General features: G+C 69.7%; 56 protein-coding genes (2 of these 56 running past the window's edge). 24 read left to right on the top strand and 32 right to left on the bottom strand.

Features of this window, described 5'->3' with window-relative positions; genetic code table 11:
* The 4 genes from ftsW to IJ15_RS0103570 all read right to left on the bottom strand — a co-directional run.
* Positions 1-926, bottom strand: the 5' portion of a protein-coding gene (gene ftsW / locus IJ15_RS0103585) for a putative lipid II flippase FtsW (protein WP_197059731.1). 427 nt of this gene lie to the left of the window's left edge; only the first 926 of its 1353 coding nucleotides appear in the window; its start codon is at positions 924-926; its stop codon lies off the left edge, out of view.
* A 223-nt stretch (positions 927-1149) separates the two neighbouring features.
* Positions 1150-2700, bottom strand: coding sequence for an alpha/beta fold hydrolase (locus IJ15_RS0103580; protein WP_407983993.1), 1551 nt, complete (start codon positions 2698-2700; stop codon positions 1150-1152).
* 158 nt (positions 2701-2858) lie between these two features.
* Entirely contained in the window at positions 2859-3518 is a 660-nt protein-coding gene (locus IJ15_RS0103575; protein ID WP_031936974.1) for a response regulator, read from the bottom strand.
* A gap of 38 nt (positions 3519-3556) precedes the next feature.
* On the bottom strand, positions 3557-4735 hold the full coding sequence (locus tag IJ15_RS0103570) for a sensor histidine kinase (protein ID WP_031936973.1): 1179 nt from the start codon (positions 4733-4735) through the stop codon (positions 3557-3559).
* 92 nt (positions 4736-4827) lie between these two features.
* Here IJ15_RS0103570 and IJ15_RS0103565 point away from each other — a divergent pair, with 92 nt between their 5' ends.
* From IJ15_RS0103565 to IJ15_RS0103545, 5 genes are read left to right on the top strand one after another with little or no spacing between them, the layout of a single operon-like run.
* A complete protein-coding gene (locus IJ15_RS0103565; protein WP_031936972.1) occupies positions 4828-6381 on the top strand; it encodes a TldD/PmbA family protein in 1554 nt (517 codons plus the stop codon).
* A gap of 20 nt (positions 6382-6401) precedes the next feature.
* Positions 6402-7769, top strand: a complete 1368-nt coding sequence (locus IJ15_RS0103560) for a metallopeptidase TldD-related protein (protein WP_031936971.1) — start codon at positions 6402-6404, stop codon at positions 7767-7769.
* Between the two features lie 8 nt (positions 7770-7777).
* On the top strand, positions 7778-8170 hold the full coding sequence (locus IJ15_RS0103555; protein WP_031936970.1) for a YchJ family protein: 393 nt from the start codon (positions 7778-7780) through the stop codon (positions 8168-8170).
* A gap of 34 nt (positions 8171-8204) precedes the next feature.
* Positions 8205-9191 (top strand): LLM class F420-dependent oxidoreductase, encoded by a 987-nt coding sequence (locus IJ15_RS0103550; RefSeq protein ID WP_031936969.1) that lies wholly within the window; start codon positions 8205-8207, stop codon positions 9189-9191.
* 31 nt (positions 9192-9222) lie between these two features.
* Entirely contained in the window at positions 9223-10656 is a 1434-nt protein-coding gene (locus IJ15_RS0103545) for a lipase maturation factor family protein (RefSeq protein ID WP_031936968.1), read from the top strand.
* A 13-nt stretch (positions 10657-10669) separates the two neighbouring features.
* Here the strand turns inward: IJ15_RS0103545 and IJ15_RS0103540 are convergent, their stop codons facing one another.
* Together IJ15_RS0103540 and IJ15_RS0103535 are read right to left on the bottom strand one after the other, a co-directional pair.
* Positions 10670-11077, bottom strand: a complete 408-nt coding sequence (locus IJ15_RS0103540) for a VOC family protein (RefSeq protein ID WP_031936967.1) — start codon at positions 11075-11077, stop codon at positions 10670-10672.
* Positions 11074-11358, bottom strand: a complete 285-nt coding sequence (locus IJ15_RS0103535) for an ArsR/SmtB family transcription factor (RefSeq protein WP_031936966.1) — start codon at positions 11356-11358, stop codon at positions 11074-11076. Before IJ15_RS0103535 ends, IJ15_RS0103540 begins: the two co-directional genes overlap by 4 nt.
* A gap of 126 nt (positions 11359-11484) precedes the next feature.
* On the opposite strand from IJ15_RS0103535, the gene IJ15_RS0103530 reads away from it, so the two are divergent.
* Positions 11485-12348: a hypothetical protein gene (locus tag IJ15_RS0103530; protein WP_031936965.1), complete on the top strand. Its 864-nt coding sequence runs from the start codon at positions 11485-11487 to the stop codon at positions 12346-12348.
* Positions 12349-12400: 52 nt separating this feature from the next.
* Here IJ15_RS0103530 and IJ15_RS25450 read toward each other — a convergent pair whose 3' ends face one another.
* Complete coding sequence (locus IJ15_RS25450) at positions 12401-13645, bottom strand: methyltransferase domain-containing protein (protein WP_081880553.1); 1245 nt, start codon at positions 13643-13645, stop codon at positions 12401-12403.
* Between the two features lie 341 nt (positions 13646-13986).
* Here IJ15_RS25450 and IJ15_RS0103520 point away from each other — a divergent pair, with 341 nt between their 5' ends.
* A complete protein-coding gene (locus IJ15_RS0103520; RefSeq protein ID WP_031936963.1) occupies positions 13987-15189 on the top strand; it encodes a site-specific integrase in 1203 nt (400 codons plus the stop codon).
* 34 nt (positions 15190-15223) lie between these two features.
* Here the strand turns inward: IJ15_RS0103520 and IJ15_RS0103515 are convergent, their stop codons facing one another.
* Complete coding sequence (locus tag IJ15_RS0103515; protein WP_031936962.1) at positions 15224-15637, bottom strand: RidA family protein; 414 nt, start codon at positions 15635-15637, stop codon at positions 15224-15226.
* An 81-nt stretch (positions 15638-15718) separates the two neighbouring features.
* On the opposite strand from IJ15_RS0103515, the gene IJ15_RS0103510 reads away from it, so the two are divergent.
* Positions 15719-16099: a winged helix-turn-helix transcriptional regulator gene (locus IJ15_RS0103510; protein ID WP_031936961.1), complete on the top strand. Its 381-nt coding sequence runs from the start codon at positions 15719-15721 to the stop codon at positions 16097-16099.
* A 19-nt stretch (positions 16100-16118) separates the two neighbouring features.
* On the opposite strand, the gene IJ15_RS26900 is transcribed toward IJ15_RS0103510, so the two are convergent.
* The 4 genes from IJ15_RS26900 to IJ15_RS0103490 form a co-directional block, all read right to left on the bottom strand.
* On the bottom strand, positions 16119-16253 hold the full coding sequence (locus IJ15_RS26900) for a hypothetical protein (RefSeq protein WP_269321469.1): 135 nt from the start codon (positions 16251-16253) through the stop codon (positions 16119-16121).
* A 75-nt stretch (positions 16254-16328) separates the two neighbouring features.
* The gene (locus tag IJ15_RS0103500) at positions 16329-16700 is read right to left on the bottom strand and encodes a PPOX class F420-dependent oxidoreductase (protein WP_031936960.1); all 372 of its coding nucleotides are present in this window, start codon (positions 16698-16700) and stop codon (positions 16329-16331) included.
* A gap of 216 nt (positions 16701-16916) precedes the next feature.
* Positions 16917-18254 carry an ABC transporter permease gene (locus tag IJ15_RS0103495; RefSeq protein ID WP_031936959.1) on the bottom strand — a complete coding sequence of 446 codons (1338 nt, stop codon included), beginning with the start codon at positions 18252-18254 and terminating at the stop codon, positions 16917-16919.
* Positions 18251-19024: an ABC transporter ATP-binding protein gene (locus IJ15_RS0103490; RefSeq protein ID WP_197059730.1), complete on the bottom strand. Its 774-nt coding sequence runs from the start codon at positions 19022-19024 to the stop codon at positions 18251-18253. The genes IJ15_RS0103495 and IJ15_RS0103490 overlap by 4 nt, the downstream gene beginning before the upstream one ends.
* A 108-nt stretch (positions 19025-19132) precedes the next feature.
* Between IJ15_RS0103490 and IJ15_RS0103485 the strand changes: the two genes are divergently transcribed.
* The 3 genes from IJ15_RS0103485 (at position 19133) to IJ15_RS0103475 (ending at position 22232) form a co-directional block, all read left to right on the top strand.
* Positions 19133-20317, top strand: coding sequence for a sensor histidine kinase (locus tag IJ15_RS0103485; RefSeq protein WP_081880552.1), 1185 nt, complete (start codon positions 19133-19135; stop codon positions 20315-20317).
* 37 nt (positions 20318-20354) lie between these two features.
* Positions 20355-21017, top strand: coding sequence for a response regulator transcription factor (locus IJ15_RS0103480; protein ID WP_031936956.1), 663 nt, complete (start codon positions 20355-20357; stop codon positions 21015-21017).
* Positions 21018-21155: 138 nt separating this feature from the next.
* The gene (locus IJ15_RS0103475) at positions 21156-22232 is read left to right on the top strand and encodes a metallophosphoesterase (protein ID WP_031936955.1); all 1077 of its coding nucleotides are present in this window, start codon (positions 21156-21158) and stop codon (positions 22230-22232) included.
* Here the strand turns inward: IJ15_RS0103475 and IJ15_RS0103470 are convergent.
* Positions 22227-24551: an FHA domain-containing protein gene (locus tag IJ15_RS0103470; protein ID WP_031936954.1), complete on the bottom strand. Its 2325-nt coding sequence runs from the start codon at positions 24549-24551 to the stop codon at positions 22227-22229. The genes IJ15_RS0103475 and IJ15_RS0103470 overlap by 6 nt on opposite strands.
* A gap of 156 nt (positions 24552-24707) precedes the next feature.
* Between IJ15_RS0103470 and IJ15_RS0103465 the strand changes: the two genes are divergently transcribed.
* Positions 24708-25349, top strand: a complete 642-nt coding sequence (locus IJ15_RS0103465) for a dihydrofolate reductase family protein (protein WP_031936953.1) — start codon at positions 24708-24710, stop codon at positions 25347-25349.
* A gap of 9 nt (positions 25350-25358) precedes the next feature.
* On the opposite strand, the gene cobN is transcribed toward IJ15_RS0103465, so the two are convergent.
* Entirely contained in the window at positions 25359-28958 is a 3600-nt protein-coding gene (gene cobN / locus IJ15_RS0103460) for a cobaltochelatase subunit CobN (RefSeq protein WP_031936952.1), read from the bottom strand.
* Between the two features lie 208 nt (positions 28959-29166).
* On the opposite strand from cobN, the gene cobG reads away from it, so the two are divergent.
* The 3 genes from cobG to cobJ are packed head-to-tail and all read left to right on the top strand — an operon-like array spanning position 29167 to position 32448.
* Complete coding sequence (cobG, locus tag IJ15_RS0103455; RefSeq protein WP_031936951.1) at positions 29167-30306, top strand: precorrin-3B synthase; 1140 nt, start codon at positions 29167-29169, stop codon at positions 30304-30306.
* 19 nt (positions 30307-30325) lie between these two features.
* The gene (locus IJ15_RS0103450) at positions 30326-30952 is read left to right on the top strand and encodes a precorrin-8X methylmutase (protein WP_031936950.1); all 627 of its coding nucleotides are present in this window, start codon (positions 30326-30328) and stop codon (positions 30950-30952) included.
* Positions 30953-30960: 8 nt separating this feature from the next.
* A complete protein-coding gene (cobJ, locus tag IJ15_RS0103445) occupies positions 30961-32448 on the top strand; it encodes a precorrin-3B C(17)-methyltransferase (protein WP_031936949.1) in 1488 nt (495 codons plus the stop codon).
* A 94-nt stretch (positions 32449-32542) separates the two neighbouring features.
* Here cobJ and IJ15_RS0103440 read toward each other — a convergent pair whose 3' ends face one another.
* Positions 32543-33295 carry a hypothetical protein gene (locus IJ15_RS0103440; protein ID WP_031936948.1) on the bottom strand — a complete coding sequence of 251 codons (753 nt, stop codon included), beginning with the start codon at positions 33293-33295 and terminating at the stop codon, positions 32543-32545.
* A 15-nt stretch (positions 33296-33310) separates the two neighbouring features.
* Positions 33311-33541, bottom strand: a complete 231-nt coding sequence (locus IJ15_RS0103435) for a cold-shock protein (RefSeq protein WP_031936947.1) — start codon at positions 33539-33541, stop codon at positions 33311-33313.
* A 76-nt stretch (positions 33542-33617) separates the two neighbouring features.
* On the opposite strand from IJ15_RS0103435, the gene IJ15_RS24820 reads away from it, so the two are divergent.
* From IJ15_RS24820 to IJ15_RS0103420, 4 genes are read left to right on the top strand one after another with little or no spacing between them, the layout of a single operon-like run.
* A complete protein-coding gene (locus tag IJ15_RS24820) occupies positions 33618-34172 on the top strand; it encodes a DUF6226 family protein (RefSeq protein WP_231569408.1) in 555 nt (184 codons plus the stop codon).
* A gap of 9 nt (positions 34173-34181) precedes the next feature.
* Positions 34182-34448, top strand: coding sequence for a hypothetical protein (locus tag IJ15_RS26620; protein ID WP_231569407.1), 267 nt, complete (start codon positions 34182-34184; stop codon positions 34446-34448).
* A gap of 59 nt (positions 34449-34507) precedes the next feature.
* Positions 34508-35242 (top strand): FadR/GntR family transcriptional regulator, encoded by a 735-nt coding sequence (locus IJ15_RS0103425; RefSeq protein ID WP_031936946.1) that lies wholly within the window; start codon positions 34508-34510, stop codon positions 35240-35242.
* A complete protein-coding gene (locus tag IJ15_RS0103420) occupies positions 35239-35922 on the top strand; it encodes a sterol desaturase family protein (protein ID WP_031936945.1) in 684 nt (227 codons plus the stop codon). Before IJ15_RS0103425 ends, IJ15_RS0103420 begins: the two co-directional genes overlap by 4 nt.
* 9 nt (positions 35923-35931) lie before the next feature.
* Here the strand turns inward: IJ15_RS0103420 and IJ15_RS0103415 are convergent, their stop codons facing one another.
* Genes IJ15_RS0103415 through IJ15_RS0103400 form a run of 4 tightly spaced genes read right to left on the bottom strand, consistent with a single transcriptional unit; the run spans position 35932 to position 39016 of the window.
* Positions 35932-36144 carry a DUF4287 domain-containing protein gene (locus IJ15_RS0103415; RefSeq protein WP_031936944.1) on the bottom strand — a complete coding sequence of 71 codons (213 nt, stop codon included), beginning with the start codon at positions 36142-36144 and terminating at the stop codon, positions 35932-35934.
* 10 nt (positions 36145-36154) lie between these two features.
* The gene (locus IJ15_RS0103410; RefSeq protein ID WP_051918473.1) at positions 36155-36844 is read right to left on the bottom strand and encodes a rhomboid-like protein; all 690 of its coding nucleotides are present in this window, start codon (positions 36842-36844) and stop codon (positions 36155-36157) included.
* A 37-nt stretch (positions 36845-36881) separates the two neighbouring features.
* A complete protein-coding gene (locus IJ15_RS0103405; protein WP_031936942.1) occupies positions 36882-37688 on the bottom strand; it encodes an SDR family NAD(P)-dependent oxidoreductase in 807 nt (268 codons plus the stop codon).
* Positions 37685-39016, bottom strand: coding sequence for a flavin-containing monooxygenase (locus IJ15_RS0103400; RefSeq protein WP_031936941.1), 1332 nt, complete (start codon positions 39014-39016; stop codon positions 37685-37687). Before IJ15_RS0103400 ends, IJ15_RS0103405 begins: the two co-directional genes overlap by 4 nt.
* Before the next feature lie 346 nt (positions 39017-39362).
* On the opposite strand from IJ15_RS0103400, the gene IJ15_RS0103395 reads away from it, so the two are divergent.
* Entirely contained in the window at positions 39363-39761 is a 399-nt protein-coding gene (locus IJ15_RS0103395; RefSeq protein ID WP_031936940.1) for a hypothetical protein, read from the top strand.
* Here the strand turns inward: IJ15_RS0103395 and IJ15_RS0103390 are convergent.
* From IJ15_RS0103390 to IJ15_RS0103375, 4 genes are read right to left on the bottom strand one after another with little or no spacing between them, the layout of a single operon-like run.
* On the bottom strand, positions 39743-40501 hold the full coding sequence (locus tag IJ15_RS0103390) for a cobalt-precorrin-6A reductase (protein ID WP_031936939.1): 759 nt from the start codon (positions 40499-40501) through the stop codon (positions 39743-39745). The genes IJ15_RS0103395 and IJ15_RS0103390 overlap by 19 nt on opposite strands.
* Positions 40498-41247, bottom strand: coding sequence for a precorrin-4 C(11)-methyltransferase (cobM, locus tag IJ15_RS0103385; protein ID WP_031936938.1), 750 nt, complete (start codon positions 41245-41247; stop codon positions 40498-40500). The genes IJ15_RS0103390 and cobM overlap by 4 nt, the downstream gene beginning before the upstream one ends.
* Entirely contained in the window at positions 41244-42497 is a 1254-nt protein-coding gene (locus tag IJ15_RS0103380) for a bifunctional cobalt-precorrin-7 (C(5))-methyltransferase/cobalt-precorrin-6B (C(15))-methyltransferase (RefSeq protein ID WP_051918472.1), read from the bottom strand. Before IJ15_RS0103380 ends, cobM begins: the two co-directional genes overlap by 4 nt.
* The gene (locus tag IJ15_RS0103375) at positions 42494-43249 is read right to left on the bottom strand and encodes an SDR family NAD(P)-dependent oxidoreductase (protein ID WP_031936936.1); all 756 of its coding nucleotides are present in this window, start codon (positions 43247-43249) and stop codon (positions 42494-42496) included. The genes IJ15_RS0103380 and IJ15_RS0103375 overlap by 4 nt, the downstream gene beginning before the upstream one ends.
* A 44-nt stretch (positions 43250-43293) precedes the next feature.
* On the opposite strand from IJ15_RS0103375, the gene IJ15_RS0103370 reads away from it, so the two are divergent.
* Complete coding sequence (locus IJ15_RS0103370; protein WP_031936935.1) at positions 43294-43707, top strand: PPOX class F420-dependent oxidoreductase; 414 nt, start codon at positions 43294-43296, stop codon at positions 43705-43707.
* Positions 43708-43812: 105 nt separating this feature from the next.
* Positions 43813-44304, top strand: coding sequence for a hypothetical protein (locus IJ15_RS0103365; RefSeq protein ID WP_031936934.1), 492 nt, complete (start codon positions 43813-43815; stop codon positions 44302-44304).
* A gap of 15 nt (positions 44305-44319) precedes the next feature.
* On the opposite strand, the gene IJ15_RS0103360 is transcribed toward IJ15_RS0103365, so the two are convergent.
* Positions 44320-45462 carry a M24 family metallopeptidase gene (locus tag IJ15_RS0103360; RefSeq protein WP_031936933.1) on the bottom strand — a complete coding sequence of 381 codons (1143 nt, stop codon included), beginning with the start codon at positions 45460-45462 and terminating at the stop codon, positions 44320-44322.
* A 93-nt stretch (positions 45463-45555) separates the two neighbouring features.
* Here IJ15_RS0103360 and IJ15_RS0103355 point away from each other — a divergent pair, with 93 nt between their 5' ends.
* Both IJ15_RS0103355 and IJ15_RS0103350 read left to right on the top strand, forming a co-directional pair.
* Positions 45556-48933, top strand: a complete 3378-nt coding sequence (locus IJ15_RS0103355) for a DUF4132 domain-containing protein (protein WP_031936932.1) — start codon at positions 45556-45558, stop codon at positions 48931-48933.
* A gap of 57 nt (positions 48934-48990) precedes the next feature.
* Positions 48991-49953: a 5'-3' exonuclease gene (locus IJ15_RS0103350; RefSeq protein ID WP_031936931.1), complete on the top strand. Its 963-nt coding sequence runs from the start codon at positions 48991-48993 to the stop codon at positions 49951-49953.
* 48 nt (positions 49954-50001) lie between these two features.
* Here the strand turns inward: IJ15_RS0103350 and IJ15_RS0103345 are convergent, their stop codons facing one another.
* The 7 genes from IJ15_RS0103345 to IJ15_RS0103315 all read right to left on the bottom strand — a co-directional run.
* Positions 50002-50841 (bottom strand): DUF4333 domain-containing protein, encoded by an 840-nt coding sequence (locus IJ15_RS0103345; RefSeq protein ID WP_031936930.1) that lies wholly within the window; start codon positions 50839-50841, stop codon positions 50002-50004.
* Between the two features lie 271 nt (positions 50842-51112).
* Positions 51113-51376 (bottom strand): DUF1876 domain-containing protein, encoded by a 264-nt coding sequence (locus tag IJ15_RS0103340; protein WP_031936929.1) that lies wholly within the window; start codon positions 51374-51376, stop codon positions 51113-51115.
* 127 nt (positions 51377-51503) lie between these two features.
* Positions 51504-54200, bottom strand: coding sequence for a DEAD/DEAH box helicase (locus IJ15_RS0103335; RefSeq protein ID WP_031936928.1), 2697 nt, complete (start codon positions 54198-54200; stop codon positions 51504-51506).
* Positions 54197-55150: a twin-arginine translocase subunit TatC gene (tatC, locus tag IJ15_RS0103330; RefSeq protein ID WP_031936927.1), complete on the bottom strand. Its 954-nt coding sequence runs from the start codon at positions 55148-55150 to the stop codon at positions 54197-54199. Before tatC ends, IJ15_RS0103335 begins: the two co-directional genes overlap by 4 nt.
* 70 nt (positions 55151-55220) lie before the next feature.
* The gene (tatA, locus tag IJ15_RS0103325) at positions 55221-55490 is read right to left on the bottom strand and encodes a Sec-independent protein translocase subunit TatA (RefSeq protein ID WP_031936926.1); all 270 of its coding nucleotides are present in this window, start codon (positions 55488-55490) and stop codon (positions 55221-55223) included.
* A 214-nt stretch (positions 55491-55704) separates the two neighbouring features.
* Positions 55705-56676, bottom strand: coding sequence for a helix-turn-helix transcriptional regulator (locus tag IJ15_RS0103320; RefSeq protein ID WP_031936925.1), 972 nt, complete (start codon positions 56674-56676; stop codon positions 55705-55707).
* Positions 56673-56706, bottom strand: the 3' end of a protein-coding gene (locus tag IJ15_RS0103315; protein WP_031936924.1) for a helix-turn-helix transcriptional regulator. It continues 974 nt past the right edge of the window; only the last 34 of its 1008 coding nucleotides appear in the window; its start codon lies off the right edge, out of view; its stop codon occupies positions 56673-56675. Before IJ15_RS0103315 ends, IJ15_RS0103320 begins: the two co-directional genes overlap by 4 nt.

Genomic DNA, 56706 nt, shown 5'->3' with positions numbered 1-56706 from the left:
AACGGGTCGGTCGAGCGCTGCGAGATGCGCATCCCGACCAGGAGCACGATCGCGAAGAGCACGACGATCAGGAACGCGCCGAGGAAGCCGAGTTCCTCACCGATGACCGCGAAGATGAAGTCGTTGTGCGACTGCGGGAGGTAGCTCCACTTGGCGTCCGACTGGCCGAGACCCTTGCCGAACAATCCGCCGCTCGCGAGGGCGTACTTGGCCTGGATGGTCTGGTAGTTCAGGCCCTGCGGGTCCATCGTCGGATTCATGAATGCCTTGATCCGATCGGAGCGGTACCCCGCGGTCAGGCCGAGGACGATGGAGGCCACGCCGCCGGTGATCGTGATCGCGGCGACGGTACGGGTGCGGAATCCGCCGAACCAGAGCATCGCCATGAGGATGATGCCGATGGTGATCATCGTGCCGAGGTCGCGCTGGAGCACGACCAGGGCCATGACCAGGACGCTCATCAGCGCCAGCGGTTTGAGCGACTTGTTGACGTCGATTCCCGCGGAAAGGTACGTCGCGAGGAGATGCGCACACCAGATGGCCAGTGCGACCTTCGCGAACTCCGATGGCTGGAAGGAGACTCCGGCGACGACGAACCAACTGCGGGCGCCCATCTGCTCGACGCCGATGCCCGGGATGAGGACCAGGACCAGGAGGACACCGGCGATGCCGAGCAGCCACGGGGCCAGCGCCCGGATCGTCCGGGTGCTGATGCGGACGATGGCGATGAACGCGACGATGCCGATTGCGGCGTAGAGGGCCTGCGGCAGGAACCGCGCATAGGGCGATCCGGACGAAACGAACGACTCGACGCTCGACGACGACAGCACCATCGTCAGGCCGACGGTGACGAGCAGGGCCGTCACACTGAGGATGACGTGGAAGTCGAACAGTGGCCGCGCCGACCATACCCCCAGTCGGGTCATCGGGGAGCGGTCCGCCCCGCCCTCCCGGGGGACGCGGTCCCGTTTCCTGCCGCGGGAATCCCCAGGATGGGGGCCTCCCGTGCGGGTTCGTGCCCTGTCCCCCGCCCCGTCCCTCTCCGACTGTGCTCTCACGCCTCCATGATCCCATGGGCCCCACGCATCACAGGGACGTGCGGATCGGGTGCACCGCGATCCGGCAGGGTCACGGTGCAGCGGGCAGCCGTCAGAGCGGCGCGGTTATCGGTGCCTGCGGCGCACGGGTGACGGTGGTGGCCCCGGTCGACAGGTAGTCGGTGATCGCGGTGTCGACCGTGGTGTTGCCGCCCTGGATGGCCGCGCCGTGGTCTCCGCCCTCCACGGTGACCAGGTGAGCGTCCATGTCGTGGGCGAGCTGGACCCCGCCGGCGTAGGGGGTCTGCGGGTCCCGCAAGCCCTGCAGAACCAGGGGCGCCGTGGCCAAACCCTTGTTGCCGAACTCCGGTAGCGCGGTCACCGGCGGTGCGCCGGCGCATCCCGGGCCGGCACTGTAGCCGTAGCCGACGGCGTCGAACAGGTCACCGGTGACGAACGTCGAGAAGAGCCAGCCAGGGAGACGCTCCGGGCGGGGCGCGACCGAGTTCTCGTTGCACAGGACCAGCGCCTGCATCAGCTGGGCGCGCACGATCGAGTCGAGCTGGTCGGCGGTGACGTCACCCGACACGCCTTCGGGAAGTGCCCCGATGCCGTCCCGGATGACGCGGGCGACCATCGGCCAGTTGTTCCGGGCGGGAAGCGCCTGACGGGTGAGGGCATAGATGCTCGACGCGGACTGGGTGTGGGCCGGATCGCCGAGACGCCGCAGGAAGGCTTCGAACTGCACCCGGGCCGGACCGGTCAGGTCGACCCCGGCCCGGTACGCGGCGGCGACGCTCTCCAGGCCGGGTGGGACGTCTCCGATCCCGGCCGGTGGGGGCGCGAGGGTGGGGTTGCCGCCCGCTTCCTCGACGATGCGGTCGGACCAGCGCTGGTACACCTTCAGCGGCGTGTCGCCCAGGCCGTACGTCGCGTCGTTGGCGGCGATCCAGTCCATCAGGTCGTAGAAGCGCGTCTTGTAGCCGTCGTTCTGATGCCACAGGACGTCGTTCCAGAGCCAGTCGTGATCGACCGAGGAATCGAGCACCATCCGCCCCGTGTGCTGCGGGAACAGGGTGGCGTAGGTCGAGGCGAGGATCGTGCCGTAGGACAGGCCGTAGATGTCGATCACGTCGACACCGAGCGCGAGCCGCACCTGCTCCCAGTCGCGGGCGGTGTTCTCCGTCGTGATGTGCGCGGTTGCGCCGGGTGCCGCCCCGTCGCACGCCAGACGCGCCGCACCACCCGAGAATCCGACGTTCATCGCGGCCGACAGCTCCGGGGTGACGGCGCATTCGACGCCGCCGGCGTGCGTGAGACCCCGGGGCTGTACACCGATGAAGTCCCACTGCCGGCGGATCTGCTCGGGAAGTGCCTGCGCGATCATGCTGTTGGACCCGATCGCGTCGCCGCCGGGTCCACCGGGATTGGTGAACAGCACGCCTCGTCGTGCGAGCGGGTCCTCGGCGCGGTGCCGGGTGACCAGGACGTCGATCGATCCGGCGGTCGGATTCGCGTAGTCGCGCGGCACCGTCACGGTCCCGCACTCGTCGGTGCCCGGATCGAGCGCGTACTCGGCGGGACACGGGCCCCACGCGAGTGAACCGTCGGTCGGGTCCGCGGCGGCCGACGGTGCCGCGACGGACCCGAATCCGATCGTCACACCGATCGCGACGGCACCGACGCGAGCACTCCGCCGGCTGCGGGACCGAAACTTCCGAACACTGCTCCCCGAATTCAGCACATCCAGGACCGTAGTTCGCGGGTCCACGTTCCGCGAATCCAATCGGCGCCAGTTGGGCGCCCGGCGGTTCCGCGGTGTCACGTACCGGGACGTACCAGCCCGGTCTCGTAGGACAGGACGACGGCCTGGACACGGTCGCGCACGCCGAGTTTGGCGAACACGCGGCCGACATGGGACTTCACGGTGGCCTCGGACAGGTGGAGGCGCTGGGCGATCTCGGAGTTCGACAGGCCCCCCGCGACGAGGCACAGCACCTCGCGTTCGCGGTCGGTGAGCACGTCGAGCATCGCCGGGTCGCGGGACGGCGGGACGTCGTCGCTGATGAACCGCGCGATCAGCCGCTTCGTGACCCGCGGTGAGACGACCGCGTCACCGGCGGCGACGCTGCGGATCGCCGACACGAGGTCCTCGGGTGGGGTGTCCTTGAGGAGGAATCCGCTGGCCCCGGCGCGCAGCGCGCCGAGGGCGTGCTCGTCGACGTCGAAGGTGGTCATGACCAGCACCCGGGTGGGCCCGCCGGCCTCCAGGATCCGCTCGGTGGCGGTCACCCCGTCGACCACGGGCATCCGCACATCCATCAGCACCACGTCCGGCCGCAGGTCCGCGGCAGCCTCGACGGCACCGGCGCCGTCCGCGGCCTCCCCCACCACGACGATGTCGTCGTGGGCGTCGAGGACCATGTTCAGCCCCATCCGCATGAGTTCCTGGTCGTCGACGAGCAGCACGGAGATGGGCACCCGACGAATCTAGTGGGTGGCGAGGCCCGGGCGCATCGTCATTCGTCGGGGTCGAGTGGGATCGCCGCGCGCACGGTCCAGCCACCGTCGGGCCGACGTCCCGCCTCCAGGGTGCCGCCGAGCACCGCGACACGTTCACGCATCCCGACAAGGCCGTTGCCGGAGCCGACGATCCGCTGGCGGGCCGCGGCGGTCCCGTAGCGGGTGCTGCCGTTGTCGACGACCTCGACGAGGACGTCGCAGTCCCGGCGCGCGACGTGCACCCACGCCTTCGGGTTCGAACCCGAATGCCGGAGCACGTTCGTCAGCGACTCCTGCACCAGCCGGTGCACGCCCAGGCTGACCGACGGACTGACGTCGTCGATGGCCCCCGACTGGACGAGTTCGACGGCGAGCCCCGCATCGCGCATCGTCTGCACCAGGCGGGCGAGGCCGGCGGTGCCGTGTTGCGGCATCTCGTCGGGGGTCTCGGGCGAGCGCAGCAACGCGACGGTGCGGCGCAGCTCGGACAGTGCCTGCCGACCGGTGCCGGCGATGTTCGACAGCGCCCGCTCCGCCTTCTCCGGATCCCGGTGCAGTGCGTACGACGCACCGTCCGCCTGCACGATCATCACGCTGACCGCGTGCGCGACGACGTCGTGCAGCTCGCGGGCGATGCGGGTCCGTTCGGCGTAGACGGCATCCTCCGCCCGCCGGTCCCGGTCGAGTTCCGCGATGGTCAGGCGCGCGGCGACCTCGTCGTCGTAGGCGCGCCGGGCACCGAGGAACTCGGCGAGGATCCAGGACAGCGTGTAGGCGAGCGCGGAGAGGATCCCGATGAGGACCGCGTGCTGATTCAGCAGCACGATCGACACCACGGTGTCGGCGACCAGTCCGACGACGTAGCAGGCGGCGGCACGGCGGCCCACGTAGGCGACGAGCGTGTACAGCGACACCGCGAGCGCGAACACGCCCGGGTGCGAGTTCTCGGCGACGTCGCCGGTCGCGTACAGCGTGACCGTGCACACGATCGACATGACGAGCACGACGGTCGCGGCCGTGCGGGGGTGTCGGCGCCGGCACACCAGCGGCAGGCACAGCCCGGCGCCGGTGACGACGTACAGGACCGGCGCCGTCTGTCCGATCGCGGACGCGATCTCGAGCGCGAACAGCAGCCCGGCGAGCATCGAGTCCGCCACCATGGGCCGCTCCCGCAGCCACAGACTGAATCTCCGCACCGTCAGCAGCCTAGGGGGCACGATCCCCCGGGCAGGGCGGCCGATCCCGTTCGAGGAGTCGGGCCCCCCAGACCGCAGACTAGGCTGGGCCGGTGATCGTCACCCACGGCGCGGTTCCGCGCGCAGTCGCGTCCGACCATCCGGTCGACGCCGAGTTCACCGATCTTCCGCTCCGCGCGCTGGCCGCGGCCGCCCTGTCCGCGGCCCGCGCCGCCGGCGCCGAGCACGCCGATCTGCGGGTGCACCGTCTGGTCACGCAGTCGCTGCGGCTGCGGGACGGCAAGGTCCAGTCCGTCGACGACGGCGTGGAGGCCGGGTTCGCGGTGCGGGTCGTGGTGGACGGGACGTGGGGGTTCGCGTCGCATGCCGAACTGTCCCCGGCGACCGCCGCCGCGGTCGCGGCGGAGGCGGTCGAGGTGGCGCGGGCGCTGCGGTCGCTCAACCGGGAACGCGTCGAACTGGCTCCGGAGCCGGTGTACGCGGACGCGACATGGGTCTCGGAGTATCGGACCGATCCGTTCGCCGTGTCCACGTCGGACAAGGTGGCGCTGCTCGGCGACTGGTCGCGGCGCCTGCTGTCCGCGCCCGGGGTCGACCACGTGACCGCGAGCTGCCTGCAGGTCAAGGAGCAGACGTTCTACGCCGACCTCGCCGGGTCGACGATCACGCAGCAACGGGTCCGGCTGCATCCCGAACTCGAGGCCACCTCGGTGGACGCCGACGCCGGCACCTTCGAGACGATGCGCACGCTCGCGCCGCCAGTCGGACGCGGCTGGGAGTACCTCGGCGGCGACGCCGGCTGGGAGTGGGACGCCGAGCTCGCCGAGATCCCGGGCCTGCTCGCGGAGAAGATCGCGGCCCCGAGCGTCGGCGCGGGCCCCACCGACCTGGTCATCGACCCCACCAACCTGTGGTTGACCATCCACGAATCCATCGGTCACGCAACCGAATACGATCGCGCCATCGGCTACGAGGCAGCGTACGCGGGCACCTCGTTCGCGACCCCGGACCTGCTCGGCACCCTGCAGTACGGCACCCCCCTCATGCACGTGACCGCCGACCGCACCGAGACCCACGGGCTGGCGAGCGTCGGCTTCGACGACGACGCGGTCGCCGCGCAGCGCTGGGATCTGGTCCGCGACGGCGTCCTCGTCGGCTACCAACTGGACCGGGTGTTCGCGCCCCGGCTCGGACTGGAGCGGTCCAACGGCTGCTCGTACGCCGATTCGGCCCATCACGTGCCGATCCAGCGGATGGCGAACGTGTCGCTGCAAGCCGACCCCGCCACCGACAGCAGCACCGCCGACCTCATCTCCCGGGTCGAGGACGGCATCTACGTCGTCGGCGACAAGAGCTGGTCGATCGACATGCAGCGCTACAACTTCCAGTTCACCGGCCAGCGCTTCTTCCGGATCCGGAACGGTGAGCTCGCCGGTCAACTCCGCGACGTCGCCTACCAGGCCACCACCACCGACTTCTGGGGGTCGATGGAGGCGGTCGGCGGGCCGTCGACGTGGCGGCTCGGCGGCGCGTTCAACTGCGGCAAGGCCCAGCCCGGACAGGTTGCGGCCGTCAGCCACGGCTGCCCGTCGGCGCTGTTCCGCGGCGTCAACGTGCTCAACACCCGGACGGAAGGCGGACAGTGACGACCAGCGGAGGGCCCACGGTGATCGCGGCGCAGGACCTCGTGGAGCGGGCGCTCGCGCTCTCCACCGTCGACGAGGCGATGGTCCTCGTCACCGACGCCGGTGAGGCGTCGCTGCGCTGGGCGGGCAATTCGATGACCACCAACGGGGTCTCGACGTCCCGGTCGTGGACAGTGCTGTCGGTGATTCGCTCCACCGACGGATCCGCCAGGGTCGGTGCCGTGACCTCGTCCACCGTCGACGCCGATTCGGTCGCCGACGTGGTCCGGGCCGCGGAGGCGGCCGCCCGCGCCGCGCAGCCCGCCGAGGACGCGATGGCGCTGCTGACCGCCGACGGTGCCCCCGGCGCTGACTGGGCCGACGGTCCGGCGACCACCGGTGTCGGGGTGTTCGAGGGCCTGGTCCCCGGACTCGCCGACGGCTTCGCCGGCGCCGACCGGCTGTACGGGTTCGCGCACCACCAGGTGCATACCACGTGGCTGGGGACCTCGACGGGGATCCGGCGCCGCTTCACCCAGCCCACCGGGTCGATCGAGATCAACGGCAAGCGCGGCGACGCCAGCGCGTGGGTGGGCACCTCGAGCCTCGACTTCACGGACGTGTCAATCCCCGGACTGCTCGCCGACCTGGGCACCCGACTGGACTGGTCGGCCCGCACGGTCGCCCTGCCGGCCGGACGGTACGAGACGGTGCTGCCGCCGTCGGCGGTGTCGGACCTGATGATTCCGCTGATGTGGGCGATGGAGGGCCGCGGCGCGCAAGAGGGTCACACCGCGCTGTCCCGCCGCGGCGGGACCCGTGTCGGCGAGCGTCTCACCGACATCCCCCTGACCCTGTTCTCGGATCCGCACGCCGACCGCCTCGGGTACGCCCCGTTCGTCGCGACCACCTCGTCGAGCGACACCCTGTCGGTGTTCGACAACGGTATGGATGCCGCTCGCGTGGACTGGATCCGGGACGGCACGATCAACGCCCTCGCGTATCCGCGTGCGGCCGCGGCCGAGTTCGGCGCGCCCGTCGCCGTGCCCGGCGACAACCTGCTGCTCACCGGCGGCGGCGACGCGTCCCTCGACGACATGGTCGCGCGCACCGAACGCGGACTGCTGCTGACGACGCTGTGGTACATCCGGGAGGTCGATCCGGCGACGGCACTGGTCACCGGGCTGACCCGGGACGGGGTGTACCTCGTCGAGGACGGCGCGGTCACCGCCGCGGTCAACAACTTCCGCTTCAACGAGAGCCCGCTCGATCTGCTGCGCCGCACCACCGAGGTGGGTGCCACCGAGCCGACGCTGCCGCGGGAATGGAAGGACTGGTTCACCCGGACCGCGATGCCGCCGATGCGGATCCCGGACTTCCACATGTCCTCCGTCAGCCAGGCGCAGTGAGGTTTCCGATGGCCACGATCTCGAACGACGACCGCTGCCCGTGCCTGTCGGGCGAGCAGTACGGGTTGTGCTGCGGACGCTTCCACCGCGGCGACGCCGAGGCGCCGACCGCGGAACAGTTGATGCGCTCGCGGTACGCGGCCTTCGCCGTCGGCGACGCGGCGTACCTGCTGCGGACCTGGCATCCGCGCACCCGGCCGGCGCGGTTGGACCTCGACCCCGAACAGGTGTGGCGGCGCCTGGACGTGGTGGCGACGGCGGGCGGCGGCCTGCTCGACACCACCGGCACCGTGGAGTTCGTCGCGCACTACGTCGATCACGGCGAACGCGGCTCGATGCGCGAACACAGCACGTTCGTCCGCGAGGACGGACGATGGTTGTACGTCGACGCCGTGCAGTAGGCGCTCGGATCACCTCTCGAGAACAGGACCCACCATGCGTTTCGGACTCTTCGTGCCCCAGGGTTGGCGACTGGACCTGGTCGGGATCGACCCCGCCGAGCAGTGGCGGGTGATGCGTGACCTCGCACTGCGCGCCGACGCGGGGCCGTGGGAGTCGATCTGGGTGTACGACCACTTCCACACCGTCCCCGCACCCACCGACGAGGCGACGCACGAGGCATGGTCGCTGATGGCGGCGTTCGCGGCGGTCACCGAGCGGGTACGGCTGGGTCAGATGTGCACTGCGATGAGCTACCGCAACCCCGCGTATCTCGCGAAGGTCGCCGCCACCACCGACCTCATCTCCGGCGGCCGCGTCGACATGGGCATCGGCGGCGGCTGGTACGAGCACGAGTGGCGCGCCTACGGGTACGGGTTCCCCTCCGCCGGTGAGCGGTTGGGTCGCCTCGACGAGGGCGTCCAGATCTTCAAGCAGGCATGGACCACCGGCAGCGCCACCCTCGACGGCAAGCACTACCAGGTCGACGGCGCCATCGTCCGACCGCTGCCGCTGCAGGACGGCGGCATCCCGCTGTGGATCGCGGGCGGCGGCGAGAAGGTGACGCTGAAGATCGCGGCCCGGTACGCGCAGTACACGAACTTCACCGGCACCCCCGAGGCGTTCGCGCACAAGTCGCAGGTCCTGCGCCGACACTGCGCGGAGGTGGGCACCGACTTCGACGCCATCACCCGGTCCGCGAACTACAACGTCGCGATCGGCCGCACCGAGGCCGAGGTACGCGACCGGCTCGAGGCACTGCGGGCGCGCCTCGAGCCCATCGTCGGGGCGGAGAAGGCCGACGCCTCGCTGGACGCCTTCCGCGGCATGCCGGCCGTCGGCACCCCGGAGCAGATCGTGGAGAACCTCACCGCGCTGAAGAAGCAGGGCCTCGAGTACGCGATCTTCTACGTCCCCGAGGCGGCATACGACACGTCCGGTCTGGAACTGCTCGAGAACGAGGTGCTGCCGCACCTGAGGTGAGCGAGTAGCGTCCACGGCAGAAGGCTCTGCTGTGAACTGGTGGGACGCGGACGGCTACTGGCTGTCGCGGCTGCTCTTCAAGGAAGCGCTGGCCGCGATCTACCTCGCTGCGTTCCTGGTGGCGACCCATCAGTTCAAACCACTCATCGGCGACCACGGCATGCTGCCGGCGCGGCGATTCCTCGACGCGACGCGCTGGCAGCGCGCACCGAGCATCTTCCAGGTGCGCTACTCCGACCGACTGTTCGCGGCCGTCGCGTGGACCGGCGTGGGACTGTCAGGGCTGGCGCTGCTCGGGTTGATCGACCGGCTGCCGCTGCCGCTGTCGATGCTGGGGTGGCTGCTGCTGTGGGGGCTGTACCTGTCGATCGTCAACATCGGGCAGCTCTGGTACAGCTTCGGGTGGGAATCGCTGCTGCTCGAGGTGGGACTGCTGGCGGTGTTCCTCGGAAACTGGGACACCGCACCACCGGTGCTGACGTTGCTGCTGCTGCGGTGGCTGCTGTTCCGTCTCGAGTTCGGCGCCGGGCTGATCAAGATCCGCGGTGACCGCTGCTGGCGGGACCTGACCTGCCTGTACTACCACCACGAGACGCAGCCGATGCCGGGCCCACTGAGCTGGCACTTCCACCACCTGCCGAGGCCGCTGCACAAGGTCGAGGTGGCCGGCAACCACTTCACGCAGCTGATCGTGCCGTTCTTCCTGTTCGCGCCGCAACCGGTGGCCGGTGGCGCCGCCGCGATCATGGTGGTGACCCAGTTGTGGCTGGTGGTGAGCGGCAACTTCGCGTGGCTGAACTGGCTCGCGATCGTGCTGGGGCTGTCCGTGCTGCCCGACGGGTTCTGGGAGTTCGTGCTGCCGGTCTCGTCCCCGTCCGGTGTCGCGTCGGCCCCGGTGTGGTTCGCGGTGCTGGTGACCGCCGTGACGGTCGCGGTCGCGGCCCTCAGCTACCGCCCGGTCCGGAACATGTTCTCGAGTCATCAGATGATGAATGCGTCGTTCGATCCGTGGCACCTGGTGAACACCTACGGCGCGTTCGGGCACGTCACCAAGACCCGGCACGAGATCGTCCTCGAGGGCACCGCCGACGCGACCGCGAGCGCGGACAGTGAGTGGCGGGCCTACGAGTTCAAGGGCAAACCGGGCGACCTGGGCCGACGACCGCGCCAGTTCGCGCCCTACCACCTGCGGCTGGACTGGCTGATGTGGTTCGCGGCGATCTCCCCCGGCTATGCGGCGCCGTGGTTCGGCGGGCTCGTCACCCGCCTCCTCACCGGCGACGCCGACACACTGAAACTGTTGCAGAACAATCCCTTCCCCGACCGGCCGCCGGTCTACGTGCGGGCCCGGATGTTCCGCTACCGGTTCACCACCCGCGAGGAGCATCGCATCACCGGGGACTGGTGGGCGCGGTCGTTCGAGGTCGAGTTCGTGCCGGCGGTGTCGCTGCGGCAGGTGCGGTGAGATGCCGGCGGCGTCAGTGGCCGGGGAGTGCGTCCGGTTTCTCGGCGATGATCTGGACGAGGTTGCCGCAGGTGTCGTCGAAGACGGCGACGACGGCCGCGCCGATGTCCGTCGGCGGCTGGGTGAACACCACACCCAGGCCGGTCAGCCGGGCGTGCTCGGCGTGGACGTCGTCGACGGCGAACTGGACGAGCGGGATGCCGTCCTCGACCAGGGCGTCCCGGTACGGTTTGACCGCCGGGTGACCGGACGGCTCGAGCAGCAGTTCCGGCCCGTCGGGGACCTCGGGTGAGACGACGGTCAGCCACGACGCGTCGCCCAGCGGAATGTCCCGGTGCTTCGTGAACCCAAGAACATCGGTGTAGAAGGCGAGCGCGGCCCGCTGGTCGTCGACGAAGATGCTGGTCAGCTTGATTCTCATGGTTCGCTCCTGGAGTCGTTGGGCCAGCGCCGGGCGATCTCGGACAGAGGCCCCGGGTCGAAGTAGTGGAACTTGGACCGCCCCCGCCGCTCGGTCACCACCAGCCCCGCGGATTCGAGCACCGCGAGGTGCTGGGAGATCGCCTGGCGCGTGAGGCCGAGGCCGTGCCGGGTGGTGAGCAGGGAACAGATCTCGAACAGGGTCTGCCCGTCGCCCGCCGCCAACTCGTCGAGGATGACGCGGCGGGTCTCGTCGTCGAGAGCGCGATAGACGTCGGCCACGACGCCACTATAGGCAAGTGCCCACTTGCATATCAAGCCGGTTTGTCGGTGCCGTGTGGAACTGTCACCACCGGCAAGGGGTCGCGTCGAACGCGGCCGCGACGAAGACGGGGGTTCGAGGCGTCCGTGGGGGATCTTGTTTCCGCGACCGTCCTGGTGGCGGTGGCCGCAACGATGGCACTGTGGGTGCGGCGCCTGATCCGCAGCCCGGAGACCCGGGCCGACTACGCGGCGACCGTGCGTGCGCTGCGCTGGTGGATGATTCCGGGCGCCATCGCGCAGGTGACCCTGGTGGCCACCACGTTCTGGGCCGTCATGACCGTCGCACCGGTCACCCGGTTCGGCTGGTGGAGTGCGGTCGGTGGATCCGGCAACATCGCCTTCGGGCAGACCGGCCGGGACGGTCTCGGGTGGACACTCACGGCGGTGGCCATCCCGGCGATCCTGGTCCTGCTGATACCGGTGTTCGCGCACAACGAGGAGCGTATGTTCCGGGAGGGTGCCGAGACGTGGAGTCGTGGTCGCCGGATCCGGACACCGGTCGTGTTCGGCCTCGCCCACCTGATGATGGGGATTCCGATCGCGGCGGGTGTCGCACTCGCAGTCAGCGGGATCTACTACCAATGGGTGTACTTGCACGCGGTACGGCCGCGCCGGCCGGAGATCGACGCCCTGTACGCGCAGTCCCGGTCGGCGACGGAGGCGCCGCCCCCGGAGGAACCCTGTCCCCCGCTGCCCGTCGGCGCACCCTACGATGCCGGCGAATGGGATCGGGTCCAGGCACTGCGAGCCGAGGTGCGGGCGCGGAACTGGCAACACCGCCGGGACCGTGAGGACGGTGTCGACGAGGACCTCCGGCGGCTGTGGACGCAGCGGGCCGCGGTCCGGGCCCCGGCGGTGCGGACGGCGGCCGCAGCCCACACCGCATCCAACTGGCTGCTCTGCGGAGTTCTCGCCGTGCTCGTCACCATCGACCTGGTGATCGCTTGAGGCTCGCCGCGATCGCGGGGGCCGTCGTGCCGGGGCGGCCGATCGAGCGTGGTCAGAGGATGCCCAGCCGCATGTTGATCGGCCAGGTGACGGTGCGCGTGGCCAGGGGGTCGCCCCACAGGTCCGCGAGGTCCGCGGCGAATGCCTGCAGGATCTCGGGGCGACCGGCCTCGTCGACCCGCCGGACCGCGGACCACGTCGAGACGTAGCCGAGCAGTTCCGCCAGCGTCCAGGTCTTCGTGATCTGCATCGGCGGCGGCGGGTACTGCTCGAAGGGAAAGTCGATGTCGGCGTACCCGCTGTCGACGAGTGCGCGTTCCGCGGGCCAGTACGGCCCGATCTCGCGGTGGTAGAAGCGGTGGAACCGGTCGGCGAGCTCGGGTTCGAGATCCATGACGCCGTAGCTGATCAGCGCCAGGACTGCGCCGTCGGCGGCGACGCGCCTGACCTCGGCGTAGAACGCGGGTCGATCGAACCAGTGCGCCGCCTGCGCTGCGGTGATCAACGACGCGCTGCGATCGGCGACGGGTAGCCTCTCGGCCGGGGCCTGCAGGTACCGGATGCGTTCGTGCACAGGGGCGTTCGCGATCTGTTCGGCGCTGGGGTCGAGGCCGACCGTGGCGGTGAAATGGTCCGCCAGTTGCGCGGTGAGTTGCCCGTTTCCGCATCCGACATCGACGGCGAGATCCGTCGCCGGGGCCAGCGACGCCAGGAACATCGCGAGGCGGTCCGGGTAGTCGGGACGGAACCGCGCGTAGTCCCGTCCACCGCGGTCGAACCAGTTCGTCGTCGGCCGGGCGCCGAGCGGGCCCGTCGCGAGATCCTGGTCCCGTCGGCGCTGTCGGACCCGGTCGATTCTGTCCGCGAACCCCGTGCGCTCCAGGGCGCCGGCGGTATCGGCGAGGACCCGGCGCAGTGGATGCCCGGTCTCGGTCTCCAGATCGGCGATCGCGGCGAACGTGTCCTCCCAGTGCGGCACGAGCCGGTCGACGAGCGCGCGTCCGGCCGCGGTCAATCGCAGTCCGCTCTTCCGTCCGTCGGCGAGTCCCGTCCGCTCGATCAGGCCGTCGTCGACCATCAGCGCGACGGTCTGACTGACCGCCCCCTGCGTCACGTGCGACCGGGCGGTGATGTCGGTGACGGTCGCCGCCCCGGCGTCCATCGCCCGCAGTATCGGCGTGTACCGGGGGCGGTACGCGATACCGAGGCGCCCGTACGCCTCCTCGGCGCCTCGATCGACGAGTTCACGGACGTACCGGAGCAGCTCTCCGAGGCCGGGAGACGGCGGAATCTCCATGACCGGATATTACATGAGCACTAATGGACATGCGCGGCATCAACCGCCTGACCAGCACCGGAACACCAGGCGCGACACCAACTCACGCTAATGGCAGTTAGCGCCGTCATGGAGCGCGCGGCGCGGGGTGGATGTTTCCGGGTGGCAACACGCGGCTCCGGCGCGACCGGGCCGGAGTCGCAGGGGCGATTTCCGCCCCCTGTCCGCGTCGGGAGCCCTAGGAGACACCTGGCAGAGTTCCGTCACTGTGACAGCGGGCGGCGGCCCGGAGAACGGGCGTCCAGACCTGTCGGTATCGCTCGGTAGGCTTCACCCCGTCGGACGACGAGAGGAGCACGGGTGTGAGCGAGCAGGGCGACATCGTCGTGTCCGCACCCGCGCTGCCCGCCGTTCCGGAACGCTCGACGCCTCGGGCGGTGCCCGAGACGGAGCCGGCCGCCCCGGTGCTGTCGGCGTCGGCGGAGGCGCGGATCATGGCGGCCCTGGAGCAGCGGCACGCGCCGTCGACGGTCCGGAACTACCGGGGCGACTGGGACAAGTTCCGCGCCTGGTGCGCCGAGCGCGGACATGTGCCGATGCCGGCGCACCCGCACACCGTCGCCGACTACCTCACCGAACACGCCGACCGGCGCACCGACACCGGGGACCGTGTCTACGCGACGAACACCCTCACCCGCTGGGTGGCGTCGATCAACTACTGGCACCGCGCCTGCTCGCGCCCGGCCCCCGGCGGCACGCAGATCGTCAAGGACACGTTGGCGGGCATCCGCCGGACGTACGCCGCCTCCGGGGAACGCCCCACCAAACGGGTCGCGCCCCTCCTCGGAGACGAGATCAGCTACATCCTCGCCACCATGCGCGAGAACGCCGACACCTGGCAGGACCGGCTGCGTGAACGCCGCGATTCGGCGGTCATCCTGCTCGGATTCCTGGGGGCGTTCCGTCGCTCCGAGTTGTCCGGCCTGCAACTGCGGGACATCACCCTGCACCCGGAGGACGGACTCCACATCCTGGTCCGGAGGTCGAAGACCGACCAGATCGGCGACGGCATGGTCAAGGCCACGCCGTTCGCCGTCGGGCACCGCGCCTGCCCGCCGTGCGTGTACCGGCGCTGGCTCGACGTCCTCCTCGCTCACCATCAGGGTGGCCGTGCCGCTATCGCCCAGCTACTCGATGACCCGGGCGCGTTCCGCACCCACGTCTGCCATGCCCCCTACCCCGATCTCGATCCCGGCGTGGCGGCCTCGCCGGTGTTCCGGCCACTGCGCGTGAACGGGAACATCGGCGCGGCCGCCCTGACCGGGCAGGGCATCCACGGCGTGATCCGGCGAGCCGCCACCGATGCGGGTCTGACGCCCGCCAAGATCGCGAAACTCGGCGGGCACTCCCTGCGCGCCGGGTTCGTCACCCAGGCGTTCCGCAACGGCGCCCAGGCGCACGAAGTCATGCGGCAGACCGGGCACAAGAACCCCGCCACCCTGGAAATCTATGCGCGCGAACACAATCCGCTCACCGGGAATGCGGTCGCCGGCTTCGACCTGTAGTGCGGGGCGCAGACCTCCCGGGCACCCGGCACCGTCAGTCGAGGATGGCCGTCGCCTCGATCTCGACGAGGACGTCCGGTTCGAACAGGTAGTCCACGCCGATGAGCGAGGCGGGCGGCATGGGGGACGGCAATCCGATCTCCGCGGCGACCCGTTCGACACCGGCCATGACCTCGGAGATCTTCTCGGGCCGCCAGTCGGTGACGTAGAAGGTCAGTCGCAGGACGTCGCCGAACGTCGCGCCGGCGGCGCCGAGCCCGGCTCCGGTGTTGCGCAGCGCCTGGGCAACCTGCCCAGCCAGATCGTCCGGGGCCACGGGGGTGCCGTCCGCGAGGCGGGCGATCTGCCCCGCGACGTGCACGTGCCGGGTACCGGTGCCGATCGCGACGTGGTGGTACGGGGCGGGTCGGGTCATGCCGGCAGGGGTGGTGAGATACCGAACGGTCATCAGTGCTCCTCGCACATCGATCCAATGAGGTATCTCAGTGATACTTGGTAACCGAAGGACACTTCAACGAGACTAGGTAGCGTGCGCGATACCACCGACATCGATTCCGGCGAGCTGACCGTCACCCCTCCGCATCGTGAACTTCTCGATCAGGTTCTCGACAAGTGGTCCCTGGCGGTGCTCAACGAACTGTGCGACCACCCGAGCCGCTTCAACGAACTACGCCGCGCGATCCCCGCCGTCACGCAGAAATCGCTGACCGCGACACTGCGCCGCCTCGAACGCAACGGGATCATCGTCCGGGAGGTACTCGACGGCCGACCCATCGCCGTCGAGTACCGGATCACCCCCCTGGGTAAGACGTTGCGGCACCCCGTCGACGTCCTCCTGGCCTGGGCCGATGCCCACATGCCGGCGATCGAGGATGCCCGCACCCGATTCGACGACGAAGGTGACGGCTGAACCGTCGGGTCCCGCCGAACTACATGGTCGTCGACCCGAAGATCATGCCGAGCGGCACCAGGATCGCCGCGGCCGCGATGGCCAGTGGATTCCCGGCGGTCATGCCGTCGCGCAGCCAAATCCCGATCTGAGCTGCAATGTCGTTCGATCCCATGATGTGCCTTCCCCTAGGTACTTCAGAAATGTCGTTGAACACCCTGTGAATCGGCTCGTCTCCCGGCCGCGTTACTTACGTCACCGCCACCCCCACCGTCCCACGGCGTCCGCGTCGAATCAGACTGCCCTTGACGCCGATCCAGCCGAGGATGCCGTACTTGCGGGCGATCGCCGCGCGAGCCCGGTCGGTGCCGGCGTCGTCGAGGATCGTTGCGGTGGCATCGATCTGCGGCCCCTTGGGGTTGCCGCGCGCGTCGCACGCGGCCACGGTGACCCGGGGGTTTCGCCGGATCCGCTTGACCTTCCACGAGTCCGTCACCGTCCACATCAGCAGTCGGTCGCCGTCCATCGCCGCCCACAGTGGGGTCGGTACCCCCGAACCGTCCTTCCGGAAGGTCGTCAGCAGAACGTATTTCGCGGCACCGATCTCGCTCAGTGTGGTCATGCCCGCCAGGGTACGTGGGATACGGGACCGAACGTCACGCGATGACTCAGCCCTCGAGCTGCTGCGTGTCGTTGTCGAATTGCTTTCCCAGAACGCTGTTGCCGAAGAATTCCTCGCGGCCCGGCCTGAAGTCGGTGAGGCTGGCGAGGATCTCCTCAGGGACAACGTGGCCTTCCGCTGGTCTCAGTGCGTTACAGGGGCTTTCGAAATCGAGGCTCAGCCGCGAAGTGCACGGGCGACGTCGATCCGCGATGTTCTGACAGCAGGCCACGCCAGCGCCAGGCACGTCGTGAGCACGGTCGCGACGGCAAGACCACCCAGCATCGGCCAGGGCAGGCCACTCACGACGCCGCCGATCGATGTCCGCGCGCCGACGGCGATGGTCCAGCACGACACCAGGAGCGTGACGAGACCGAAGAGGATCGCGGTCGCCGCGTAGATGACGCCCTCGTACACAGTGGAGCGGGCGATCACTCCGGGACGCGCCCCGGCCGCGCTGACGAGGGCGGCGTCCCGACGACGCTCGCGGCCGACCAGCGCGATCACGGCGAGCCCGCCCACCCACGAGACCACGAAGACCCAGCCGAGCACGACGAGCACGTCGTCGAGTCCGGTCGACCCGCCGGGCATCGCGTTGCCGATCACCATGAAGATGCCCACGATCGACAGCGCCAATGCGAACGGCAGCACGGTGGTGACGCTGCGCGCCGCACGGTCGCGGCAGGACTGCACGGCCAATCGCCAGGCGACATCGGTCGCCGGCACCACCGCGGTCCACAGTCTCATCAGCGGCGTGAGTACCCACGGCCCCATCAGGAGCAGCAGACACACCAGGAACAGATTGCCGGCGAAGGCGAACGCGGTGCGCTGCTCGAGTCCGCTGAGTTCGAAGCCCAGACCGGGGATCCACATGCCGACCACACCGGCGAGCAGGCTCAGTGCGAGGATGCTGCGGCCGATGCCCGGACCGGCACCCGGTTCCGTCGTGTCGCGGAAGGCGCGCATCTCGGGGGTCCTCGCCGCGCGTCGAGCCGCAGCCCACCCACCGATCAGGCAGGGCACGACGCCCGCGACCAGCGTCACGCCGACGTACCACGGCGCGAATCCGACATGGGCGCCGTGCAGGTCGAGACCGGTGTCGGTCCACTGCCCCAGCGCCACGCGGGCCACCACGACTGCAAGCGGCAGCGCGAGCAGACCGGCAATCACTCCCAGGACCAGCAACTCGGTGACGAGCACGCGGCGCACCCGGCGCCGCGGGATGCCCACGATCACCCACAACGCGTGCTCACGACGCTGCGTGGTCAGAGTGAGCCCGACGGTGGAGGCGACGACGGCGACTGCAGCGAGGACCGTGAAGAAGACGATGTTGCCGCCCAGGGCGATCGACGCCTGGGTCATGTCGGCGTCGCCCGCGGCCTGCGTCGCACCGGTCGCGGTGAGCATCGCGATCACGGCTCCGGCGCCGCACGCGCCACCGACGGTGGCGCACAGGACGGTCCACAGCCACATCGCGGACTGGCTGCGGATGTCGGCGAGGACGAGGCGGATCATGCGAGCACATCCACTGCGGAGGCCTGGGCGTCGAGGATCGCTTCGCTGACGGCGTGGCCGTCCCCGCCGGGAAGCATCGTGTGGACGCGCCCGGAACCCATGACGACGACGTGGTCGGCACGGGCCGCGGCATGCGGGTCGTGGGTGACCATCACCACCGTCGTGCCCTGCGCGGGCAGGGCCTGCAGCCAGTCGAGTACCACCCGGCCCGACGCGAGGTCGAGCGCTCCGGTGGGCTCGTCCGCGAACACGATGCGCGGGCGATTGGCGACGACGCGGGCGACGGCCACGCGCTGGCGTTCACCGCCCGACAGCCGGTCGGGTCGACGTCCGGCATGTTCGCGAATGCCCAGTCGGTCCATGGCGTCGCGGATCCGGGCTCGCGGCACCTTGTGACCGGCGAGGCGGGCCGGAAGCGCAATATTCTCTTCGACCGACAGCGAGCTGACCAGGTTGTACTCCTGGAACACGAAACCGATGTGCTCGCTGCGAAACGCTGCGCGTCTGCGGGCGCCGAGGGAACCGAGGTCGGTGCCGAGCACCTCGACGGTGCCGCCGGTGGGCACCTCGAGGCCGGCCGCGCAGAAGAGCAGGGTGGATTTGCCGGACCCGGAGGGACCGACGATCGCGGTGAGTCGGCCATCGGGGATGTCGAGATCGATGTCGTGCAGCACTCGGGTGGAGTCACTGCGCCTACCGGGAGCGGGAAAATCCATGCGCAGGCCGCGCAGCCGGACACAGGGGGCGGTGGTGGGGGCGTCGTGTGGCATGAATCCATTCGATCGGTTTCACGCCCGGCAAACACTGGTGCTGCCTCCCCTGGAAGGTAGAGCGCGCACTACCTTCTCGGACCCCGGCGTCTGGCAGAGTTCGATGCCATGTCGTCCTCACGCTTGGGCCGCCGGGTGGTGCTGGAGATGGCCGCCGCGGCGCTCCTACCGTTCCTGCTGGTCGGTGTGGTGTTGGTGCCGCTGCTGCCGATCACCGCGGTGGTGGTCGCCGAACTCGACCGCATGCGCGCCCGCGCGTGCGGCGCGGCGAGCGAGCCGCTGCGTCCGAGGGACGAATCGTGGTGGCGCTGGATTCGCGCACGGGTGCGGACTTCGGGGCTGTGGCGCACCGACCTGCCGGTGTTGCTGGTGGCCGTCGTGCTGTCGGTGTTCTCGCTCCTGATCGCGTTCTTCGGCTTCATCGGCGCGTTGGCTCTCGTGTTCTCCCCCGTGTTCTGGGCGTTCGGTATCGCAGCGCAGGCGGGTCCGTTCATACCCTCGTCGGCCGGGCAGTCGGTCGCCGCGGTGCCCTTCGGGTTCGTGTTGGCGGTGGTGACGGCGGCGTTGTTGGCGGGAATCTCGTCGCTGCGCGACGTGACGCTGCTCGGCTTCTCCACACAGCGCGACCGCGATCTTCAATCCCAGCTTCGCGACCTCCGCAGCAGTCGTGCGTCGTTGACCGAAGCGTTCGAACAGGAGCGGCGGCGCATCGAGCGGGACCTGCACGACGGAGCGCAACAGGACCTCGTCGCGGTCGTGCTCAGTCTCGGCATGCTGGAGGCGGCCGCCGAGTCCGGCGCCGACAACGAACGCCTCAGGGAATTGGCCTCGCGTTCCCATGTTCAGGCCGAGCGTGCGCTGGAACGGTTGCGTGAGACGGTGCGCGGCATCCACCCTCGGGATCTGAGCGATCTGGGTTTGGTGGCGGCCGTGCGCGAACTGGTGTCCCGATCGCCGCTGTCCGTCGAGTTCGTGACGGAGGGCGACGACTCGTCGCTGTCCGCCCCGATCGCGGGCGCGATGTACTTCACGATCTCGGAGGCGCTCACCAACGTCGTCAAACATGCCGGGGTCGACCACGTCCGAGTGGAGCTCCGCTGCAACCCCGATGGTGTGACGGCGAGGATCGTCGACGAGGGCGGTGGCGGCGTCGAACTCGGTGAAGGACGTGGCACCGGGCTGATGGGTCTGCGGGAGCGGATGCGCAGTGTCGGCGGCGAGATCCGGGTGGTGAGTCCGGCCGGTGTGGGAACTACGGTGGTGGTGACGGCCCCCGCCGAACCGCCGTGGTGAAGATTCGGATCCGAGCACGACGAGGAACTGTGAAGCCATGAGAATCGTGCTCGCCGACGATGCCCCGCTCATCCGGGCCGGGATCAAGGAGATCCTGGCGGCCAGCGGGCACGACGTGGTGCGCGAGTGTGACGACGCGCCCTCACTGGTGTCGGCCGTCGACGCCATGGCCTCCGTGGGTGAGCTGCCCGACCTGGTGATCACAGACGTGCGGATGCCGCCCGAAGGCACCGACGACGGCCTGCGCGCCGCGATGGATCTGCGGGCGCGCCATCGCGAGTTGCCGATTCTGGTGCTGTCGGCCTACGTCACCGGGCCGTACGTCAAGGAACTGCTCAACGGGCCCGGCGCCGACGGTGTCGGCTATCTCCTCAAGGAGAAGGTCGGCCGCGTCGGCGACTTTCTGCGCGCCGTCGAGACGGTGTCTTCCGGCGGCGTCGTGGTCGACCCGGAAGTGGTGCGTCACGTCACCCGGCCGGAATCCTCGTCGGGGCCGCTCGGCAGGCTGACGGCGAGGGAGAGCGAGGTCCTCGCGCTGATGGCCGAGGGTAAGTCCAACGGGGAGATCGCCGACGCGCTCTTCCTGTCGAAGGCCGCGGTGAGCAAGCACGTCGCCAACGTCTTCCTCAAGCTGGGGTTGCCGCCCGGCGAGGACAACCGCCGGGTCAAGGCGATCCTCACGTGGCTCGACCACCACTGATCAGCACCGTCCAGCAGTCGACCGATTGAACGTTTCGTGAATATCGGTGGAGATATCGCTGTTTCGAGCGTTCGCCGACTCCTCGTCCTGTTTGCTGGGATGGACTTTTCGACATCCTGGACATCGACGAGGACACCCGTGACCGAGTTCAACCCGATCGACCGCCGCCGTTTCCTCACCACAGCCGGCATGACCGGTGCGGCCGTCTCGCTGGCCGCGCTGGCGCCGACCGCCGCAGCCGCTGTCCCGGGAGCGGTGCCCGCCGGCGGCAAGCACCCATTCCCCACCGGCTCCGCCGTCCGGGTCCTGGTCACCGGCGACGCCGGCACCGGCACCCCGGCGCAGTGGGCCGTCGCCGACGCGATCCGCACCGTGCACGCGGCGGAACCGTTCGGCATGGCGCTGGGCCTCGGCGACAACATCTACGAGTCCGGGCCCCACGGCGACGGCGACGTCCAGTTCGCGACCAAGTTCGAGGACCCCAATCACGGACTGGACTTCCCATGGGTGATGGTGCTGGGCAACCACGACAACACCGCGGTGTTTCCCGGCGACGGCGGCTGGCTGCTGCGCGGCGACGACGAGGTGGCCTACCACCGGACCTCCCGTCGATGGTGGATGCCCAGCCGCTACTACTCGGTGCGCGTGCCGGAGGAGAACCCGGTCGTCGAGTTCTTCGTGCTCGACCTCAATCCCCTCGCCGCGTACCTGCCGCCGCTGTTCGTCGACTACTGGATGCCGCACGGCCAGTTCATGAACGAGCAACGCGCCTGGCTCGATCGCGCGATCGCCGAGTCCCCCGCCAGGTGGAAGATCGCCTGCACCCACCACCCGTACCTGAGCAACGGCTCGCACGGCGACGCCGGGGAGTACGACGGTATCCCGCTCGAACCGATGAACGGCATCCACGCCAAACGCTTCTACGAGGACCACGTCGTCGGGCGGTGCCAGTTCGTCCTGTCCGGACACGACCACTCGCTGCAGGTCCTCGATCCCACCGTCGAATCCAAGGGCACCCGGCAGATCGTCTCGGGCGCCACCGGAAAGAACAGCCACGGCAAGTCCACGAGTCCCGAGCGCGCGAATCTCTACCAGAACTTCGACGACGTCGGCTTCATGACCATGGACCTGTCGGCGGACTCGGTGCGGCTGCGGGCGTACACCGTGGACATTTCGACTGCGGCACCGACGCTCGCGTTCGACCGGCGGCTATAGGCTCTTTGCGGTCCGGCGGCGCAGCCGGAGCCGACTGTAGGTGACGACCGCGAGCACGCAGCTGATGAGCACCAGCATGGCGATGCTGAGCAGCCACCACGATCCGGTGTGCTGCCACAGCGTGTCCGGCTCGGTGCCGCTGGCGTTCGTGACCAGGTCCACCGTCGAGGCGGCCGCCGCGAACCCCCAGCGTGACGGAAAGAGCCACGCGACCTGTTCGAGCACGGCGCGTCCGGTAATCGTGATCAATCCTCCGGACATCACCAGCTGCGCCATGATCGTGACGACCAGCATCGGCAGCACCTGCTCGCTCGAGCGCGCCACCGACGACAACGCCAGCCCGAGCACGACGCAGCAGCAGGTGGTGGCGGCGATGTCCACGATCAGTTCGACGGAGCCCGACGGGAGCACACTGCCGTGGCCCGGGAAACCCTTGCCCACGTAGACGATCAGCACCATGATCACCGACTGCACGATGCCGGCGGCGCAGAACACGACGATCTTCGCCGTCAGGTAGGCGGACGGCAGCAGCCCGGCGGCGCGTTCGCGCTGGTAGACCATGCGCTCGCCGACCAGGTCGCGGATGGTCAGTGAACAGCCCATGAAGGCGGCGCCGAGAATCAGCACCACCAGGATCTGGGTGAGTTCGCCGGACACGTCGGCACCGGACTGCCCGAACCCGGTGTCGCCCGGCACGAGCAAAGCCAAGCCGCCGAGCACGAAAGGCAGCAGCGACAGGAAGATCAGGTAACCCCGGTCGGCGCGGATCAGCTGAACCTGGCGGCGGGCGACGGTGCTCAACTGCCTACGTCTCGAGGTGTGCGCGGGCGTGCCGAGCGGCCCGGGCGCCGCTGGTGGCACCTCCGCCACCGTGCGGGTGGCGCGGTATTCGGCGAACACCCCGTCGGGGTCGGAGGCGACGCGGGCGAAGATGTCGGCCCAGTCGGTACTGCCGAGTGTGCTCCCGACTCGGTCGGGCGGTCCCACATACGCGGTCTTGCCGCCGGGAGCGAGGAGGAGGACCTGGTCGCACATCTCGAGGTACGACAGCGAATGCGTGACGATGACGACGACGCGGCCCGAGTCGGCGAGGCGGCGCAACGTCGACATGATCTGTCGATCGAGCGCGGGGTCGAGACCCGAGGTCGGTTCGTCGAGGATGAGCAGGGACGGGCCCGTGAGCAACTCCAGCGCGACCGAGGCGCGTTTGCGTTGCCCGCCGGAGAGTCGATCGACGCGGGTGTCGGCGTGCTCGGTCAGTTGCAGTTCGTCGAGCACCCCGGCGATCACCTCGTCGCGGTCGGCCCTGGTGGTGTCCGGCGGCAGTCTCAGCTCCGCGGCGTAGCCGAGGGCCCGCCGGACGGTCAGCTGCCGATGGACGACGTCGTCCTGAGGGACCATGCCGATGCGGGAACGCAGTACCGAATAGTCGGTGTGCACGCTGCGTCCGTCGAACTCGACGACGCCCTCCGTCGGGCCTTCCGCCCCGGAGATGATCTTGGCGACGGTGGTCTTTCCCGCGCCGGAGGGCCCGATCACCGCGGTGAGAGTGCCGGGGCCCGCCGTGAAGGTGACGTCCTCGAGCAGTCGCCGCCCACCTTCGATGGTGAGTCCGACGCCGTCCACGCGTAGACCGCCGGCGGTCGGGGCGGTCGCCTGCCGTGGAACGAGACGGCCGTCCTGCACGCTGAAGTCGGTGTTGCCGATGGTGACGACGTCGCCGTCGTTCAGCCGTGCGCGCGTCACCCGGGCACCGTCGACGAACGTTCCGTTGACGCTCCCCAGGTCGTCGAGTTCGAGGCCGGACGGCACGGCGTGGACCATCGCGTGACGACGTGAGGCCAGCACATCCCGGACGACGACGTCGTTGTCGGGGGAACGTCCGATCGTGAGGGCTCCCGCGGGGGCGATCTCGTGCGGTGCCGGGGGCGGGGCGACCGATCCTCCCACCTCGATCGTCGACTCGTCCCATCGACCGCCCACGTCCTGCAGCGTCGCGTCGGGATCCTCGATCGAGATCCGCACGGTGGGCCCCTCGACCGCGTCGCCCAGGCGGACGAGGACGGCGCTCGTGACGGGGACCTCGTCGCGGCGTTCGCCGTCGACGTAGATCCCGTTCTTGCTGCCGGAGTCGACGAGCCGCCATCCCCCGTCCCACCTGAGTCGCGCATGCTCGCGCGACACCACAGGATCGACGATCGTGATCTCGAACTGGGGGTCCCGGCCGATGCGGACCGCTGTGCCCGCACCGAAGCTTCTGCGGCCGTTTTCGGTCTCGACCACGACCCGTGGGTGGTCACTTCTCGTCCGGTCGTCCATCGCCACGGCCTCCGGTCAGCATCAGGCGTAGAGTTCGACTCCTCCATGGTCGCATCCACGCCCCGGGATCCGACACCGGAAACCGTGTCACGACGAGTTTCGTCGATGCGGCGAGTCTGTCTTCTCGTACCACCACCTTCGAGAGCGGAGTGCCACGTGAGTCAGCTGCTTCGGGTCCAGAACTTCAACATCTCCAGCGACGGCGTCGCGTGCGGCGAGAACCAGACCTTCGAGAACCCGTTCGGCCTCGACCACAGTGGGATGTTCGCGTGGGCCGGGGCCACCGCCAGCTGGCCCATGCGCACCGACCCCGGCGGCAGCCGCGGCCTCGACGACTACATCACCCGCGACTACGCCCGGAACATCGGCGCCGAGATCATGGGCCGCAACAAGTTCGGACCCCAGCGCGGCCCGTGGGAAAACCTGGAATGGCAGGGCTGGTGGGGTGAGGAGCCGCCGTTCCACACGCCGGTGTTCGTCGCGACCCACCACCCGCGGCCGTCGATCACGCGCGGCGAGACCACGTTCCACTTCGTGGACGGTGCACCGGCCGAGATTCTCGAGCAGGCGCGGACGGCGGCGCAGGGGAAGGATGTCCGACTCGGCGGCGGGGTCACCACGATCCGCGAGTTCCTCGATGCCGACCTCGTCGACACCATGCACGTGGCCGTCTCCCCGATCACGTTCGGGACCGGACTGCGGTTGTGGGACACCCCGGACGAACTGCTCGACCGTTTCCAGATGGAAACGGTGCTCAGTCCGAGCGGGGTGACCCACCACCTGTTCTGGCGAAAGTAGCCTGTCGGCCTACTCGCCCTCGAGCTCACCCTCGGTCTCGAGGTACGCCTGACGCAGACCCTCGAGGATCTCGGGGGACGGCTCCTCCCACATGTTCCGCTCGACGGCCTCGAGCAGTCGCTCGGAGATGCCGTGCAGCGCCCACGGATTCGACTCGGACATGAACTTGCGGTTCTGCTCGTCCAGGACGTACGTCTCGGCGAGCTTCTCGTACATCCAGTCCGCGACGACGTTGGTGGTCGCGTCGTACCCGAACAGGTAGTCGACGGTCGCGGCCATCTCGAACGCGCCCTTGTAGCCGTGGCGGCGCATCGCCTCGAGCCAGCGCGGGTTCACCACGCGGGCCCGGAAGACGCGCGCGGTCTCCTCCGACAGCGTCCGGGTGCGGACCGCGTCCGGACGGGTGCTGTCACCGATGTACGCCTCCGGCGACTTGCCCGTCAGCGCGCGGACGGTGGCGACCATGCCGCCGTGGTACTGGAAGTAGTCGTCCGAGTCGGCGATGTCGTGCTCGCGGGTGTCGGTGTTCTTGGCCGCCACCGCGATCCGCTTGTACGCGCTGCGCATGTCGTCCGATGCGGGGACGCCGTCGAGGCCGCGGCCGTACGCGTAGCCGCCCCACGTGGTGTACACCTGCGCGAGGTCGGCGTCGTCGCGCCAGTTCTTCGAGTCGATCAGCTGCAGCAGGCCGGCGCCGTACGTGCCGGGCTTGGAGCCGAAGATGCGGGTGGTGGCGCGGCGGTCGTCGCCGTGCTCGGCCAGGTCGGCCTGCGCGTGGGCCCGGACGTAGTTGTCCTCGGGCGATTCGTCGAGGCCGGCGACCAGGCGGACGGCGTCGTCGAGCAGGGCCAGCACGTGCGGGAACGCGTCCCGGAAGAATCCGCTGATCCGGACGGTGACGTCGATGCGGGGGCGGCCCAGTTCGGCGAGGTCGATCACCTCGAGGCCGGTGACGCGGCGCGACGCCTCGTCCCACACCGGGCGAACCCCGAGCAGTGCGAACACCTCGGCGATGTCGTCACCGGACGTGCGCATCGCGGAGGTGCCCCACACCGACAGGCCCACCGACTGCGGCCATTCGCCGTGGTCGGCGCGGTAGCGGGCGGCGAGCGACTCGGCCATCGCCTGACCGGTCTCCCACGCCAGCCGCGACGGCACCGCCTTGGGGTCCACGGAGTAGAAGTTGCGGCCGGTGGGCAGCACGTTGATCAGCCCGCGCAGCGGCGACCCGGACGGGCCGGCGGCGATGAAGCCGCCGCCCAGGGCGTGCAGCACCTGGTCGATCTCGCCGGACGTCTGCCGCAGTCGCGGCACCACCTCGGTCGCGGCGAACCGCAGGATCTGCCGGACGGTGTCGTCGTCGTGCAGCCCGTCCACGACGGCCGGATCCCAGTCGGTTTCGGCCAGCGCGGCGATCAGCGCGTGGGCCTGCGCCTCGACCGCGTCGACGCGCCCGCGGTCCTCGTCACCGGCCTCGCTCAGGCCCAGGGCCTCCCGCAGACCGGGCACGGTCTGCTCGCCGCCCCACATCTGCCGGGCCCGGAGCATCGCGAGGACCAACTCCACCTCGGCGTCGCCCTCCGGGGCCTTGCCGAGCACGTGCAGGCCGTCGCGGATCTGGACGTCCTTGATCTCACACAGCCAGCCGTCGACGTTCATGAGCATGTCGTCGAACACGTCCTCGTCGGGGCGTTCCGTCAGGCCCAGGTCGTGGTCCATCTTCGCGGCACGCATCAGCGTCCAGATCTGCTGGCGGATCGCCGGCAGCTTCGCCGGGTCCAGCGCCGAAATGTTGGCGTGCTCGTCGAGCAGCTGCTCGAGCCGGGAGATGTCGCCGTAGGACTCGGCACGGGCCATCGGCGGGATCAGATGGTCGACCAGGGTGGCGTGGGCGCGGCGCTTGGCCTGTGTGCCCTCACCGGGATCGTTGACCAGGAACGGGTAGATCAGCGGCAGATCGCCGAGGGCGGCGTCGGTGCCGCACGACGCCGACATGCCCAGCGTCTTGCCGGGCAGCCATTCCAGGTTGCCGTGCTTGCCGAGGTGGACGATCGCGTCGGCTTGAAAGCCTCCAGCATCCGTCGCCGCCGCGATCCAGCGGTATGCGGCCAGGTAGTGGTGGCTCGGCGGCAGGTCCGGGTCGTGGTAGATCGCGACCGGGTTCTCGCCGAAGCCGCGGGGCGGCTGCACCATCAGCACGACGTTGCCCGCCCGGATCGCGGCGATGACGATCTCGCCGTCGGGATCGGACGAGCGGTCGACGTACAGCTCGCCGGGCGCGGCACCCCAGTGCTCCTCGACACCGTCCCGGAAGTCCTGCGGGAGCGTCGCGAACCACTCACGGTAGCGGGCCGCGGAGATGCGGATCGGGTTGCCCTCGAGCTGCTCGGCGGTGAGCCAGTCCGGGTCCTGACCGCCCGCGGCAATCAACGCGTGGATCAGCGCGTCACCGTCCTGCGCGGCCAGACCGGGCAGCGCGTCGTCGCCGTCCGCGGGCCCGAGGTCGTAGCCGTGCTCGCGCATCGCGGTGAGCAGGTCGATCGCGCTGGCCGGGGTGTCCAGGCCGACGGCGTTGCCGATGCGGGCGTGCTTGGTCGGGTACGCCGACAGCATCAGCGCGATCTTCTTGTCCGTGTTGGGGATCCGCCGCAGCCGCGCGTGCCGGACCGCGATCCCGGCGACGCGGGCGGCCCGCTCGGCGTCCGGCACGTACGCGGTGAGCCCGTCGGCGTCGATCTCCTTGAACGAGAACGGCACCGTGATGAGGCGGCCGTCGAACTCGGGGACCGCGACCTGCGTCGCCACATCCAGCGGAGACATGCCGTCGTCGTTGGCTTCCCAGTCCGCGCGACTGCTCGTCAGGCACAGACCCTGCAGGATCGGGACGTCGAGGGCGGCGAGCTGCGCCACGTCCCACGCCTCGTCGTCGCCGCCGGCCTGCGCATTCGCGGGCTTGGTGCCACCGGCCGCGAGCACGGTCACCACCAGTGCGTCGGCGCGGCGCAGCGTGTCGAGCAGGTCGGCGGGCGCGGTGCGCAGCGACGCACAGAAGATCGGCAGCGGGTTCGCGCCGGTGTCCTCGATTGCCCGGCACAGCGCCTCGACGTACGCGGTGTTCCCGGCCAGATGCTGCGCGCGGTAGTAGAGCACCGCGACGGTCGGACCGTCGGCCGGGCGGGACGCGCGCTCGAGCACACCCCAGTTCGGCAGGTGCACCGCGGGCTCGAAGCCGTGCCCGGTGAGCAGCACGGTGTCGGACAGGAAGTTGTGCAGCTGACGCAGGTTGTCGGCGCCGCCCTCCGCGAGGTAGGTGTGCGCCTCGGCCGCGATGCCGGCGGGCACCGTCGAGCACTCCATCAGCTCCGCGTCGGGGGCCTGCTCGCCGCCGAGGACGACCGTCGGCAGCCCCGATGCGAGCACCGCGTCGATGCCGTCCTCCCACGCGCGCCGGCCACCGAGGATGCGCACCACCACCAGGTCCACGCCGTCGAGCAGCGCGGGCAGGTCCTCCGAGACGAGCAGGCGGGCCGGGTTGGCCCAGCGGTAGTCGGCGCCGCTCGCGCGGGCACTGAGCAGGTCGGTATCGGAGGTCGACAGCAGCAGGATCACTGTGCAGCCTTTCTGGGGTTTCGCGCCCCACGGCAAGGTTCCGGCGAGAGAAGTTCTCGGGAACGGTTCGTGCGGCAGGAGAGGGTCTGACTTTCACAGTGGCGCGACCGCCCGGAATCTCACCGGTTTCCTCTTCTGCCGCGGTCGCCGGTGATCCTACCGGTCACTCGTTTGCGCACCCGTCCCAGCACTTCTCTAGCCTGGAGACGTGCCATCTCCACGTTCCGGCCCGGACAAGTGCCCGGGTGCCCTGCAGGTCCACCAGGCCGCCGACGGCCCGCTCGCCCGCGTCCGTCTGCCGGGCGGTGTCATCACATCGGCCCAGCTCCAGGCCCTCGCGGCCGCGGCGGGCCAGATCGGCAACGGCGAGATCGAACTGACCTCCCGCGGCAACGTCCAGTTGCGGGCGGTCACCGACCCGGACGAGTTCGCCCGACGCATCGCCGACGCGGGCCTACTGCCGTCGACCACCCATGAGCGGGTGCGCAACATCCTCGCCTCCCCGCTGTCGGGGCGGATCGGCGGCCGCGCCGACGTCCGGGGACTGGTCAGCGAACTCGACCGTCGACTGTGCGACGACCCGGCGCTGGCGGACCTGCCGGGACGCACGCTGTTCACGCTCGACGACGGCACCGGCGACATCTCGGGCCTGCGCGGCGACTTCGGTCTGCACGTCCTCGACGACGGACGGTTCGCACTGGTCCTCGCCGGCGCGGACACCGGTGCGCGGGTGCCAGGACCCGATGCCGTCGGCGTGCTGCTCGCGGCGGCGCGCACGTTCGGCGAGATCCGGGGCGAGGCGTGGCGGCTGAACGAGGTGCCGGGCGGCACCGAGCAGGTCCTCGAGCGTCTCGGCCTCGAGTACGGCGACCCGGTGCAGCTCCCCGCCGCCGTCGAACGCGGACCGATCGGCTGGCTCGACCAGCCCGACGGCCGCGTCACACTCGCCGGCGGACTCGCGTTCGGCACGCTGCCCGCCCGCCTCGCCGAGTTCCTCACCGCCGTCGAACGCCCGATCATCGTCACCCCGTGGCGCTCGCTGCTCGTGCCGGACCTCGACGAGGGGGCCGCCGAACAGGTGGTCCGGGTCCTCGCGCCGATGGGCCTGATCTTCGACGAGAACTCACCGTACCTGCAGGTCAGCGCGTGTGCCGGGCAGCCGGGCTGCGCCAAGTCCCACACCGATGTCCGGGCCGACGCGCGGGCCGCGATCGAGGGCGACGACCTGCCCGACGGCGGCCGTCAGCACTGGTCGGGGTGCGATCGCAAGTGCGGCCGACCCCGCGGCGAGATAACAGACGTCGTCGCGGGACCCGAGGGTTACCGGGTGGAAAACGCGGGTTCCTGATGCCTCTATCGTGTGGCGCATGATCGACTACATCCGTGACGGTGCGGAGATTTACCGCCAGTCCTTCGCCACCATCCGCGCCGAGGCGGACCTCACGCGGTTCCCCGCCGACGTCTCGCAGGCCGTGGTCCGGATGATCCACGCGACCGGTCAGGTCGATCTGGTCGACGACATCGCGTTCACCCCGAACGTGGTCGCCGACGCCCGGGAGGCCCTGCGCCGCGGCGCCCCGATCCTGTGCGACGCGAAGATGGTCGCCGCCGGAGTCACCCGCAAGCGACTGCCCCGTGACAACGACGTGCTGTGCATGCTCGACGACCCGCGCACACCGGTCCTCGCGAAGGCCATCGACAACACCCGCTCGGCGGCCGCGCTCGAGCTGTGGGGCGACAAACTCGACGGCGCCGTCGTCGCGATCGGCAACGCGCCCACCGCACTGTTCCACCTGCTCAATCTCATCGAGGCCGGCGCGCCGCGGCCCGCCGCCATCGTCGGCGGACCCGTCGGGTTCATCGGTGCGGTCGAATCCAAGGAAGCGCTGATCGAGCATCCCGCCGCCCTGCCGCACCTGATGCTGCGGGGCCGCCGCGGCGGCAGCGCGATCACCGCGGCCGCCTTGAACGCCATCGCAAGCGAGATCGAGTGAGCGACAGCATGAGTGCCGGAAAACTGTGGGGTGTCGGCATCGGCCCCGGCGATCCCGAACTGGTGACGGTCAAGGCGGCACGGGTGATCGGTGAGGCCGACGTCGTCGCCTTCCACAGTGCCCGGCACGGGCGCAGCATCTCCCGCGGGGTCGCCGCCCCGTACATGCGGGACGGGCAGATCGAGGAACACCTGATCTACCCGGTCACCACCGAGACGATCGACCATCCCGGCGGCTACCAGGGCGCGATGGACGAGTTCTACGAGCAGGCCGCCGCCCGCCTGGCCGCGCATCTCGAGGCGGGGCGCAGTGTCGCGCTGCTCGCGGCCGGCGATCCGCTGTTCTACAGCTCGTACATGCACATGCACAAGCGTCTGGCCGACCGGTTCGAGGCCGAGGTGATCCCCGGCGTCACCGCCGTCAACGCCGCCTCCGCGGCCCTGGCCGAACCGCTCGTCGAGGGCGAGGAAGTGCTCACCGTCCTGCCCGGCACCCTGCCGCAGGACGAACTGACCCGACGCCTCCGCGAGACCGACGCCGCCGCGATCATGAAGCTGGGGCGCACGTACCCGGCTGTGCGCCAAGCACTGAAGGACGCCGGCCGGATCGACGAGGCTCGCTACGTCGAACGCGCCAGCACCGCCCGCCAGCGCGTCGCCGCCGCCGACGAGGTCGCCGACGCGGACGTGCCGTACTTCTCGATCGTCGTCGTCCCGAGCCCGTCGAACAACCGCACCGCCCCCGCACCGGCGGCCGGCGAGGTGGTCGTCGTGGGTCTCGGACCGGGCGACCAGGAGTGGACCACACCGGAGGTCCGCCGGGAACTGGCGCAGGCCACCGACCTGGTCGGCTACACCACCTACATCGACCGGGTGCCGGTCCGGCCGGGACAGCGCCGCCACGCTAGCGACAACCGCGTCGAGGCCGAGCGTGCCGCGATGGCACTGGACATGGCCAAGCAGGGCGGCCGCGTGGTCGTCGTGTCGTCCGGTGACCCGGGGGTGTTCGCGATGGCCGCCGCGGTGCTCGAGGTGGCCGCCGAAGACCAGTGGCGCGACGTCCCGGTCCGGATCCTGCCCGGGATGACCGCCGCACACGCCGTCGCCAGCCGGGTCGGAGCCCCACTCGGCCACGACTACGCGATGATCTCGCTGTCCGACCGGCTCAAGCCGTGGGACATCGTCGCTCAGCGCGTCTCGGCCGTCGCGAGCGCCGACATGGCGTTCGCCGTCTACAACCCGGCATCGAAGTCCCGTACGTGGCAGGTCGCCGCGATGCGCGACCTCGTCCTCGAACACCGCTCCCCCGACACCCCGGTGATCATCGGCCGCGACATCGCCGGCCCGCAGGAGTCGATCAAGATCGTCCGCCTCGCCGACCTCGACCCCTCCGACGTCGACATGCGCTGCCTGCTGATCGTCGGCTCGTCCCAGACGACGGTCGTCGAGCACGACTCCGGGACACGGGTCTTCACCCCGCGGCACTACCCGGCCTGACGCCCCGCACCCCACCCATCCACTGAACGGGAGTTCACGGCACGCTTTCACTCGGATTGCGTGCCGTGAACTCCCGTTCAGGGGATGGCGCGGATCAGCTGTCGGGTTCCGGCGGCAGCGGGTTGACGGTGTCGCTGTCCCAGGTCAGCGATTGGTCGGCGTGTGCCGGGAGGGCTTCGAGCTCCTCCTCGGCCAGCACTGCGGCGACGCACGCTTCGGAGGCGCCGAGGTAGGTGGACATGAGGTCGATGTCCGTCGCCACACACCAGGCGTGGTCGTCGGGCCACCACAGGTGCGCGCTCGTCCCTGCCGGAAACTCTCGGGTTGCACCGAACTGGGTGTCCGCCATGTCGAGGGTCCCCGTGAACAGCACCATGTCCCGCGCCGGCATGAGAAGCCGTCGGTGGTCGGAGGGTGCGGAGACCTCACCGGAGCCCTCCCAGTGCCCGAACCAACACGTCTCGGGGGTGCCGGTGAAGCGGCCGAGGATCGTGGTCAGGGTGCGGGCGGTCGGCGGCGGCAGTGACCCCTGGGACGGTTCGTCATCCCACACGCCAGGCTGACCCGGGGCGTCCCAGGTACCGACGATCGACCCCCACTCCATGACCGGATGCACCGTTGTACCGTTCGCCGCCGCGACCTCGGCCCAGCGCACGGACCGGCCGCCAGCCGTCGCCGCCGGATGGAAGATGCGGGCGTATGCCGCGAAGTTCGGCGGCAGCAACGACGCGACCGTGTGATCGAAGCCGTGCACCCGGTCGACGATCCACTGCCCGGCATCGACGTCGCGAACCATGCGCAGTCCGCGCTCATTCCAGTCGAGGCCGTCCCTGTCTGATCGCTCCATAGCTCCATCCCACCCCTACCGGTGGCCAGGCGGCGTCACCCGCGTGGCTCGGTACCGATAGCCGTCCTGATCGGTGGCCTGCTCCCATTCGAAGACGACGGTGTCCCCCACCGTCAGGGTTCGGTATCCCGTGCCGTCGATGGAGCTGAAGAACACCCAGCACCCTCCGGGCGTCGAGGCCGAATCGATGACGCCCCACCCCTCCAGGTCGTTCCAGTCCCGCACCGTCCCTGTCGTGCTGCTCATGACGCCGACGATGCCATCTCGGCGCCGACGGAACCGCGCAGACGCGCGATGCGCACGAACGGGTACCGTCCCTGCGGTGGCTGGCGATCCGGGAACACCGTGGTGGGACGACTACAACGACCGTATTCGCCGCATGCACGAAACCGGCTGGGGTGCAGATGCATCAGTGCTCTCGACGGAGATCTGCGAACTGCTCGTCGACGTCGATGCGGCGTTCGCGATCACCGGCACGGACACACCGGGGTGGCCGAACCCGTACGGTGGCGGCGCCGCGCCGGACGAGGCAGCGTACGAGCGACTCACCGACCCGGAGAAGTTCTTGATCGTGGTGGCCCGGGCGAAAGCGTGGACGACGGTTCTCCTCGACCGCGGCTGGGCGCGAGAAGCAGCCCAGGTGAGTTGGGCGCTTCGTCCCATGGAGTCCGGTGGTGCCGACACCGTCCTCGAGCCCGTGGCCGACGGTGCAGTCCCCCTGGTGCTGACGACGCACACCCCGGTGGACAGGAACCACATCTTCACCGTCTCGGTCGCGGCGGGCGACCCGGCCGTGACGTTGGCGGAGATTCCCGATTGCGGATGCGACGCGTGCGATCGCGGGTCCGCCGCGTTGCTCGAGGAGATGGACAGGTAGGTGCTGTCGGTGGTCGACGGGTCCCTCCGGGTCGACGTCGCTGCCGACCACTCCTCGATTCGGACATCATTCGGCGGTCACGGCGGCACGGTCCGGAACCTCGACGAATCCACATCGTTCACGGCCGCGCCGTGGCCCGCGAACTGGACCGCGCGCTCCATTCCGCCCGAGATCGAGACTCACCATCCCGGACGCGCGATTGCGGGCGCGGTGCTGAATCGACTGCTGCGCCGCGAGGGACCCCCGGGAAGTGCGCAGCGCTACCGGTCCCGATGAATGCTGAATGCTGGTCTGACCACTTGACCACATCGCCGGTACCGCCCTAGCGTTGTGACATGGATCTCACACCGGTGCGCCGCAGGTCGATCCCCGATGACGTCTTCGACCAACTCCTCGACAGCGTCGTCGCGGGCAGTCCGGCACCCGGCGAGACGCTGGTCGGCGAGCGGCGGATGGCGGAGGAACTCGGGGTGTCGCGTCCGGCGGTGCGGGAGGCGCTGGGCCGGATTGCCGCGCTGGGACTGGTCGACATCCGGCAGGGCGGCGCAACCGTCGTCAACGACCTGCGCCGGCGCGGCGGGCTCGATCTGCTCCCGAAACTGCTGGTCCGGGGCGGGAACATCGATCCGGCGGTGGCCCACAGCATCCTCGAGGCCAGGCTGTGGAACGGCCCGAAGGTCGCGGAACTGGCGGCATTGCGCGCGCCGGAAGGTACCGCGGACGCCCTGGACGCCGTCGCGGACGCACTCGCCGCCGACGACGATCCCGTGGTCCGACAGCGCATCGCCCTCGACTTCTGGGACCTGATCGTCGACGGCGCCGACTCGATCACCTTCCGGCTCATGTTCAACACCCTGCGCGCCGCATACGAACCGATGCTGGACGCCCTCGCGGTGGTGATGGTTGCCGAGGTGAGCGAGGTCGACCGCTACCGGGCGATCGCCGACGCCGTCCGTCGCCGTGATCCCGACGGCGCCTTCGCCGCGGCGCACGCCCTGCTCGAGCCGACGACCGCACTCCTGGGCGGCGCGCTCGACGCCGCGCGGGACGCGTCCCAGGAGGACACATGACCACCACCCGCGCAGACTCGCCGGCCTTCGGGCGCAACGTCACCCTCGGGGCCGCGCTCCGCGAGTTCGTCCGCCACCCGAGCCCGTGGATCATCGCCACCCTCTTCGTCGGCGCCCTGAGCACCCGTGTCGCGCTGGGCGGCTGGACCTGGGCCGACGCACTCGTGCCCCTGGTCATGCTCGCGTTCTTCCCGGTGCTGGAGTGGATCATCCACGTGTTCATCCTGCACTGGCGTCCCAAACGCGTCGCCGGGCTGACCATCGACCCACTGCTCGCGCGCAAACACCGCGCGCACCACGGCGATCCCCGGAACATCCCGCTGGACTTCATCCCGGCACCGGTGTTCGCGTGGCTGGCGCCGCTGCTGCTCGCAGTCGCGGTGATCGTCTTCCCCCGGATCGAACTCGGGCTGACGTTCCTCATCGTCATCACCGCGCTCGGCCTCGGCTACGAGTGGACGCACTTCCTCATCCACACCGACTACAAGCCGAAGACCGCGCTGTACAAGGCGACGTGGCGGCACCACCGCAACCACCACTACCGCAACGAGCACTACTGGTTCACGGTCACCACGTCCGGCACCGCCGACCGGGTGTTCGGCACCGAACCGGACCCCGACACCGTCGAGAAATCCCCCACCGCGAAGCGGCTACACGGACTCGACGTCGCCGGCGCGTAGTCGCACCGATCAGCCCGCCACGTCCTCCTTCAAGGTGTGCGCGACGAGGGCATTGGCGTGGCCGTGGCCGAGTCCGTGCTCGGTCTTCAGCCAGTTGACCAGTTCCATGTGCTTGGTCAGATCCGACGAACGAATCAGGCTCTGCCACTCGCTGATCGGCTTGCCGTACTTCTTCTCGATCGACGGGAAATAGGACGCGGGACCCTTCACCGGTTCGGTCATGCACGGCACGCTACCGCCGAGCCACGACACGCGCCCTGATTCCGCTCGCCCAGTCCTCCGGATCCCAGGTGCCCGGCCGGGCCCTGGTGAGCGGGTAACACGCCAAGCCGATGAGGACGGCGCTGAAGTGCCCGATATCGGTGAACGTCAGCGTGCCGAGCAGCGGCAGCCCGTAGACCAGCAGCACCCCGGCCACGTACAAGTACCGCCACGGCGGCGCGATCCGGTAGGCGAGTACCGCGGTGACGCCGGCCAACGCGTAGCTGACGCCCACGTCGAGGGTGTTCACCGCGGACTCCGGCGCCTGGCCGTGCCGGATCGCCAGATACAGGACCCCTTCACTGAGATACGTCGCGCCGACATGCGCGATCACCGCGACCGTCAACCACCGCCACGTCCCCAACCACCGTTCGACCGGGACGTGAAAGAGATTGAACAGCACGAAATACCCGAACCAGCCCCCACCCGCGAGCCAGAACGCGCTCGTGACGAGAACGCGAATCGGATCCTCCTGCAGGTGGTGCAGGTTGGTCGAGCGGTTGCCCAGCACCTCGTCGAGTGCTGTGGGCGAGAGTCGGTGCATCACGATGCTCGTCACGAGGAGGATCGCGAGCCACACGAACGTGCCGGGTGCCCGGCGGACATACCCCCATGCCGCAGCGGGAATCTGCGACCACCGGAACCGCTGCACGGCATCCACGGAACCAGTATGGACCCGAACCGGCCCGGGTATCGCCTCAGTCGACCATCGTCTCGATTCCGTGGCGGTCCCGGTAGCGCCGCAGGTTTCCGCGGGCGAGTCGGGCGATCCAGGGCAGCACCCGCAGCATCGTGCCCGGCACCAGCATGCCCGCCTTCACCATCCAGCCGTCGGATCGTGGCAGGTTGGTCTCGACCCGCGGGCGGTCCACCAGCGCCAGCACCCGATCGGCGATGCGCTGCGGCGGCAGCGGTGTCCCGAGGAAGTTCAGCGCCGACCCGCCGGTGGCCGCCTCGTGTCGCAGCATCGGGGTGTCCACCGACCCGGGGTTGACGATGCTGACGCGCACACCGGTGTCCGGTGTCCGGGCGGCGAGCGCCAGCAGGAAGCCCCGCAGGCCGAACTTCGACGCGCTGTACCCCGGACTCTCCGCGAGCGGCAGCATCCCTCCGATCGACACGACCGCCACGATGTGTCCACGCGATACCTGCAGCGTCGGGTACAGCGCCCGCGTCAACTGCACCGGTGCGAGCAGGTTGACGCCGAGTTCGCGGTCCACCTCGTCCTCGGTGACACGCTCGAACGGCGTGGTGACGACGACCCCCGCGACGTGGACGAGCAGATCGCACTCCCCCACCGTGGACTCCACCAGCGCTCGCACATCCGACGGAACGGTCAGGTCGCACGGGTGCGGGCTGATCCGCCCGGATCCACCGTCGGCCACCGCCGTCAACCCACGAGTGTCGACATCGACCGCGACCACGTCGAACCCGCGCGCCGCCAGGCCCCGACAGATCGCCGCACCGATCGCACCGGCCGCACCGGTGACCACGGCGCGGCTCACGCGGCGACCCGGACCCGGTCGAACATCCCGGGCGTCAGGTCGGTCCACCCGAACTCGCCGCGCACCCGGGCCAGGTAGTCCCGGAAGGCGTGCGAATCGACGTACGCGCTGTGCCGGTCCGTGCCGATGAAGGAGATGCCGCCGCTCAGGTCCGGCCGGTCCGTCGCCATCCGGCGATCGAACGCGGCCGCGCGGGACGGATTGTGGTCCTGGTCGTGCAGGTACTGGGCCAGGATGTTCGTCACCTGGTCGAACAGCGTGTACGCACTGGAGTTGGTCTCCAGGTAGCCGGCCCCGAACAGGTTCCGGTGCTTGGGATTGAACGCCGTGAGATACAGGCGCGGCCGCCCCGCATGCCAGTCGAAGCACGACTCCCGGACGTACGGGATCGTCCAGTCGTATCCGGTGGCGTACAGCACCAGGTCGATCTCCCGGCTCGACCCGTCGGTGAACTCGACCCGAGGACCGGCGAACCGCGCGACGTCCGGGACGATCGCGACGTCGCCATGCTGGAGGTGGTGCACCAGCTGACTGTTGAGCAGCGGGTGCGATTCGAGCAGCTTGTGGTCGGGCCGCGGCAGACCCAGCCGGGTCAGGTCGCCCTGGAGCAGGCGCAGCACGCCGGCCAGCAGCGGACGTTCGAGTGCAATCGGCAGCCGCGGCCCCTTCTCGGCGAACACGTCAGTCGGCGTTCCGAGGATGTGCTTCGGGATCACGTGATAGCCACGCCGGACACTGACGACGGCCTCGGACGCCGAGACGGCCGCGTCGCACGCGATGTCGGCACCCGAGTTGCCGAGTCCCACGATCAGCACCCGCTTGCCACGGAACTCGTCGATCCCGCGGTACGACACCGCATGCCGGATCTCGCCGTCGAAAGCGCCCGGATGATCCGGGATGCGGGGCTGCCAAGTCACGCCGGTCGCGCACACGACGGCGCGGTAGCGGCGCCGTTCACCGGTCGACAGTCGAACCGACCAGCCGTCGCCGTCGCCGTCGGGGGCGACATCGTCGACGGCTGTCCCGAACCGGATCGACTCGTACAGGCCGAACGCACGCGCGAAGCTGCGCGTGTAGTCGAGGATCGCCCGGTTCCCCGGGTAGTCCGGGAACGAGGCCGGCATCGGGAAGTCGTGGAACCCCGACATCGTCCGGGACGAGATGAAATGCGCCGACTCGTACATCGGGGTCCCCGGGTTGTCGAGATCCCAGATCCCGCCCACGTCGCTGTGCCGCTCGAACTGGTCGTATTCGATCCCCAGCCGCCGAAATGCCCGCGCTGCCGACAACCCCGCCGGCCCTGCTCCGACGATGCATACCCGATCCATCGATCGTTCCCCTTCCGTTCCCGCACATTCAACCCGGCCCCTCTCGTCGAGGCGGTGAATTGAGTTGTGGGCTAGGCGAGTCTGGTTGGGAGTCGAGATGTCCGGGGCCGCGGCAGGAAAATTCGGGAATCCCCACGGTTCCGTCCCGCACGAAGTTCTAGCCGGAAGGCGCCGCGCCCGAAATGACCTCTGGCGGACGCGATTGCGCGGGCGGCAGGTGACTTCGGGCGCGGCGCCGGATGCGGACGGCGGCCCCGGGTGAACAGCCCTGGGGCCGGAAGGAACGCCGCTCCCCGATCGCGTCTCCCCCGACCGGGGCCGTGTCCGGTTCGTCTAGGGTCCGATCATGGACAGCCCCACTGGCGAACGCGTGCGGCATCGGGTCTCGCGGATCGCCTCGCGACCAACCCCCTACTGGGTGTTCGGCGTTGTCGTGGGCTACTACTCGTCCGAGCGCATGAGCTGGGAATCGGGTGAGACATCCTGGGAGAGCGCGCTCGAGTGGAGCAATCTACCGTTCTTCGCGGTACTGACCGGCGTGTTCGTGCTCGGCGAAGTCGCGTATCGCAAGGGCCGATTCCTCACCCTCCGTGCCCTCGCGCCGGCCCCCTTCATCCTGTTCCAACTCCGGTTCGCGCTGTGGCTGCTCTACTACCCGATCTACTGGCTCTTCTGGCTCGGGCTCGCCGGCGCAATCGCACTCACGGTGGCAGCGGTGATGCTCGGTCAGCCCCGCAGGTCGTAGCCGTAGGCCCAGCGTGCGGCCACGACCGGATCGGCGGTCACTGCCACTCCCCCGGGAATCGACGAGCGGGCCACCATCACCACGGGAATCCCCACTTCCCGGGCCGCCTCGAGCTTCGCCGACGTCAGTGCTCCCCCGCTGTTCTTCGTCACCAGGACGTCGATCCGGTGCCGCCGCATCAGCGTCACCTCGTCGTCGACGGTGAACGGCCCCCGGTCCAGCAGGAGTTCGGACCGCGCGGGCATCGGGACGTCGGGCGGGTCGATCGCCCGGACGAGGAACCATCCGGGTACGTCCGCGAACGCGTCGACGCCCTGCCGGCCGATCGTCAGGAAGACTCGCTCCCCCAGCGCCGGTACCGCCCGCGCGGCCGCCGCCAGATCGGGGACCAGGGTCCACCGGTCCCCCGCCCCGGGCTCCCACCCGGGTCGGCGCAGCACCAGCAGTGGCACATCTGCCCGCGCCGACGCCTCGGCGGCGTTGGCGGTGATACGGGCCGCGAAGGGATGGGTGGCGTCGACGACGGCGTCGATCCGATTGGCCCGCAGCCACTCTGCGAGCCCGTCGGGCCCACCGAAACCGCCGATGCGCACCTCGCCCACCGGCAGCACAGGGTCGCGGACCCGCCCGGCGAGCGACGACGTCACCGACACCGTCGGATCACCGTGGAGGCGTGCCGCGAGATCCCGCGCGTCCCGGGTGCCACCGAGGACGAGAATGCGGCGTACCGAAGGACTCAATGGGTGGTGCGGGAACGGGACGCCGAGTACAGGTAGCTGTCCGGGAAGCCCTCCGCCGCCAGCACCCGGCCCACGATCACCACCGCGGTCTTCGTGATCCCGGCGGCATGCACCTGCTCGGCGAGGGTCGCGAGGGTGCCGCGGAGCACGATCTCGTCGGGCCGGCTCGCGAACGCGACGACCGCCGCCGGGCAGTCGGACCCGTAGTTCTCGGACAGTTCCTCGACGATCTGCTCGATCCGGTGCGCACCCAGATGCACCACCATCGTGGCGCCGCTGCGCCCGAGCGAACGCAGATCCTCGCCCGGCGGCATGGCCGTCGACAGTGTCGACACCCGGGTCAGCACGATCGACTGCGACACTCCGGGCACAGTGAGTTCACGTCCAAGCGCCGCAGCGGCCGCCGTGAAGGCGGGCACGCCGGGCACGATGTCGTAGGCGACACCCGACGCCTCGAGGCGTCGCACCTGTTCGGCGACGGCCGAGTAGATCGACGGATCCCCCGAATGCAGGCGGGCGACGTCGAGTCCGGCCGCGTCGGCGGCGATGAGTTGCTCGACGATCTCGTCCAGGCTCATGCGCGCGGTGTCGATCACCTCGGCGTCGTCCGGACACAGCGTGAGCAGTTCGGCGGGTACCAGGCTGCCCGCGTACAGGCACACCGGGCTCTGCGAAATGATGCGTGACGCCCGCAGCGTCACGAGGTCGGCGGCACCCGGGCCTGCTCCGATGAAGTGGACTGTCATGTCATTTCCCTTTCGGTGCGGTCCGGCTCGATCACCGAGCGCTGCGGCTTCGTTACCGACCATTGGGCCACCGGCAGTTGCGGTCGCCACGCGGTGAACCCGCCGAGCGACTCACCCCGGTAGACCTGGAACTTGCGGAGGTCTCCGCCGTGCTGTGAATACCAGTGCAGAATCAGGGCCTCCGATTCGGCGGTGACGGCGTTGACGACGATTCGTCCGCCCGGGCGCAGACGCGCCCAGCACGCGTCGAGCATCCCGTCCTGTGTGACGCCGCCGCCGACGAAGATCGCGTCCGGCGTGGTCGTCTCCTCGGCGAAGGACGCCGGCGCTGCACCGCGGATGCGAAGCGCCGGAACCCCCAGGGCAGCGGCATTCTCGGTGATCTGAGCGATCCGCGAGTCGACTCGTTCGAATGCGACCGCCCGGCATCGGGGATCGGTGCGCATCCATTCGATGCCGATCGTCCCCGAACCGCCGCCGACGTCCCACAGCAGTTCACCCGGCGCGGGCGCCAGCGCCGAGAGTGTCAGGGCGCGCACCTCGTGCTTGGTCATCTGGCCGTCCCCGCGATACGCGGCGTCCGGAAGCCCCGCGTTCCGCGTCAGGCGCACCACACCGGTGCCGCGCACCTCGAGCGCGATGACGTTGAGCGGATCCCCCGCCGGCCGACTCCATTCGGACGCGATTCCGTCGGCGACAGCCTCGGCCGGCCCACCGAGCTGTTCCAGCACGGTCAGCCGGGACTCACCGAAACCGCTCTCGCACAGCAGCTTCGCGACAGCCGCCGGGGTGTGCTCGTCGTTGCTGAGCACCAGCAGTCGAGCGCCGGTCTGCACGTCCGGCGACAGCGTCTGCACCGGACGGTTCACCAGGCTGATCGTGGGCGTCTCGTGCAACGGCCAACCCAGCCGCGCACACGCGAGCGACACCGACGACGGGTGCGCGATCACACGGATCCGGTCGGGGCCGAGCACCCGGCACAGGGTGACGCCGATGCCGTGGAACATGGGGTCGCCGCTGCCGAGCACACACACCCGGCGGTCACGGTGCTTCTCGAACAGTCCCGGCAGCGCGGGCAGCATCGGCGACGGCCACGCGACCCGGGTCACCGGGGGCCCATCCGACTGCGGCACGAGGGCGAGCTGCCGGGGCGATCCCATCAGCACGTCGGCGTCCCCGATCGCCGCCTGGGCGCGGGGCGACAGTCCGTCCCAGCCGTCGGCCCCGATCCCGACCACCACGACCGTCATCGCGGCATCCGGCGCCAGAGGAACTGCGGCAGCAGTCGCATCCCGAAGAACACCGGACGCAGCAGGGTCGGCACCCAGACGCGCTCGGTGCGCTTGCGCAGGCCGTGGACGACCGCGTCGGCCACCTGCTGCGGTGTGCTCGAGAACGGCGCCGGCTTCATCCCCGCGGTCATCCGCCCGATCACGAATCCGGGCCGCACCAACAGCAGATGGACACCGCTGCCGTGCAGCGCGTCCCCGAGGCCGGAGGCGAATCCGTCGAGACCGGCCTTCGCCGAACCGTAGACGTAGTTGGCGCGGCGCACCCGCGCACCGGCGACCGACGAGAACACCACGATCTGCCCGGAACCGTGAGCCCGCATCAGATTCGCGAGATGTGTCAGCACACTGATCTGGGCGACGTAGTCGGTGTGGACGACGGCGAGCGCATGCCCGGCATCCTGCTCCGCGCGGGCCTGATCACCGAGGACCCCGAACGCGAGGACCGCGACCCCGACGGGGCCGTGCTCCTCGGTGATCACCGACAGGACACCGGAATGATCCGCGACACGGTCGGCGTCGAACTCGACCGTGTGCACGTCGGCGGCGCCGGCCGCGAGCAGTGTGCGGCGCTGCTGGTCCAGGTCGTCGCTCCGCCTGGCGGCCAGGACGACGACGCGCCCGGGTGCCAGGCGCTGCGCGATCTCCAGACCGATCTCGCTGCGGCCGCCCAACAGCACCACCGATCCCGGGGCGAAGTCCGTGTCACTCATGACTCCAGTGTCCTGGATTCGCGCCGCTCGAGTACGGTCGGGGCATGGCCCGCACCCCGTCGAATCCCACGCACCTGACCGCCGAGGCCGGCGAGTTCCTCACCGAGCGGCACCTGGCGACGCTGACCACGCTGCGCAAGGACGGTTCCCCGCACGTCGTGGCCGTCGGATTCACCTGGGATCCAGACCGGCAGATCGCCCGGATCATCACCAACGACGCGTCGCAGAAGGCACGCAACGCCGACCGCGGCGGGTACGCCGCGGTGAGCCAGGTCGACGGCGGACGATGGCTCACGCTCGAGGGCCCCGCACGGGTGATGTCGGATCCCGCGTCCGTCGCCGAGGGCGTGGCGCGCTACGCGGCCCGCTACCGGACGCCGCGGGAGAACGCCACCCGGGTCGTCATCGAGATCGCCGTCGAACGCGTGATGGGCTCTGCAATCCTCGTCGACAGGTGAAATCGTCTGATTTGCAACGGTATTCGACTTCGACGGGGGTTCTCTGACGCCGACGTCGGGGGTACCGTACGAGAACGTCACCAGCGAACCCGAGCGGGGATGGTCATGACAACTCGACGAACGGCCTCCACCAACCGACTGTCCGACCACCCCTGGACCCTCCGCGGGTCGATCCTCGCGGGGGTCGCCGTCGCCGGCCTGTGCGTGCCGGCGACGGCGCAGGCCCTGCCGCCGCACCCGTTCGGACCACCGGCACTGACGATCGGCTGCGCCAACCAGGGCAGCCTGATGTCGTTGACGGGGGCGACCGGCCAGTCCGGTCCCGAACAGAATCCACCGATCGGCCCCGGGGAACTCCGGTTCGAGACGTTTCCGGCGGCGCCCCCGATCCCGGCGGCAGGACAGGTCACCGTCGCCTGGATCAACCTCGACACCGGCGCGACGGGCACCGCCGCCCTCGAGGGCACCTACCCGTACTACTCCAAGACCGTCCACACCGGCCAAGGCAACATCCGCGCCACCGTGTTCGGCACGATCGACCTGTGGAGCCTGCCGCTGTGCCAGTCGAATCCCACGTTCGGCAATTTCGTCGTCTGACGCGCGCGGCGGCCGTCAGCCGGGCAGCACCGTCAGCCCGTGCGGACGCCGGTTCATCGGCTCGCACCCGTCGGCGGTGACCACGACGATGTCCTCGATCCGGGCGCCCCACCGGCCACGGAAGTAGATGCCCGGCTCGATACTGAAGGCCATTCCCGGCTCGAGCGCGATCTCGTTGCCGGCGACGATGTAGGGCTCCTCGTGGACCGAGAGCCCGATCCCGTGACCGGTCCGGTGCACGAACGCCTCGGCCAACCCGGCCTCCGCCAGGACGTCGCGTGCGGCCGCGTCGACGGCCTCCGCGGTGACCCCCGGCCGGACCGCCGTGACCGCGGCCTGCTGGGCCGCCTCCAGGATCGCGATCTGCTCGGCCACCTGCGGATCCGGCTCACCGAGCACGTACGTGCGGGTCGAGTCGGAGTTGTAGCCGGGCTCCACCGGTCCCCCGATGTCGATCACCACGACATCGCCGGACTCGATGACCCGGTCCGACACCTCGTGGTGCGGGTCGGCACCGTGTGGACCCGACCCGACGATCACGAATGCGGCCTCGGTGTGTCCCTCGGCGAGGATCGCGTCGGTGATGTCGTCCGCCACCTCGGCTTCGGTGCGGCCGGGCCGCAACCACTCGCCCATCCGCGCGTGCACCCGGTCGATCGCCGCGCCTGCCCGCCGGAGGGCCTCGATCTCGGCGTCGTCCTTGATCATTCGCAGCTCCCGCAGCACCGCGGTGGCCAGCACCGGCACGGTGCCGAATCGGCGGGCCAGGGGAACCAGGTGCAGGGCCGGCATCGCATCGGTGACCGCGGTGCGTGGGGACTCCGGCAGCAGCGACGACACCAGCTCGTACGGGTCGACGCCGTCGACCCAGTCGTGCACGGGCAGACCGAGATCCCCCACCGCCGAGTCGCCCAGCGATGCGAGTTCGAGGCGCGGCAGGACCACCGACGGCGGGTTCCCGTCCGCCGGGACGACCAGGCACGTCAGACGTTCGAACGAGTCGGCGCGGGAACCGACGAGATAGCGGAGGTCGGGACCCGGTGTGACCAGGAGTCCGTCGAGGCCGGCACGCTCCGCGAACCGCGCTGCGCGCGCCAGTCGGTCGGCGTAGACCGTGGTGGGGAAACGAGAAGTGGCGACGCGGTCTTCGGAGCTCATGGAAACCAGGCTATGCCGCCGATGCTCCCGGTGTGACCGGAGCTACCCTTCTCGGTGCGTCCGCAGAACAGGTCGGGGACCTCGAGGAGCCGTGTGAACCACAACCGAACTGTTCGTACCGACATCTCCGATCCCGAGTCGACGTTCGCTCCACCCGCCGCGTGGCTCCCCATGAGATATCCGCGGCGGGGAGGCTTCACCGCCGACGTCACCGCCGTCGATCCGGGCGCGGGTGAGACGCTCGCACGGTCGATCGAGACCGACGACGAACTGCTGCAGTGGGCGGCCTGGGAGCTGGTGAACGATCCCGCACCGAACGCGCTCGTGGCTGCGGCCCGCGGCTACCGGGGCGGCGACGCCTCCCCGGTCGGCGCGGCAGCACTGATCACGCTGCTCACCCGGTACCGGGGGCTGGACACCGGCAACCTGGTCGTGGACGGATGGACTGCCCGGCACGGCCTGCCGTTCGCGGTCGCAGCGGTGTTGGAATCGGCCGACATGACCCGGGTTCGTGGACGCGTGCCGGTGGAGAGCATGCCCGACGGGACGACGTACCTCGTGGTGACAGTCGGCGATTCACGGGACGATCACGAGAACGTCGGCGGCCCCCGATACCTGACGGTCGAGCAACTGGCTCAGGTCGACGACCTCCAGCAGCAGGTGGTGTCCACTGACGGTGCGCAACTGCTCGACCGGATGCGTGCCCTGCTGTCGACCGCGTCGGACACCGACTACGCGGCAGCCCGAGAGGCGGCGGCCGCGATGCGCACCGGCAGGATCCGCTGCCTGGCCGCGTCCTACCTGTTCCCGACCGAGAGCGGATGGTTCGACGAACTCGCCGCGGAGACCGGCGACTTCCCGTACTACTGGCGCACCCACCTGCTGACGTCGGTGTCCACGACGGAACAACTCGCGTGGGCGGAGCGGCAGCACGGACGCCGTACCTGGCTCGGCGACGAGGCGATCCTGGCGGCGGTCGTGGACGGTGTCGGTGCCCGCCTCGTCCCGGTACTGGCGGACGCGTTCGACACCGAATTCCCCTATCAGAGCGTCCAGGACGACAAGATCCAACTCGGCATCCTGCGCGCGTTGGCCGCCATCCCCACCGACGACGCGTTCACCGCGCTGCTCGAGCGGGCGCACGTGAAGAATGCGGGAGCGGTCGTCCGTACCGCTCGGTGCGCGTATCCGCGGCGCGCGATGCGGGTGCTGGCGCAATCCGATGCGGAACTGTCCGCGCACTTCGACCGGCACGTCCTCGACTTCCCGGATCTGGCTGCCGAACTCGCGGGCACCCTGCGCGCACAGGCCCGACGCCGGATCGAGGAACTGACGACGACGGTGCCCGAGGCGACCGACCTTCCTCCGATCCTGGTGACCCCGCCCTGGACGAACAGGAAGAAGCCGACGCCACCGACCGTGCTCGACGGCCTCGTCGCCCCCGCCGATCGCCGGATGGGCTGGCTCCCCGGCGAACTCGAAGACCTACGGAACACTCCGCACGACTACGCGTACACGTCGTGGGAGAAGTACCGGCAGTACATCCTCGACCCGAGCGCCCAGGTGGTGAACGACTGGCAGGCGTGGGTCATCTTCCTCATCGCCCCGGACGAGATCGCCCGGCCACTGCTGACGGACTGGGCGGGAACGTCGCTCAAGGATCCGCTGCGCGTCGCGGCCCGCTACGGACTCGACGCCCTACCGCTGATGCTGCAGATTGCCCGCGCCCGTCCCGGCGCAGCGGCACCGTACCTGATGCCGTTCGTCGAGCTCGAGGTCGCGCGGTTGCACGCGACGATGATCGCCACCCGGAAGAATCTCCGTCGGCCGGCGCTGGCCTGGCTCGTCCGGCACGCCGCCGACGCGGTCACGTTGCTGACGCCGGATGCGGTGGGGGCGGCGGGACCCGCACGCGAGCACGCCGGTGCCGCACTGCGGGCACTGGCACGCGCCACCACCCGGGAGACCGTGATCGGTGGCGCGCAGCAGTACGGTGCCGCCGCCGCGCAGACACTCGCGGATCTGATCGACCTCGACCCGCTCGAGGAGCTCCCCCGGAGTATCCCGAGAACTCCGGCGTGGGCCGAGATCGACTCGCTACCGAAGATCCTGACGGCCGATCGATCGGCAGCGCTCCCTCGGGATGCGGTGTCCACGATCCTGACGATGTGTGCCATCGGCACCTCCGTCGCCCCGTACGCCGGGCTCGCTTCCGTGACCGAGTTCTGCGACGGCGCATCGCTCGCCACGGCAGCGTGGGAACTGTTCGAACGGTGGTGGGGCGCCGGCGCACCGGCGAAGGACAACTGGGTCATCCTGGCGTTGGGATGGCTCGGCGACGATGCGACGGTCACCCGGCTGACACCTCTCATCCGCCGTTGGCCCGGAGAGCGTGGCGCGGCGCGCGCACAACTCGGGCTCGATGCGCTGGCCGCGCACGGCTCGGCCCGCGCCCTCACCGAACTCGATCGCCTCTCGCGCAGGATGAAGTTCAAGTCGTTGAAGACCGGCGCCGAGGAGCGCGTCGCCGAGGTCGCCGACCGACTCGGGCTCGACCGCGAACAACTCGCCGACCGCACCGTCCCCGACCTCGACCTCACCCCCGAGGGCACGATGACGTTCGACTTCGGCCGGCGGAGCTTCACCGTCGGCTTCACCGAGACCCTGGTTCCCTTCCTTCTCGACGAGGCCGGCAAGCGGACGGCCGGGCTCCCCAAGGCAACCGACCGGGACGACGACGTGCTCGTCGAGGATGCGAAGAAGCGTTTCGCCGCACTCAAACGTGAGGCGAGAACCGTGTCCGCCGAACAGCTCAAACGCTTCAACCGGTCCCTGGTCACCGGACGGCGCTGGAGCGGAGACGAATTCACCGACTACATCCTCGGACATCCCCTGCTGAGACACCTGGCGCGCCGGCTGCTGTGGGCATCGTTCGACGAGAACTCCCGTCCGGTCGTCGTGTTCCGGGTGACGGAGGACAACACGCTCGCCGACATCGACGGCGACACCGTCCCGCTGCCTGACGCCCCGATCGGACTCGTGCACCCCGCGCACATCCCCGACACCGTCGGCGCGTGGTCCGACGTCTTCGCCGGCCACCAGATCCTGCAACCGTTCCCGCAGCTCGGACGCCCCGTTCACCATCCCCAGCCCGGCGACCGCGACGGGAGCGGCCTGGCCCGGTTCACCGGCGTGACCGCGACACCGAGCCAGGCACTGCGCCTGACGTACCGCGGCTGGGAACCGGTGTGGGAGAACCCCGCATCGTGGGGGCAGGGGCTGCTGTACCAGCTGAGCGACTCCGTATCGGTGTTACTGGGACTGGAACCTGGGATGGGGACGGGAAGCCCGTACGACGGATACCCCGACCAGGCACTCGTGTCGGTGAACCTGCGTGGAGGAACACTGGACGACGTCGACCGCGCGACCGTCTCGGAACTCATCGCGGATCTGGCAGGGTTCGCGTCGTGACCGGATCCCGCTGACACGGTCACCACTCACGGACACCGATTTGGCAGGATGGGGCGCATGAGTGGACCTTTGCTGCTGCTGGACGGTGCAAGTCTGTGGTTCCGGGCGTTCTACGCTCTGCCCGAATCCATGACTGCACCCGACGGCCGCCCGGTCAATGCGGTGCGCGGGTTCACCGACATGGTCGCGGCCCTCGTCACCCGGACCCAGCCGTCGCGTCTGGCGGTGTGCCTCGATCTCGACTGGCGCCCCCAGTTCCGGGTCGATGCCGTGCCGTCGTACAAGGCGCATCGGGTGGCGGAGGACACCACCGGGGCCGAGGTATCCACCGGATCCGCCGAGGAAGTGCCCGACACGCTGACACCTCAGGTCGACATGATCATGGAGGTGCTCGACGCCGCCGGCATCGCGACGGCGGGCGCCGAGGGCTTCGAAGCCGACGATGTCCTGGGCACCCTTGCCGCGCAGGAGAAGACCGATCCCGTCGTCGTCGTGAGCGGCGACCGGGACCTGCTGCAGGTGGTGGCCGACGACCCTGTCGCTGTGCGCGTGCTGTATGTCGGTCGAGGGCTGGCGAAGGCCGAACTGTTCGGGCCCGCCGAGGTCGCGGAGAAGTACGGGGTCCCGGCCGAACGCGCCGGCGAGGCCTACGCGGAACTGGCCCTGCTGCGGGGCGACGCGTCGGACGGTCTACCCGGGGTCAAGGGCGTCGGCGAGAAGACCGCATCCGCACTTCTGCTCCGTCACGGTTCACTCGAGCACCTGCGCGCCGCGGCACTGGACCCGACCAGCGACGTCGCGAAGGGTGTCCGCGCCAAGCTCGCCGCCTCCGCCGACTACCTCGACGCGGCACTGCCCGTGGTGCGGGTCGTCACCGACACCGACGTGCAGCTGTCCCGGCCCGACGTGTTGCCGAGCGCTCCGGTGCACCCCGAACGCCTCGACCAGGTCGCCGCCCGCCTCGGCATCGAACGCTCCGTTGCCCGACTCGTCGCCGCCATGGCAGCCGAACGGTTGTGAAGTGGTTCCGGAAGGCACCACTTCACAACCGAAGCACTGGGTCCGACTCTAGCTCGGGCGGCTGACGGAATACTTGCCGTCGTTGTCGGTGAAGGTGACGGTGACCTTCTTCGGAGTGCCGTCCACCGTCAACGAGCACTGGAACGAATTGCCCTCGGCGACTTCCTGACCGGACGGGCAGCTCACGTCGGAGACCGAACGTGCACCGTAGGACTGGGTGACGATCTGCTCGACACCCTTCTGCGCGGCGGCCTGATCGAGCGTCTTGCTCCCGAACACCCCCGACAGTCCCAGGCCCACGACCGCGATCACCGCGACGACGACCACCCCGAGGACCACCCACACCACCGGCTTCCCCTTGCCGCCGTCGGGTCCCGCCTGCACCGATCGCATCGGCTGGGCCGCCCACTGATTCGTGGGCTGGGCGGCGAACTGAGGCTGCGGGTATCCCGGCTGCGCGCCCCACTGCTGCCCGGGATACTGCTGCGCGTGGTTGGGCTGACCCGGGTCGGGTTGACCGGGGTACTGGCCCGGACCGGCCGCCTGCGGGTTCCACTGCGGCTGTTGCGGCTGATGCTGCTGCGGCGGGTACGTCGGCTGGCCCCACGTCTGACCGCCACCACCCCACTGCTGGTTCGCGTCAGGAACACCGGGCACACCGGGCGCACCGGGGTACGGCTGGCCCCAGACCTGCTGCGGGGGCTGCTGTCCCGGGTATCCCGGAGCGGGAGCGGGGTATGCGCCGCCTCCGTACGCGTCCGCGGGGTACGGATTCGGGAGCGGTTGCTGGAACGGCTCGGGGGCGGGTGCTGGCGGGTGGTGTTCGCCGTGTCCCGGCTGTGAGGCCCACTGCTCGTTGGGCTCGTTCGGTCCCTGCGGGCTGCTCATGTCGTCTCTCCTCGTCTCCGGTACTGCCGCCTACGCCGCAACGAAACGCGCGAGCAGAGCTTCGTCGATGTTCACGCTTTTCGAGAAATGTCCCTGGATCGGCGCCGAGCTACCCGAGACCCGGATTCGTCGCCATCGCCGTGCCCTCCCCTGCGCCGATTTCATCGACACCCTACGCAGCACCTGCCCGGACACGAAACATTGCCCCATGCATTCTGTGCCACGGGGTTCCGTCGCGTGTCGGCCCGGGCAGGCGGGTCCGTCGGCCCGGCTACTCGGTCACATGGGCAGGCGCATGAGTGACGCCCTCGATGTCGCTGACGGTCGCATCGATCAGTTGATGCGCAAGATCTGCGAGCGCACGCGCCGTCGCGAGTTCGTCACCGATCTCGGGGACGTTCCGGTCCGTCGGGTTCCTTCGCGCCGCTCCGACACCCACCAGCGTCGTGTCGCCGGTGTGCAACCGCGCGGTGGAACGGGTCTGACGGTCGTGTTCGTCGATCGTGATCTCCACCGACCACTGTTTCGCGTCCATGATGGTCGTACTCCTCTCGGGTACGCCCCGAATGGCATTTCGGGGTCCACGAACCAGTCAACGTGGATCCGGCGCAATCCGGTAGGGGCCAACTGTCCGAGGATCCGACGGCAATGTGCCGTCGGCGCTACGTGGCAGCGACCGCGACGACCCCACGACGGATCGCGCCGACCGCGCGGGCCGCGGCCTTCGCCACCGCCGGATCGGACGCCGTCGAATGCACCTGGTCGAGGAGGTCGATCACCTGCCGGCACCAGCGCACGAAGTCACCCGCAGACAACTCCTTGCCTCCGGAGCCCGCCGCCACCAGCGTGTCCACCAGCGACGCGTCGCTGGTCCACTGGTAGATGGCGGCCACGAAGCCGGCGTCGGGCTCCCTGGTGAGGGGGAGCTTGTGCCGGACCTCGTCGGCCCGCAACTCGCCCCACACGCGAACCGTCTCCGCGAGCGCCTGCCGCAGCGGCGTAGTCGGCGCCCGGTCGGGGGCGTCGGCATCCTGCCTCGACTCGTACACGACGGCCGACACCACCGCGGCCAGCTCGGCGGGCGTGAGCCCGCTCCAGATCCCACGCCGCAGACACTCCGCGACGAGCAGATCGCTCTCGCAGTAGATACGCCCCAGCCGCTGCCCGTCGTCGGTCGCCTTGGGGTGCTTGCCCTCGGAGATGTAGCCACGCTCGGTCAGTAGGGCCACGATCCGGTCGAAGGTCCGTGCCAGCGAGTTCGTGGTCGCAGCCACCTTCTGCCGCATGGAGTCGGTCTCGCGGGCCAGTCGGTTGTAGCGCTCACCGATCCGGCTCAGCTGCTCTCGGTCCGGCCGAGAGTGGCAGGGGTGTTCGCGCAGCGTCTTCCGGAGCGCCACGATCTCACCGTCCTCGCGTCCGCTCTTCGCACGCTTCGGCTTTCGCGGCGCCACGATCCCCGTGCTCCGCAGGGCGGACGCGAGGTCCCGGCGCACGCGGGCCGTGCGGTGGTCGACGTGCCGGGGCAGCCGCATCCGGCCGAGCGCACGAGCCGGGACCGGGAAGTCCGCGGCGCTGACCCGGCCCGCCCACTTCTCCTCCGTCAGCACCAGGGGCCGCGGGTCGCTGGGATTCTGGTCGGATTCGAGCACGACCGCGAGACCGGAGCGTTTGCCGACCGGAATCGCGACCACATCACCCCGCCGGAGCCCGACCAACGACTCGACCGACACACCCCGACGGTCCGCCCGGCCCTGACGTTCGATGGCGCGCTCACGACTGCGCAGTTGCTCCCGGATCTGCACGTACTCGAAGAACTCGCCGTCCGCTCCACCGAGCTTGTCGCGCAGTTCGGCCAGAGCGTCCTCGTTGCGTTCGATGCCCCGAGTGAGTCCGACGACGGACCGGTCGGCCTGGAACTGCGCGAACGACCGCTCGAGCAACGCCCGCGATTCCGCCGCACCCATCCGATCGATCAGGTTGATCGACATGTTGTAGGCGGGACGGAACGAACTACGCAGCGGGAAGGTGCGGGTCGAGGCGAGCCCGGCGACGTCGGTGGGCTCGACACCCGGCTGCCACAGCACCACGGCATGGCCCTCGACGTCGATGCCACGCCGCCCGGCACGCCCGGTGAGCTGGGTGTACTCGCCGGGCGTGAGCTCGGCGTGCGTGTCGCCGTTGTACTTGACGAGCCGCTCGAGCACGACCGACCGCGCCGGCATGTTGATGCCCAACGCCAGGGTCTCGGTCGCGAACACCGCGCGAACCAACCCGTTGACGAACAGTTCCTCGACGGTCTCCCGGAACGCCGGCAGCATCCCGGCGTGGTGGGCGGCGAAGCCGCGCTCGAGTGCCTCGCGCCACCCCCAGTAGCCGAGTACCTCGAGGTCGGCCTGCGGCAGATCGCGGGTGTGCTTGTCGATGATCTCCCGGATCTGCGCGGTCTGCTCCGGCGTGGTCAGACGCAGCCGAGACCGGACGCACTGCGCGAGCGCGGCCTCGCAGCCGGCGCGGCTGAAGATGAAGGTGATCGCCGGCAGCAGTCCCTCTTCGTCCAGACGCGCGATCACCTCAGGACGCGGCAGCGGTCGATGATCACTGGACCGCCCGCGGCCGCGGCCGCGCGGCTCCCAGTCGTTCATCCGATCGAGCGCCAGACGCTGCTTGACGTGCCGCGCCAGGTCCTGATCGACGACCACGTCGTGCCCGCCGGCCGGCGTCGCCTTCGCGTCGAACAGATCGAACAGCCGACGCCCGACCATGATGTGCTGCCACAGCGGGATCGGACGGGTCTCGTCGACGACGATCGTCGTGTCGCCCCGAACGGTCTCCATCCACGCACCGAACTCCTCGGCGTTGCTGACCGTCGCCGACAGGCTGACGAGGCGCACGTCCTCTGGCAGGTGCAGGATCACCTCTTCCCAGACCGCCCCGCGGAAGCGGTCGGCCAGGAAGTGGACTTCGTCCATCACGACGTGCGAGAGACCACGCAACGCCGGCGAGTCGGCGTAGAGCATGTTGCGCAGCACCTCGGTCGTCATCACGACGACCGGGGCGTCCGAGTTGATGCTGGTGTCACCGGTCAGCAGTCCGACGGCGTCCTTGCCGTGACGCTCGGAGAGTTCGGCGAACTTCTGGTTGCTGAGCGCCTTGATCGGCGTCGTGTAGAAGCACTTGCGTCCGGCCTCGAGCGCGAGGTGCACAGCGAACTCGCCGACGACGGTCTTACCCGCGCCCGTCGGCGCGCACACCAGCACCCCGTGCCCGGCCTCGAGCGCCGCGCACGCCTGCACCTGGAACGGATCGAGGGGGAAGCTCAGCTGTTCCGTGAACGAGTCGAGTTGGGTCTGTGCCCTCACAGCGTGTCCGAGTAGTCCTGCGCGGACGTGCTGGGCGCCCCGGACGGCACCACAGGGGCGACGTCGTCGATCGGGGTCGACGCGCCGATCGAGGAGGCTTCCTCGTCGGAGAGCGCCGCCAGATCCGCGTCCTCGCGCCGGGACTTCCGCCTGTCGTGCAGACGCGCGATCTGGATGGCCAACTCCAGCAGCACCGTGAGCGCGCCCGCCAACGCCAGCATCGTGAACGGATCCTGACCCGGTGTCGCGATCGCGGCGAAAACGAACAGGGCCATGATCAGCCCCCGGCGCCATGCCTTCAGCTTCTCGTACGACAGCACCCCGACGACGTTGAGCGCGACGATCAACAGCGGGATCTCGAAGCTGACACCGAAGATGATCAGCACATTGAGCACGAAGCCGAAGTACTGCGAACCGCTGAGTGCGGTGACCTGCACATTGTCACCGATGGTGAGGAGAAAGTGCAGTGCCTGAGCCACGACGACGTACGCGAGAACGGCGCCGGCGACGAACAGGAACGACGCCGCGGCGACGAAACTGACCGCGTACTTGCGTTCCTTCGCGTACAGGCCCGGGGTGACGAACCCCCAGATCTGGTAGAGCCAGATGGGACAGGCCAGGACGATTCCGGCAGTCGCCGCGACCTTGAGGCGCAACATGAACTGCTCGAAGGGCCCCGTCGCGAGTAGGCGGCAGGCCCCGTCCGGGCTCAGGGCCGCCCGGCTTTCGTCCGGAAGCGAACAGTACGGTCCGCGCAACAGTTCACCGAGGCTCTCGATACCGAGGATGCGGGTCGAGTACCAGACGAAGCCGATGATCGTGGTCACGATGATCGCCGCGACAGCGATCAGTAGTCGTGTCCGCAGCTCGTACAGATGGTCGACGAGCGACATCGTGCCGTCTGGATTTGTCCTGCGCCTGCTGCGACGCGGGTCGAACGGAATTCGCACTGTGGGCCCTAGCCTTGGTCAGCCGTGATCCGGGGCGATGAACTCACCCCGGATGCGTGTGGAACGTGGACTAGGCCGACTTCGGCTCGGTGTGCGACTTCGTGGTGTCGACGATCGTGGCGTCCAGCGGCGCTGCCGGCAGCTGAGCCGAGGGCGACTGCTCGGGTGCTGCACTCGCGGACGGGTTCCCGTCGTTCTGCATCTCCTTGACCTCGCTCTTGAAGATGCGCAAGGAACGTCCCAGACCGCGTGCCGCTTCCGGCAGCTTCTTGGAACCGAACAGAATCACGACCACCAGAGCCACGATGGCCCAGTGCCACAGGCTGAAGCCTCCGGTCATTACTACCTCCAAAATTTCAGATGCCAACGATGCTACCGGACGATCATGCGTCGGACTTGATGCAAATGTCCTGTTCACCGTGACGTAACAACCAACCGGAGCGGTCCGCGCACGTCACAGAGAACCAGTTCACGCGACCGTCATCCGAAGTTACTCCTTCGGCAGCCTGATGTGTGCCCGATCCAGCCGATTGGGGCGCCGACATGCGTCGGTTTCACGCCTCGATCGCGTCGTACACGTCGAGCGCCGAACACGCACGCTCGCGGACGGCATCGACCAACTCCGGCGGCCCCAGCACCTGCGCCCCCGACCCGAAGCCGAGGACCAGCCGCGCCATCCACTCCTGCGACCCGTAGCGCATCGTCGCCTCGACCGAGCCGTCCGCAAGGGTCCGCACCGGGGACATCGGATAGTTGTCCAGGATCCACCCCTGGTCCGCCGACACACGCAGCAGCGCATGCGGCAGATCGGCATCGTCGCTGAACAACTCGAGGTGCTCGTCGGTGCCGAGCGCCTGGGCCGGTGCCGCGGACGGCTCCTCCAGTTCCTCGGCCGCGTCGATCCGGTCGAACCGGAACAGTCGCACGCCCTCCGCCTGCCGGCACCACGCCTGCAGGTAGGTGTGGTCGTCGACGAGCAGTGACCGGATCGGGTCGACCACCCGCTCGGACACCGCATCGCGCGAGGCCGAGTAGTACGTCAGGTGCAGCGCATGATCGTTCTGCAGCGCGGTACGGACGACCGCCGCCACCGGGTTCTCCGGTGCCCCGTCGCCTTCCCGACCGTGTTCGGGGACCGAGCGTCCCCGCGCCGCGTTCCCGGCCGCGGACTCGATCTTCGCGATGGCCCCCTGTGCAGCCGACGGATCGACCATCCCGGGCATCTCCGCGAGGGACCGCAGCGCCACCAGCAGGACCGTCGCCTCCGTGGAGGTCAGCCGCAGCGGCCGATCGATGCCGGCCGAGAAGATGACCGAGACCGTGTCCTCGTCGAACGACAGGTCGATCAGATCGCCGGGCCCGTAGCCGGGCAGTCCGCAGACCCACAGCTGGTCGAGATCCTTCATCAGGTTCGGCACCGTGACGCCCAACTCGCGGGCGGCCTGTTCCTTGCTGATACCTGGGTTCGCCATGAAGTACGGAACCAGGTTGAGCAGACGCGTCAGGCGCGACAGCCTCGTGCTCATCGATCAGCCTTCGCTTTCTCGGCTCCGACC

It is taken from the genome of Prescottella defluvii (assembly GCF_000738775.1).
Taxonomy (GTDB): Bacteria; Actinomycetota; Actinomycetes; order Mycobacteriales; family Mycobacteriaceae; genus Prescottella; species Prescottella defluvii.
Note: the sequence above shows the minus strand (reverse complement) of the source record. Positions and strands in the feature narration are given on the sequence as shown.

Bases quoted from the DNA above. Each gene is read 5' to 3' on its own strand.
- IJ15_RS0103555 (WP_031936970.1), top strand. From the start codon at position 7,778: ATGGCCACGATCTCGAACGACGACCGCTGCCCGTGCCTGTCGGGCGAG.
- IJ15_RS0103550 (WP_031936969.1), top strand. From the start codon at position 8,205: ATGCGTTTCGGACTCTTCGTGCCCCAGGGTTGGCGACTGGACCTGGTC.
- IJ15_RS0103540 (WP_031936967.1), bottom strand. From the start codon at position 11,077: ATGAGAATCAAGCTGACCAGCATCTTCGTCGACGACCAGCGGGCCGCG.
- IJ15_RS25450 (WP_081880553.1), bottom strand. From the start codon at position 13,645: ATGGAGATTCCGCCGTCTCCCGGCCTCGGAGAGCTGCTCCGGTACGTC.
- IJ15_RS0103515 (WP_031936962.1), bottom strand. From the start codon at position 15,637: ATGACCGTTCGGTATCTCACCACCCCTGCCGGCATGACCCGACCCGCC.
- IJ15_RS26900 (WP_269321469.1), bottom strand. From the start codon at position 16,253: ATGGGATCGAACGACATTGCAGCTCAGATCGGGATTTGGCTGCGCGAC.
- IJ15_RS0103500 (WP_031936960.1), bottom strand. From the start codon at position 16,700: ATGACCACACTGAGCGAGATCGGTGCCGCGAAATACGTTCTGCTGACG.
- IJ15_RS0103495 (WP_031936959.1), bottom strand. From the start codon at position 18,254: ATGATCCGCCTCGTCCTCGCCGACATCCGCAGCCAGTCCGCGATGTGG.
- IJ15_RS0103490 (WP_197059730.1), bottom strand. From the start codon at position 19,024: ATGCCACACGACGCCCCCACCACCGCCCCCTGTGTCCGGCTGCGCGGC.
- IJ15_RS0103485 (WP_081880552.1), top strand. From the start codon at position 19,133: ATGTCGTCCTCACGCTTGGGCCGCCGGGTGGTGCTGGAGATGGCCGCC.
- IJ15_RS0103480 (WP_031936956.1), top strand. From the start codon at position 20,355: ATGAGAATCGTGCTCGCCGACGATGCCCCGCTCATCCGGGCCGGGATC.
- IJ15_RS0103470 (WP_031936954.1), bottom strand. From the start codon at position 24,551: ATGGACGACCGGACGAGAAGTGACCACCCACGGGTCGTGGTCGAGACC.
- IJ15_RS0103450 (WP_031936950.1), top strand. From the start codon at position 30,326: ATGATCGACTACATCCGTGACGGTGCGGAGATTTACCGCCAGTCCTTC.
- cobJ (WP_031936949.1), top strand. From the start codon at position 30,961: ATGAGTGCCGGAAAACTGTGGGGTGTCGGCATCGGCCCCGGCGATCCC.
- IJ15_RS0103440 (WP_031936948.1), bottom strand. From the start codon at position 33,295: ATGGAGCGATCAGACAGGGACGGCCTCGACTGGAATGAGCGCGGACTG.
- IJ15_RS0103435 (WP_031936947.1), bottom strand. From the start codon at position 33,541: ATGAGCAGCACGACAGGGACGGTGCGGGACTGGAACGACCTGGAGGGG.
- IJ15_RS0103425 (WP_031936946.1), top strand. From the start codon at position 34,508: ATGGATCTCACACCGGTGCGCCGCAGGTCGATCCCCGATGACGTCTTC.
- IJ15_RS0103420 (WP_031936945.1), top strand. From the start codon at position 35,239: ATGACCACCACCCGCGCAGACTCGCCGGCCTTCGGGCGCAACGTCACC.
- IJ15_RS0103415 (WP_031936944.1), bottom strand. From the start codon at position 36,144: ATGACCGAACCGGTGAAGGGTCCCGCGTCCTATTTCCCGTCGATCGAG.
- IJ15_RS0103400 (WP_031936941.1), bottom strand. From the start codon at position 39,016: ATGGATCGGGTATGCATCGTCGGAGCAGGGCCGGCGGGGTTGTCGGCA.
- IJ15_RS0103395 (WP_031936940.1), top strand. From the start codon at position 39,363: ATGGACAGCCCCACTGGCGAACGCGTGCGGCATCGGGTCTCGCGGATC.
- cobM (WP_031936938.1), bottom strand. From the start codon at position 41,247: ATGACAGTCCACTTCATCGGAGCAGGCCCGGGTGCCGCCGACCTCGTG.
- IJ15_RS0103380 (WP_051918472.1), bottom strand. From the start codon at position 42,497: ATGACGGTCGTGGTGGTCGGGATCGGGGCCGACGGCTGGGACGGACTG.
- IJ15_RS0103375 (WP_031936936.1), bottom strand. From the start codon at position 43,249: ATGAGTGACACGGACTTCGCCCCGGGATCGGTGGTGCTGTTGGGCGGC.
- IJ15_RS0103370 (WP_031936935.1), top strand. From the start codon at position 43,294: ATGGCCCGCACCCCGTCGAATCCCACGCACCTGACCGCCGAGGCCGGC.
- IJ15_RS0103365 (WP_031936934.1), top strand. From the start codon at position 43,813: ATGACAACTCGACGAACGGCCTCCACCAACCGACTGTCCGACCACCCC.
- IJ15_RS0103360 (WP_031936933.1), bottom strand. From the start codon at position 45,462: ATGAGCTCCGAAGACCGCGTCGCCACTTCTCGTTTCCCCACCACGGTC.
- IJ15_RS0103350 (WP_031936931.1), top strand. From the start codon at position 48,991: ATGAGTGGACCTTTGCTGCTGCTGGACGGTGCAAGTCTGTGGTTCCGG.
- IJ15_RS0103345 (WP_031936930.1), bottom strand. From the start codon at position 50,841: ATGAGCAGCCCGCAGGGACCGAACGAGCCCAACGAGCAGTGGGCCTCA.
- IJ15_RS0103340 (WP_031936929.1), bottom strand. From the start codon at position 51,376: ATGGACGCGAAACAGTGGTCGGTGGAGATCACGATCGACGAACACGAC.
- tatA (WP_031936926.1), bottom strand. From the start codon at position 55,490: ATGACCGGAGGCTTCAGCCTGTGGCACTGGGCCATCGTGGCTCTGGTG.
- IJ15_RS0103320 (WP_031936925.1), bottom strand. From the start codon at position 56,676: ATGAGCACGAGGCTGTCGCGCCTGACGCGTCTGCTCAACCTGGTTCCG.